This window comes from Acrocarpospora corrugata (assembly GCF_009687845.1).
Lineage (GTDB): Bacteria > Actinomycetota > Actinomycetes > Streptosporangiales > Streptosporangiaceae > Acrocarpospora > Acrocarpospora corrugata.
In genome coordinates, this window is sequence record NZ_BLAD01000049.1 from 1 (window position 1) to 57,671 (window position 57,671).

Below are 57,671 nucleotides of genomic sequence, written 5' to 3' on the forward strand. Positions count from 1 at the left end.
CCTCCACGCACCCCCGACCCCAAGCCGGCTCCGCCCACGACAACGGACGAATCCTGGCCCGACGCCCCCTCAGACGACTTCGACTCCCCCGCCCCACCACAAGCCCCCCCCAGAGCCGCCACAGGCATCGCCGCCGCCAAATCAGCAGCCCGCGCAGCCTCCCAAGCCGGCCCCCGCCAAACCTGGCCGGACTCCATCCCCCCACGCAAAACGTCCGGCCCCGCCGACGACCCGGACACCTACAACGACAGTGGCGAACTAAGCGGCCTAGCCCTCCTCCAACGAGAACTGGGCGGCCGGGTAATCCAAGAAGTCGACCACTCCCAACCCTGACGGAACGCCCTCCCAGGCAGGTCGAGAACCACGCCACGGTGGGTCGGGTCGGGCGAAGATCGGCCGCTGGTTCCCCTCATCGAAGCGGTACTCGGCGTGCGATTGACGGAACCCTCTCCGGGCGTGGGAGATCTGCGGTGGGGCGGGGTTGCCGACGCACATGTCCGACGCAGCCATGGACCCCACCGGCGAGTTCGGAGGGGCGGCCGGGTCTGCGGCCAGGAAGGCCGCTTACGCCTCCGCGACCATCTCGGCAGGCGTCTTGAGGGTGGTCATCAGCCCGGACGCGCCCGCGTCCACGACGCCGTTGCGGGCCAGCACCTTCAGCCCGGTGGTCGGCCAGCCCGGTGGTCGGCCAAATGCCGACCGCGCCACCGCGAGGTGCCCTCCCACCACGAAGATCACACGCCATGTGGGGCGGGGATCCACGGTGGGTTGGGTTGACCGAGCACCCGCTGAGGCGGGGTGAACCACCCACGGTAGGGCGGGTTGGTCACGCGGTTCGGATGGAAAGTGCTGTCTTGCGGATTTCCTGCGGCGTGACGACGCCGGATGGGGTCCTGATCGTGATGGCTACGCCCTCGGATACGAGCCAGAAAGCTTCTGAGTCGTTGACATACCCCCGCCAAGGCCCGTTCCGGAACTCCTCCAGATGCCAGGTCCCCGGGTCGCGCTCGTAGTACTCGCGCAGGAATGCCCGCAGCGCGGCCGGTGTCTTCAACCGAGCCCCCCGCAGAATCGCGATCTTCAGATCCACCTGGGTGGCGCCGTCGATCTCACGCTCCCAGACCCGGGACACGAACCGCACGTCCTCCCACTCGTAGCGAAAGTCCGAGACCTGTCCGTCCACCGGGACACGCTCGATGACGAACCCGTCCAACTCCCCTCCCGATGGAATGATCATCAGCATCACCGCAAGCGCCACCAGCAACCGGCCGACCGCCACAAGCCCCCCTACGCGTCAGCGCTGAGCCGTACCAGCGCAGCCGCATGGCGGTGATCGTTGACCGACGTGCGGTTGATGATGTGTTCGAGGATCTCGAAGTCGTCATGCCCGGTAGGGGTCTGCGCGAAGATCCACAGATCGTCGACGGAGCCTTTGGCGAGGAGCTCGGAGCGTACCCGCGCGTCCAGCTCGTCCCGTTCGCGCCGCAACGCGGGCGATTCCGACCGGGGTAACAGCGGCCCTTGGTACAGGCGCGTGAGCGTGACCAGGTCCCCGCGGGACAGCGCCTCCCGGACGGTCAGCACATCCGCTTCGACCTCTCCGACCAGCCGATAGGGTTTCGCCGCCACCGCGCCGGACAGCACCGCCCGCAGCCGATGGATCTCCGCCCGGATCGTCACCGGGTTGCCGGCATCCCCGTACAGCAGAAAGGACAGCTGGTCGGCCGTGAGACCCCGGGGATGCGAGGCCAGCAGCGCGAGTATCTCCGCGTGCCGCAGCGACAGCGGCACCCGCACGCCGTCCAGTTCCGCGTGCGGCCGCTCGGTTCCGAGCAGGGTGAGACTGAGCCGAGGCGTGTCCCACACCCCGTACGGCATGATCAGATAAGCGTCCCCAAGCGACTCCACCCGCGCGGAGCGCCCGTCGGGGAGCACCACCCGATCTCCGCCCACCGGCAGCGTGATCCGCTCTCCGCCGGTCACCGGCACCGCGATGCGCTCCCCGCCGATGACCCGCCCTGACGGCGTCACCAGCAGCCCGGAAGCCCGCAGCCGCCCTTGGTGCCGGGACCGGATCCGCTCATCAGACTCGCGCATCCGCAACGCCAGGTGGCTCTCGGCCAGCCGCGCCGCGGCCCCGACCAGCGCGACCGTGGCCGGCGGCAGCGTCTCGGTCGTCCCGCTGATGTCGATGCAGCCGAGCACCTCCCCGCTGTCGGGGTCGATGATCGGCGACCCGACGCAGGACCAGTGGTGCAGCACCTTGATCAGATGCTCGGCGGAGTACACCGAAGTCGGCCGCCCGGTCGCCAGCGCGGTTCCGATGCCGTTGGTCCCCACGGCCTCCTCGGACCAGGCGAATCCGTCGGCCAGCCCGATCGTGTCCCCGTGCCGGAGGACCTCGCGGTGCCCGTCCCGCCAGAGAATGTGGCCGTCCGCGTCGGTGACCACCATGATGTGCGCGGCCTCGTCGGCGATCTGCAGCAGGGTGTGGTTCAGCAGCGGCAGCAGCTCGCTGAGCGGGTGCGCCGACCGCGCGTCGCCGATGTCGCCGACGTCGTAGACGAGAGGCGCGGCCCGGACCTCCGGGTGGATGCCCGCCGCGAGCGAGCGCCGCCAGGACGCGGAGATGACCGTCCGGGGGCTCTCCCCCTGCGGTGCGTTTCCGGACATCACGGCCTCATGCATCCGTCGGAGTCGCGTTTCCAGCATTGTCATCCCCAGCCTTCCCGGACAAGCCTCTGTGGACCGGAAGGGGCTCGCAACCGATTCCGACAATCTCCAGGAGTAACCGGTTGATCGCAACCTGTATGCAACGTTCGGCGGGCTAGGTTTGCCGCACCACACCGGGCCGCGGCCGACCTGGTGTGGTTGGGGCCGGGTCTCGGACGCTTGGAGGGGGGCCGGGATCCGGCCTGGGGCTCCCGCTGGGGAGGAACACGCGCTGTGCGCCAGGTGTTCAGATGAGCCGCGAACACCGTAGGCTCGTCGCGACGGCATGTCGCCATCCGGCTGAGGAGCGCACGATTGTGAACCCAGGAGATGTGAACCTGCAGCAGTTGCTGGAGCAGGCCCAGCTGGTGCAGCAGCAGCTCGCATCGGCCCAGCAGGAGCTGAACGAGGCCCAGGTGGAGGGCACCGCGGGCGGCGGCATGGTGGTGGCGGTCGTGAACGGCAGCGGTGAGCTGCTCGAACTCACGATCGACCCGAAGGCGATCGACGTGAAGGACCCCCAGGAGACCGCGGAGACCGTCGCCGATCTGGTGATCGCCGCCGTGCGGGACGCGGTCAGGGCCGCCTCCGAGCTCCAGCAGGAGAAGCTCGGCCCGCTCGCGCAGGGCCTCGGCGGGGGCGGTTTCGGCCAGCTCCCCGGATTCTGACGGTCATGTACGAAGGCGTCGTCCAGAACCTCATCGACGAACTCGGGCTGCTGCCCGGCGTCGGTCCCAAGAGCGCGCAGCGGATCGCGTTCCATCTGCTCGCGGCCGACCCGGCCGAGGTGAAGCGGCTGGCGCACGCGCTGCTGGAGGTCAAGGAGAAGGTCCGGTTCTGCCGGGTGTGCGGGAACGTGGCCGCCGAGCAGGACTGCCGGATCTGCCGTGACCCGCGCCGCGACCCGCAGGTGATCTGCGTGGTGGAGGAGTCCAAGGACGTTATCGCGATCGAGAAGACCCGTGAGTTCCGCGGGCGTTACCACGTGCTCGGCGGCGCGATCAGCCCGATCGACGGCGTCGGCCCCGACGACCTGCGGATCAGGGAGCTGATGACCCGGCTGGCCGACGGCGCGGTGACGGAGTTGATCCTGGCGACCGACCCGAACCTGGAAGGTGAGGCGACGGCGACATATCTCGCTAGGCTCGTCAAGCCCATGGGACTCAGAGTGACACGATTGGCCAGCGGTCTGCCCGTGGGCGGTGATCTCGAGTATGCCGACGAGGTCACCTTGGGCCGCGCTTTCGAGGGACGGAGGCTGCTGGATGTTTGACGAGTGGAACGCGCTGGCCGACCGGGTGTCCGGGCACGCGCAGAACTATCTGGACGGGTTGACCAGGTTGGCCGGCGGCGAGGGCGGGGATGCCATCCTGCCGCTGCTGCTGGTCGAGGTGGCCCAGGTCAGTCTGGCCGGAACGCAGTTGGCGGCGGTGCAGGACGTGATCCTGCAGGGCAACTTCGAGCCCGCGCTGAGCGAGGACCCGGACATAGACCCGTTGCGTACGGCTCTGGCCGCCCGGCTGGGCCCGGTCGACGACTATGCCGAGGTGTTCGATCCGTACAAGGACACGGCGGTCACGCCGTACCGGCTGTCGGATGACTTGACGGCGGTGGCGGCGGATCTGATTCACGGGTTGCGCCACTATCGGGCCGGGCGTCCGCTTGAGGCGCTGTGGTGGTGGCAGTACTCCTACTTCAACACCTGGGGCAATCACGCCGGGGCGGCGCTGCGCGCGCTGCAGGCGCTGGTCGCGCACACCCGGCTTGACGTGGCCGAAGAGACTACCACGGTGTGAGCTGTCCGGATGGCGGACTAAACCCGTTGGCACTGTGAGACGCGCCGTTAGACTGTGAGCTCCACGTCCTGATTCGTACGGGAGACAGCCAGTGGCGCTCGTTGTCCAGAAATATGGTGGTTCGTCCGTTGCCGACGCTGCCTGCATCAAGCGGGTCGCGCAGCGCATCGTGGCGACGAAAAAAGCCGGCAACGAAGTCGTCGTGATCGTCTCCGCGATGGGCGACACCACCGACGAGTTGCTGGACCTGGCTCAGCAGGTGTCGCCGCTGCCGCCGGGGCGCGAACTCGACATGCTGCTGACCTCGGGTGAGCGCATCTCGATGGCGCTGCTGGCGATGGCGATCGCCAACCTCGGGCACGAGGCGCGCAGCTTCACCGGCTCGCAGGCGGGCGTGATCACCGACTCCACGCACGGCAAGGCGCGCATCATCGACGTGACTCCGTCGCGGCTGCGGGAGGCGCTCAGGAACGGCTACATCGCGATCGTGGCCGGGTTCCAGGGCGTCTCGATGGACACCAAGGACATCACCACCCTCGGCCGCGGTGGCTCGGACACGACGGCGGTCGCGCTGGCCGCGGCCCTGCAGGCGGACGTCTGCGAGATCTACACCGACGTGGACGGCATCTTCACCGCCGATCCGCGGATCGTGAAGCGGGCCAAGAAGATCCCGTACCTGTCGTACGAGGAGACGCTGGAGATGGCCGCCTGCGGGGCGAAGATCCTGCACCTGCGCTGCGTCGAGTACGCGCGCAGGTTCAGCGTCCCGATCCATGTCAGAAGCTCGTTCAGCACCAGGGAAGGCACCCGGGTCTTCTCCGATCCCAAGACCGAAGGAACCGAGATGGAGCAGCCCATCATCTCCGGCGTCGCGCACGACCGGAGCGAGGCCAAGATCACTGTGGTCGGGGTGCCGGACAAGGTGGGCGAGGCCGCCGCCATCTTCCGCACACTGGCGGACGCCGGGATCAACATCGACATGATCGTGCAGAACGTGTCCGCGGCGGCCACCGGCCGTACCGACATCTCCTTCACGCTGCCGACGGCGGACTCGCAGACCGCGCTGACCGCGCTGAAGAAGATCCAGGACCAGGTGGTGTTCGAGAGCCTGCTCTTCGACGACCAGATCGGCAAGGTGTCGCTGATCGGCGCGGGCATGCGCTCGCACCCGGGCGTCACCGCCAAGTTCTTCGGGGCGCTGGCGGACGCCGGGGTGAACATCGAGATGATCTCCACGTCGGAGATCCGGATCTCGGTGATCGTCGGGCAGAACGAGGTGGACGCGGCCGTGAACGCGGCGCACTCGGCGTTCGACCTCGACGCCGACCAGGTTGAGGCCGTGGTGTACGGAGGGACCGGACGATGACCAAGCCCACTCTTGCCCTGGTCGGGGCGACCGGTGCCGTCGGCACCGTGATGCGCGAGATCATCTCCTCCCGCGCGGACATCTACGGCGAGATCCGCCTGGTCGCCTCGGCGCGGTCGGCGGGCAAGCTGCTGCGGGTCCGCGGCGAGGACGTGGCCGTCCAGGCGCTCGCCCCCGAGGTCTTCGACGGCGTCGACATCGCGATCTTCGACGTGCCGGACGAGGTCTCGGCCGACTGGGTGCCCATCGCGGCCGCCCGCGGCGCGATCGCCATCGACAAGTCCGGCACTTTCCGGATGAACCCCGAGGTTCCGCTGGTCGTCCCTGAGGTCAACCCGGACGACGCGCGGACCCGCCCGCTCGGCATCGTCTCCACGCCGAACTGCACCACGCTGTCGATGATGGCCGCCATGGGCGCACTCCACGCGGAGTACAGCTTGCGCGAGCTTGTGGTGGCTTCGTACCAGGCCGTGTCCGGGGCCGGTGTCGCCGGTTCCGCCCGTCTCTATGACGAGGTCGAGGCGCTGGCGGGTGACCGTACCGTCGGGCAGACCGCCGGTGACGTGCGCAAGGTGCTGCAGAACAAGCTGCAGGGGGAGTCGCCGTTCCCGGCGCCGGTGGCGTTCAACGTGGTGCCGTGGGCGGGTTCGCTCAAGGAGGGCGGCTGGGCGTCCGAGGAGCTGAAGCTGCGGAACGAGTCGCGCAAGATCCTCGGCATCCCGGATCTCAAGGTGTCGGCGACCTGTGTGCGGGTGCCGGTGATCACCACGCACTCGCTGGCCGTGCACGCCACGTTCGCCAGTGAGATCACGGTCGCCGACGCGCATCGCGTGCTGACGGCCGCGCCCACGGTCGTGCTGATGGACGACCCGGCCAACGGGGTCTACCCGACGCCGATCGACGTCGTCGGGACCGACCCGACGTACGTCGGCCGGGTGCGGCAGGCGATCGACTTCCCGAACACGCTCGACCTGTTCGTGTGCGGGGACAACCTGCGCAAGGGCGCGGCCCTGAACGCGGCCGAGATCGCCGAGCTGATCGTCGCCACCGAGTTCTGATGGGGGGCCGGGAACCTCCTCAAAGGTTCCCGGCCGGTCAGCGCAGCAGCAGGTCCCAGTGGTCGGGCTCGCGGGCGTAGATGTCGTCGTCGGGTGAGCGGTAGAGCTTGGCGCCATCCCCTCGAACACGGTAGAAGCGGTAATTTCGGGTGATATATGAGTCGACGCATGAATTGTGTTTGATGTCGACCTTGTAGCCGTTGCCGTGGCTGTAAGCGCCGGGGGCGTGGCCGGTTTCTGTGCCGCCGGTGATGATGATCCGGCAGTGGCTGTGGCGTTTCAGGTCGATGGTCTTCATCAGCGTGCCGTACCGGATCGAGTGGAGCGAGGTGCAGTACGGACGGTTCTGGTCGGTGCACCTGCCGGAGGCGTGCCAGCCCAGCCCGGCTCTGGAGATGCGGCGCATGGCGTGGGCGTGGCTGACCCGGATATTGGCCGACCTGCCCCGCCAGGTGCCCTGTCGCAGCCTGCCCTTCATGGTGGCGATCTTGCTGCGCCGGGCGGTGGCCCGGTGCTCCGTACGCAGTGCCTGGTGTGGCGGCCGGATCTGGACCGAGGACGCCGGGGCGTGCCGGATCGTTGTCTCGTTGGTGTCCTGGGTGGCCGCGTGGGCCGCGGTCATGGGCAGGGCGGCGGCCATCGTCAGTCCGGCGGCACTCAACCACGTGATGTTTAAACGCACCTCGGATCCCCCGTTACTCTCTGTCATGGGGGAGTTGCCAAAAAGATCAATCCCACCGGGATGCTGTGCCCATCCCTGTGTGACGTGAGAGTTTGCCCCAGGATGCGCATCATCTGGTGGGTCCATGACCTAACGGGGGCGGGAGCCGTACAGTGACCGATGTGCCCGAGCCGCGTGTGAGAGCTTCCGAGAGGACCCGGGAGCTGATTGTGGAAACCGCCCTGCGGTTGTTCCGGGAGCGGGGGTTCGAGGCGACGACCATGCGGGCGATCGCCGCGGAGGCGAATGTTTCGGTGGGGAACGCGTATTACTACTTCGCCTCTAAAGAACAGTTGATTCAGGCGTACTACGACCGGGCGCAGGCGGAGCATGAGGCGGCTTCGGCGGAGGTGCTGGCGACGGAGGGGGCGTTCGCGGCGCGGCTTTCGGGGGTTTTGTGTGCGTGGGTACGGGTGTCGGAGCCGTACCACGAGTTCGCGGTGAAGTTCTTCAAGCATGCTGCGGAGCCGAGTAATCCGTTGAATCCGTTCAGTGCGGATTCGGCGCCGGCTCGGGAGTCATCTGTCGCGATTTATCGGCAGGTTGTGGATGGGTGCACTGATCGGATGGATGCCGAACTTCGGGCGGAGTTGCCGGAGTTGTTGTGGTTGCTGTCGATGGGTGTGGTGTTGTTCTGGGTGCATGATCAGTCGGCTGGGTGTGCGCGGACTTATCGGTTGATTGATCGGACGGTGCCGTTGGTCGATCGGCTGGTGGGGTTGTCGTATTTGCCTGGGTTGCGTGGGGTGACGCGGGACTTTATCGAGGTCGTCCGCGAGCTTCGAGAGTGATGATCCACTTCTCCGGTTACGCTCGGTAGCGGAATCGGGGGAGGTTTCGTGGGGTGGATCGTTGTTTTCACGGTGGGGACCGTTGTGCTGGCCGGGGTAGTGCTGACCTCGCTGCGGCGGAGGGGTCACGAGGATGCCGATGGTGGCGCGGGGCCGATCGATTTCGCGGTCAATATCGCGCTTGCGGTGTTTCTGGTGGTTGTGGCGTATGCGGTGGTGTTGTGTCGGGATGCGATTTCGGCGTCCGAGGCGGATGTGAGTGCGGAGGCGGAGAGTCTGACCGAGCTCTACTGGGCGGCGGCGCCGCTGCCTGGCAGCGCGGAGGTTCGGACCTTGGTTCGCGCGTACACGACGCAGTCGATCGATCTGGACTGGCCGTTGATGGCCAAACTGGAACTTTCCCCCGTCGCCAGGAAGACACTGGACGAGCTGCGCGCCGCCGTGGTCAAGCTCAACCCCGCCAACGAAGGCGAGAACAACCTGCGCACTGAGGCCCTCGCCCGCGCCTCCGAGGTCAGCCACGCCCGCTCCGTCCGCGCCGACGACGCCTCCACTGAGCTGGAACCCGTCTTCTTCATCTCCATGGTCATCTCAGGGCTTCTGGTGATCGTCCTTCCGTGGACTCTGCGGCAGCGCCCCACCGTCCCTTCGATGATCGCCGACCTGGTCCGCATCGCCACGGTGGTCATCGGCATCGTCTTCATCCAGATGATCAGCCATCCGTACGGGGTTGAGGACGCCATCGACCCATCAGCCCTCCAATCCGCCCAAACCCAGTACAACCAAATCGACAAACAATTCCCCCTCACCTCCCCCGCATCCGCACAACAGCCCCAACCGCCACAGTGACCACCCCCGTCAAAATCACCACAATGACCACCTGCCGCTCGGTCCCCTTCCGCCGCTCCGCATAACTGGTAGCAGAAGCCTCCCGCCTCCGCCCCGGTACGGCACCCGCCTGCCCGGCCCTCACGAAATACGGCAAGCCAATCCGCCCCGAACCCACGGCCGCCCCGAACCGACTCCCCCTCCCGGGAACCGAGCTTCCTCCCCCCGAATCCCCCAAGCTCGACCGCTGCGAACCAGCGGCGGCCGGCCCCGCGGCCTGGGGGTCAGCGCGGGTCGAACCCGCGGGAGCCGAACCCGCGGGAGCCGAACCCGCGGGAGCCGGATTCGCAGACGGGTCCGCAGGCGTCGGATCCGCGGATTCCGGATCTCGCGGATTGTCCACGCTCGGCTTGGCAGAGCCCGGCGCCCGCCGACCCCCAGCCCCGGCAACAGCCGGCCTGTCCACGCCCGGCCGCTCAGCCTTTGGCTCTCCGCCTACAGGTCCACCCCCGCGAGGCTGCCTACCAGGCTGTGCCCCATTGGGCCGCGAGTCCTCATCACGGGGCCGCTCGCCAGGCTGCGTCCCGCTGGGTCGCGAGCCTTCATCGCGGGGTTGCTCATCAGGCTGGGTTTCGTTGGGTCGCGAGTTCTCATCGCGGGGTTGCTCGCCAGGCCGTGATCCGCTGGGCTGCGAGTCCTCATCACCAGGTCGCTCATCAGACTGTGTCCCATTAGGCCGCGAGCCTTCATCACGCGGTTGGGATCCTTCAACCCGCCCACCACCAGATTCATCCCCTCCCAGTTGGACTCCTCCCGGTTGGATTCCGCTGGGCTGCGGATGCCGGGGTCGGGGGTCGCCTGGTGGAGTGCCTTCTGGCTGTGCATCGCCCGGTCGTGCCTCGCTCGGCGAGTCGTCTCCAGGCTGCGGAATCCCGGGTTGGGGCTCTGCCGGTTGGATTCCAGTGGGCTGCGGACTTCTGGGTTGGGCGTCGCCTGGTGGAGTGCCTTCTGGTTGCGTATCGCCCGGTCGTGCTTCGCTCAGCGGGCCGTCGCCAGGCTGCGGAAGCCCAGGTTGTGGGGTGCCTGGTGGAGTGCCTTCGGGTTGTGCGCTGCCCGGTCGCGTTCCGTTCGGCAGGGTGTCTTCTGGCCGGGTTCCAAACGGCTGCTGACTTGCTGGCTGCGTGGCACTGGGCTCCGGAGTGCTGGGCTCGTTCTCGCTCGGTCGTGAGCTATTGGGCGGGGCGCCCGTGGGTTGTGCGGCAGCGGATTGATCGCTGGTCGGCTGCGGGCCACCCGAGAAGGGGTCGCTCGGCTGTGTGAAGGTCGGGGGCTGGCCTTGCGGAGATGTCCTTTCCGCCTGCGGAGCGGCTGGCTGTTGGGGAGCGAAGAGCTGAGTCTCGGTTTGCGGTGTTTGTGAGGACGGCCGTGGTTGGAGCTCGGGTTGCGGCGATCCCGCAGGGCGAGGTGTCAGCGCTTGAGGCGGCTTCGGGCTCGCTTCCGGGCCGGGCTTCAGAGGGCCGGCGCTCACGATGGTCGGCGCTGGGTCCGGCTTGGGCGGAATCTCGGCCGGCCGCGAAGGACCGGAAGCCGAGGGCACGGGCGACAAGGGCGCGAGCGCAGGAAGAGACGGCGAGATCGGCGACGGCGGCGCAAGCGGTGAGCCGGTCGACGATGACGGCGGAATCGGCCCTGGCAAGGGACGTGGGAAATCCGGAAGAGACCGCGATGGCGATGGCGATGGGAGGAAGGGCGAAGGCGCTGGTCCGGTGGGGAGGGATGTGGAAGGGGAGGAGGTCGGTGGAGTGAGTGTGGGTGCGGTGGGTGATGGCAGTGGAACCGGGCCGAGTGATGGGAGCTCGGATACCTGACGTGGCGGTGACGGGGGGAATGCCGGTGGGGACGGGAGAGGGGGCAATGGCAGGGGTGGTCGCGGCGACTGGATTGGGGTCGAGTTGGGGGATGCCTGGAGAGTCAGAGGAGTCGAGAGCGAGGGGGCGGGCGGGAGCGGAGTCGCAGGCGGAACTGGTGGCGATGGGGACGGAGTCGCAGCCGTGGAAAGGGTCGTGGATGGAGTCGTGCACGAGGTTGTGGACGGAGTTGGCACTGGGGGTGGCGATAGGAGCAGAGACGCTGGGATCGGCTGTGATCGTGGAGGCGTGGTTTCGTCGGCCACCTCGTCGTTGGCTGCGATCTCGCCTTGGGTGCAGGGGGTCAGGGTGCAGGGGGTCATAGGTGGGGCTATGGCGAGGAATGGGCGGATTGTGATCGGTTGGTGAGGGGTGGTGGGTTTCAGGCAGGGCTTGATCGTGAGGGTGTGGGTGTTGGTGGAGGGTTCGGGGCGGTGGTCGCAGAGGAGTGGGGTGAGGAGGGTGGCGAGGTTGGTGAGTGGTTGGGCGCAGGTGGGTGCGATGTGAAGGAACGGGGTGATGTGGAGGAAGGGGGTGATGGGGTTTGGGCGGTGGGTTGTTTGGGGGGTGCAGGAGGAGCGGTCGGGGGGATTTTCAGTGGGTGGGGATAGGGGTGAATTCGCCAGGGCGGGGGTGGTTGTGGGGGTGGTTAGGAGGGTGGCGGCTAGGTACGCGGCGCCTTTGGTGATCTTGCCCGACGCTTTCACGTGTGCTGTTCTAGCACGTCAGAGGCCATATATCGGGGAATGGGAAAGGGTTGCGCGAGCCGTACCGGCCGGTTGGTATGGTGAGCTTGGCGAAAGGATGGGCTGTGGACCGTTGGGGTATCACGATTCCGTATTTCGGGCAGGGGCTTGATCGGGAGCTTGTCGGGGAGCTGCCTTCGCTGGGGTATACGGATGCGTGGTCGGCGGAGGTGAGTGGGAACGACGGGTTCACGCCGTTGGTGCTGGCGGCTGGGTGGGCGCCTGAGTTGCGGCTGGGGACCGCGATCGTGCCGGTGTCCACGCGGGGGCCGGGGCTGCTGGCGATGACGGCGGCCACGTTGGCCGATCTCGCGCCGGAGCGGTTCGTGCTGGGGATCGGGGCTTCTTCGCCGGTCATCGTCGAGCGGTGGAATGCGGGCGAGTTCAGCAAACCGTATGCGCGTACCAGGGACACGCTCAGGTTTCTGAGGGCTGCGCTGGCCGGTGAGAAGGTGACGGAGAAGTATGAGACGTTCGAGATCAAGGGGTTCAAGCTGGACCAGGCGCCCAGGGTCGCGCCCAAGATCGTGCTGGCTGCGCTGCGGCCGAGGATGTTGAGGCTTGCCGCCGCGGAGGCCGATGGGGCGATCACGAACTGGTTGTCGCCGGAGGATGTGCGGAAGGTGCGGGCGGAGATCGATGAGGGCACCGAGCTCATCGCCCGGCTGTTCGTGATCGTCAGTGAGGACGCCGATCGGGTGCGGGCCCTGGCGAAGCGGATGCTCGCCGCGTATCTGACCGTTCCCGTCTACGCGGCGTTCCACGACTGGCTGGGCCGGGGCGACGTCCTGCGGCCGATGCACGAGGCGTGGGCCGCCAATGATCGTCAGGCGGCGGTCAAGGCCATCCCGGACGAGGTGGTCGACCAGCTGATCGTGCACGGCGACGCCGCCACCTGCCGGGCCAGGATCGCGGAGTATGTCGCCAATGGGCTCAACACCCCGGTGCTCGCTCCGATCCCCACCGGCGAGACGCCGATCGCTCAGATTGTCCGCGACCTCGCCCCGGAACGTGCCTGAAGGATTGTTCGTTATCGGGGGGAAAGCTCGGGTAAAGCACTCCTGAGCCCCTTGGAGGTCGGCGATGGCGAAGGCTCGGCGAGCGGCACAGGTCTACCACGCGTACCAGGACATTTCCCAGCCGGGCAGTCCCGGTCTCATGGCCCGCATCCGGGCGATCCCGCGCATGATCGGCGGCGCCCTCCGCGGTAACTACCGCGGCCTGGGCAAGGGCAAGCTCAGCATGATGGGCCTCACCATCCTCTACATCGTCTCCCCCATCGACGCGATCCCCGAGTTCCTCCCCGCCATCGGCGTAGTCGACGACTTCGGCGTCTTCCTCTGGCTCGCCACGTCCCTCCTCGGCGAAAGCGGCCGCTACGTCACCTGGGAGCAGCAGCAACACCTGCCCACCACCCCGAACCCCGGCCTCAAGCCTTAGAAACTTCTGGTGCGTGACTACGAACCTTCGCCGGGTCGAAGGGCTCCACGATCGCGGCGCTGATGTGCGAGGCCGATCGCGCTCGCAGGGGTTAGAGCTCCTCGCCCACTCACCCGAACAGGTGCAGTCAGGCCGGAGCGAGGCCGATCGCGCTCTTTCGGAGGTTAGAGCTCCTCACCCGAACAGGCGTGCGTCGGGGGCGAGAGCCTTCGTGGGTTAGAGCTCTTCCATGCGGAGCCAGGCTCGGGATGGGAGGGGGTGGCCGAAGAGGCGGGCGGCGTTGCCGTAGGCGACGCGGGCGAGGTCGGCGGGGGGGAGGTTGCCGAGGCGTTGGGCGACGGCGCGCTGGGTGTCGGGCCAGGAGGATTCGGAGCGGGGGTAGCCGCTTTCGAGGAGGACGTGTTCCATGCCGACGGCCATGCGGACGCCGCTGAGGGCGGTGTCGTCGAGGGAGCCGAAGAAGAAGTTGCGGCGCAGGACCTCGCTCGGCTTGAGGCCGCCTTCCCAGCTGGTTTCGCTGGCCACGGGGTGGTCGAGGGCGTAGTCGGCGCGTTCGGAGAGCATCGGCAGCCAGCTCACGCCGCCTTCGACGATCAGGATGCGCAGGGAGGGGAACCGGAGCGGGATCCCGGACCAGAGCCAGTCGGCGCAGGCGAACATCGCGCTGGCGGGGATCAGGGTGGTGATCGCCTCGATGGGGGTGTCCGTGGACGGGACAGGCGCCCAGGAGGAGCCGCCGGTGTGCAGGCAGACCACGGTGCCGGTCTCCTCGCAGGCGGCGAAGAACGGGTCCCAGTGGCCGCTGTGGATGGACGGCAGGCGCAGCCGGGTCGGGAATTCGGGGAACACCACGGCCTTGAAGCCGCGCGCCGCGTTGGACTTGATCTCGGAGGCGGCGATCTGCGGGTCGGGTAACCAGGGGAGTTGCAGCGCGATGATCCGCTCGGGGTAGCTGCCGGCCCACACGTCCACATGCCAGTCGTTCCACGCCTTGACCAGAGCGAGCCCGAGGTCCTGGTCGCGGGTCCTGGCGAAGGCCATGCCCGCCTGCCCGGCCAGCATGCCGGGGAAGTTGACGGCCGCCCAGATCCCGGCACGATCCATATCCTGGACTCGCTCGTCGATGTCGTAACATCCGGGGCGCATGTCATCGAACCGGACCGGCTCCAGTGTCCACTGCTCTTTGGGCAGGCCGGCCCCGACGTCCAACCCGGCGCACGGGTACGTGGCGCCGCCGTAGCGCCACACCTGATGCCCGGAGTCGGTGTCCACGACCCGGGGCGCCAAGTCCTCGAACTTGGCCGGAAGACGATCTTCGAACAGGTCCGGCGGCTCGATCACATGATCGTCGGCAGAGATGATCACATAGTCCCGCCGCCTCGGCTCTGGATCGGGAAGCAGCGGCGTGTTCACAGGAGTCAACGGTAGAGGCAAGGAATAACACCAAACAAGCTGCGAGGTCTCCGGTTGGTATCCGTTCGTTCACCCGGGGCGTCTGAGGTCTTTCGTCCAGATCGGGCGCTTAGTTCAACCTTACGGGCGATCGCCCGAGCAGGCGGAGAAATGCGGGTTCAGTGCGACACGGATTGCATGGTTTTCTGCGCAGATTCCGACGCGGCCCGAAGATCACGAGCCTCCCGGCGGATCAGTAGCAGCCAGCCGCCGATCGCGATTCCGATGAACATCCACCACTGGACGCCGTAGGCGAGGTTCAGTCCGCCGCCGCTTCCGGGGTCGGGATCCGGCACCGGCTCCGGCGCGATGGCCGCCGCGGGCTGCTGCCCGCTGAGCTCCACGAACCCCCCATACAGCCGGTACGGCAGCCCCGCCCCCAGCACGGCGTCATCAACCAGCAGAATCTGCCCGGTCGGCAGCCCGGCGCGATTCGGGATCCCGGACGTCTCCTCGGTCTCCGCCGGCCGCAGCCGCCCGGTGACGGTGACCTCGCCCGTCGGCGGCTTCGGCACGGAGGGCGTGCCGTCCGCGTCCGTCCCCGCCGGAACCCAGCCGCGATTCACCAGCACCGCACCCGCGCTGGTCACCAGCGGCGTCACCACATAGAACCCGACCCGCTGATTCTGGGTACGCCGCCGTACCACCCACTCGTGCGCCGCGTCGTAACTCCCCCGAACCGTCACCGTCCGGAACTTGTCCCCCTCCGGCACGGCACCCCCGACCGTCGCCAGCTCCTCCAGCGGAACCGGCGCCGCGGCCAGATTCGTCGTCGTACGGTCGCTGGCCGTCGAACGCTCCTCGTACCGCCCGAACTGCCACCGCCCGAGAAAGATGAACGCGGGGATCACCAGCAGCACCACGACGTGCAGCGCCAGCCAGCGAGGGGTCAGCAGAAACCGGTACACGCCTCCAAGAGTAGGCACCCACCCGACTGCCCTGTCAGCCGACTGCGGCGCGTCTCCTGAACCGTGCTCCCGGACCCGGTCGCGGGGTGACGTCGCGGGGTGTGGCGACGTCGTGGCCGTCGGCGCAGCGCAGGTGTTGTTCGATCAGGGCGCCGCAGCCTCGGTGGGTGAGCAGGACCGGGGGGCCTTCGGGGTCGCAGACGTACCGATCGCCCCAGTGCATCAGGGAGACCAGGATCGGGTAGAGGGCGACGCCCTTCTGGGTCAGGCGGTATTCGTCGCGCTGGCGCTGGCCTGGTTCCTGGTAGGGGACCTTGCGCAGGAGGTCCTCCTCCACCAGGCGGGTGAGGCGGGCGCTGAGGACCTGCCGGGGGGCGCCGGTGTTGGCCTGGAGGTCGGCGAAGCGCCGTACTCCGTTGAATGCTTCGCGGAGGACGAGGAACGTCCATTTCTCGCCCAACACGGCAAGGGTCCGTTCGATCGAACAGTTGTCTAGCCGGTACGCGCTCCGATCGGTCACGCCTTCCATGCTCCGCATCGTAACCATTACCTCCCACGTCATCTGAGTCTACTTGACAGACCTAGCTGGGCCAAAGGAGGCTGAGTCCATGCAGAGAACTCAGGTCGAGATCCGTCCGACGCGGCCGGATGACGAGGAGCGGGTGCGGGCCTTCCTGCTGGGGCTGTCGCTGCACACCCAGACGCACCGGTTTTTCGCGGGGCTGACCAGGCCGAGCGCGAGCATGTTGCGGGCGTTACTGGCCCGGGACGAGCGGCGGGACGCGCTCGTGGCGGTGTCGGAGGGGCGGGTGGTCGGGCATGCGATGGCCTGCCGGGACGGGCTGGACGTCGAGATCGCCGTGGTGGTGACCGACGAGTGGCAGAACGTCGGGGTGGGGTCCCGGCTGGTGCGTACGCTGCTGCGGCGGGTGACGGGGGCCGAGTGGGTCTCGATGGACGTGCTGGGGGAGAACCGGAGGGTGCTCGCCATGATCCGGAGAGCGTGGCCGGATGCCGTCATGACCGTCGAATCCGGGTCAGTTCAGGTCAGAGCGGAACTCACATTTGCAGAACAAGGTTCTGTTGCGTCACCATTGAGGGTGTGAAGAGCGCGAAGAATGGTCGTGACGGCCGGACCCGGATCATCGAGGGCGCTTTGCGCCGGTTCAGCCAGGACGGCGTCTCCGCGAGCACGCTGGCCAGCCTCCGGGAGGAAAGCGGCGTCAGCGTAGGTAGTTTCTATCATCATTTTGCCAGCAAGGAACATGTCTTTGGGGTGCTGTACTCCGAGACACTGGCGATGTACCAGGAAGCGTTCATCGCCGAACTGACCAGGCATGACGATGCGCGGGCCGGGATCGAGGGGATCGTCGCGCTGCACATGGCGTGGTGCGGGGAGCATCCGGAGCGGGCTCGGCTGCTGATCAGTGAGCGGCCGCCGCGGCGGGAGGAGCCGGGCGGGGCCGAGGTGGCCGAGTCGCGGCGGACCTTCTTCCGGCAGGTGTCGGATTGGTGGCGGCCGCACATGAAGGCGGGGTTGCTCAAACCGGTGCATCCGACGATGTGTTACGTGTTGTGGCTGGGGCCGGCGCAGGAGATGTGCCGGCTCTGGTTCGCGGGTGCGCATCAGCCGACCGACGAAGAGATCAAGGAGCTGGGCGAGGCCGCCTGGGCCGGTCTGCGGATGTGATCGGGGCCGCTAGATTTGCTTTCCGTGAAAGCTCCATCTGACCTGCTGCGACGGCTTCGGGCCCGGTTCGATGAGACCGGATACACCATCGACGGGGTGCGTGAGCGGCTGGGGGACGTCGCCGCGTCGGCGCTGGCCCGGGAGGAGCTGGTGCCCGCGCTGCGGGCCACCAAGGACGTCGACCCGCTCGCCGCGCTGATCCGCCTGTGGTGGCTGGGCGTCCCGGTCAGCACTGCCGCCGTCGACCTTCCTCTCGCCGAACTCGTCCAGTTCGGCCTGCTGGTGAAGGTCGGCGACGCCGTCCAGGCCAGTGTGCACTTGCAGCCGTGGGAGACGGGTGGCTACCTCGTCTCCGATCGTAAGGTGCGGCCTGGGGATCCCGCGGTCCGGCGTGATCACGTCGTCGGCGCGGGCGGCGCGTCCGCGAACCTGGCTCAGTTGGTCAGCCGCCGTCCGGTCTCGCGTGCGCTAGATCTGGGTACTGGTTGCGGTGTCCAGGTCCTGCATCTGGCCGGACGGGCCGACCACATCGTCGCCACCGACGTCAACCGGCGCGCGCTCGACCTGGCCCGGTTGAGCTGGGGACTGTCCGGAATCGAGGGCGTGGACGTCCGCAAGGGGTCGATGTTCGAGCCGGTCGACGGGGAGCGCTTCGACCTGATCGTCTCCAATCCGCCGTTCGTGATCTCCCCCGCGGCCCGGCTCACCTACCGGGAGACCGGTCACCGGGCCGACGACTTCTGCCGTGAGCTGGTACGGCTGGCGCCCGCCCACCTCAACCCCGGCGGCCACTGCCAGCTGCTGGCCAACTGGCTGCACGTCAAAGGCGAGGACTGGCAGGACCGGGTCGGCAGCTGGCTGGCCGAGACCGGGTGCGACGGCTGGGCCGTCCAGCGGGACGCGCAGGACCCGGCCGAGTATGTCGAACTCTGGCTCCGCGACGCGGCCGAGCAGGGCACTCCCGTCTACCGGGACCGCTACGACGAATGGCTGGCCTGGTTCGAAGCCCAGAACGTCACCGGCATCGGCTTCGGCTGGATCACCCTGCACGCGTCCGGCACGCTCGACCCGGTGGTCCGCGTGGAGGAACTCCCGCAGCAGGTCGAACTCCCCGTCGGCGACTACCTGCCGGACATCCTCGACGGCATCACCACCGCCCACCGCCTCACCGACGACGACCTACTGGCCGCCGCGCTCCACCTGACCGAGGGCGTCCTGGAAGAACGCGTCGGCGTCCCCGGCGCAGAGGACCCGACCAGGATCGTCCTCCGCCAGACCCGTGGCCTGCGCCGCGCCACCTCGGTCGGCACGGTCGAAGCAGCCCTTGCGGGCGTCTGCGACGGCGACCTCCGCCTGGGCCCACTGCTGGCCGCCATCGGCGACATCCTCGGCGAGGAATCACTGACCCCGGGCGGCCTGCGCTCGTTGATCGCGGAGGGGTACTTCCGGCTTCCGATCCTGGATTGATTGCGGGGGAATCACGTCCTCCGGATTCCTGGCAGGAATGCCGTGATGAATATGTTATAGAGATCTACCTTCAGAAACCCGCCGGTAACACTCTACTCTTTGGGATAACGTTATCTCAACCGGTCCAACCAGGCCGGGAGAGGTCTTTTGCCTGCTCAGGCAGGGGCAGAAAGGCACCCCCCATGAGAAACACGCGAGGCATCCTGGCGGCCGCTGTCACAGCGACGGCGCTCACCGGCTCGCTGATCACGGCGATCCCCGCGACGGCCGCAGTTCCGACCATCGATGACCAGTGGGCGGAGATCCAGCAGATCGTCGGCCCGATCAAGGGCCGCTGGACCACCCAGGGTTACGCCGGCTCGGTCAACAGCACCATCCCGGACACCGCTCTCCTCGGTAACGGCGACATCGGGGTGACCTCCGGTGGCGGCGACGGCTACAAGACCTTCCACATCTCCAAGGGCAACTTCTGGACCGCCACGCCCAGCCCCTCGCTGGTCGCCCTCGGTTCCGTGACGATCACGCCTGACACCACCATCACCGCCTCGAACCTCGCGCTGGGGGCGACCGCGACCTCGTCCAGTAGCCACCCGGCCTTTCCGGCGAACCGTGCGGTCAGCGGCGCCTGGGCGGCCGGCTACGAAGGCTGGGTCTCCAACGTCGGCAAGCCGCAGTGGCTCCGGCTCGACCTGGGCTCGGAGAAGACCTTCCGCCGCTACATCACGCGGCACGACGCCGCGGCCCGCCCGGCGGAGACCGCCAACGTCACCAAGAACTGGACCCTTGAGTCCAGCACCGACGGCGCCAACTGGACCACGATCGACACCGTCACCGCCAACAACCTGGCGACGACCGACCGTACCTTCCCTGCGGTGACCGCGCGCTACCTGCGGATGAACATCACCGAGCCGACCCAGGGCACCACCTCGGACTCGCTGAACAACCCGCGCGCCCGCATCGGCGCCCTGGAGCTGTACAACGTCGAGGGTCCCACCGCGCCGACCGGCCCGTTCCTCGAAGAGCAGAACATCGTCAAGGGCGACGTCGACACCGCCATGGTGATCAACGGCACCCCGGTGACGATGAAGACCTTCACCGGCGCCGACGACAACCTGGTGGTCACCTCGATCACCTCACAGGGCACCGCACCGGTCCGGCTGCGCGCCCAGACCGCCGTCGGCGCAGTGGGCGGCCGCAACCTGCCCGCCACCTCGGGCGTGGCCGGCGACACCCAGTGGGCGACCAGGTCGACCTCCCCGGGCGCCTGGGTCTCCCGGGCCTCGCTGGCGACCCGCGTCATCGGCGGCACCCAGCTCGGCGCGCCCTCGGGCGGGCGGATCAACTTCGAGCTGGCCCCCGGCGAGACCGTCGACATCGTGACCGCCGTGACCGGAGGCGGCGCCAACACCCCGGACCCGGGCCCCGCCGCGGTCGACCTGGCGAACGCCCAGACCGCCGCGTCGGTGGACGCCCTCTACGCCGAGCACCTCGACTGGTGGAAGAACTACTGGCTCCGTTCGTACGTCGACCTCGACGACGACGTGCTGGAGAAGTTCTACTACAGCTCGCTCTACTTCCTGGGCTCCTCACTCCGCGAGGGCAAGACCGCCTCAGGTCTGTACGGCATCTGGGCCACCTCCGACAGCCCCCTCTGGGGCGGCGACATGCACATGAACTACAACTGGCAGGCCAACTACTACGGCGTCTACAGCAGCAACCGGCCCGAACTGGCGCTGCCGTACTTCGACCTGGTGACCGACTACCTGCCCGAGGCGCGCAACCGGGCCCGTACGGACCTGCGCGACGTCAAGGCCGACTACGTCGACAGCCGTTTCCCGTCCGGCGGAATGCCGTCGGGGGTGCTGTTCCCGGTGGGGATCGCGCCCTTCGGCGCGACCGTCGGCGACACCTACCACCAGCAGGTGGGGAACTCGCTGTTCGCGGTGACTCAGTACATCTCGTACTGGCAGTACACCCAGGACGAGGAGTGGCTGCGCCAGACCGGCTACCCGTTCATGAAGGAGGTCGCCGCCTTTTTCGAGAACTGGCTGGAGCGCGACGAGACCACCGGCCAGTACTACTCCTTCGGCGGCCCGCACGAGGGCACCTGGGGCAAGAACTCCAGCCCCGACCTGGGCATGCTGAAGCTGCTGCTGACCACCCTCGAAGAGGCCGGCGCCCGCCTCGGCGTCGACTCCGACCACCGCTGGGCGTGGGGCAAGATCCTGCGCAACCTCCCGCCGTCGCCCACCACGGTCCTCAACGGCAAGACCGTGTACGCCCTGGGCGAGCCGGGCACCCTGGTCGGCCTGCCGGCCATCCGCCCCGGCGACAACACCGTCAACCTGGAGTTCATCCACCCGGGTGAGCAGATCGGGATCGGCTCGCCGGAACTGGAGCGGCAGACCGCGATCGACACCATCACCGCGATGAACTCGTGGGGCCAGGACAACAGCTTCCCGAAGGTGTTCACCCAGGCCGCGCGGGTCGGCTACCCGGCCCAGACCCTGATCGACCGCCTCAAGCAGCAGATCAACAACAGGTCGGTGGCCAACCTGCGCATCGCGGACGGCAACCACGGCCTGGAGAAGGCCGGCGCGATCGAGGCGCTGAACAACCTGCTGCTGCAGAGCTGGGACGGCCTGATCCAGGTCTTCCCGGTGTGGCCGGCGGGCAAGAGCGGCGCCTTCCACAACCTGCGCGAGAAGGGCGGCCTGGTGATCAGCGCCAAGCGGACCGGCGACGCGGTGGAGTACATCACCGTGAAGAGCGAGCAGGGCGGCAAGTTCGAGATCAAGAACCCGTGGCAGGGGACCAAGGTCAACGTCGCGGTGGACAACGGGACCGTGAGCAACATCGGCGCAGGTAAGGCGACGATCCGCATCACGGCCGTGAAGGGCGCGACCTACACGTTCACGCCCGCGCAGTAACAACCAGGATGGCCCGGCGGCAGCGCCGGGCCATCGTTATTTCTGGAGCGAATGGGACGAAGAGGCTCGGCAATCCAACGCTGATCCAACGTTGAGCCCGCCGGGACACTCTGGGGATGGGCACGGATCCAGGGGGTTCGGGGTCCATGTCAAGTCCGGCCGGTCGTCGTAGTGAGGCGGCAGGCTGTCACGAGGCGCTCCGGATTTCCGGGCCCCCCTAAAGCGCCGACTGACAGCTGACGACCGGCCGGGCGACACCACTCGCGGGAGGTCACGATGATCAATCACATCCGGATGACGCGGATGGACGATGAACTAGGTCTCGACCTTCTGGGTGAGGAGCGCGCGTACGTCGTCGGCTTCGGGGGAGCCGAGCCGGGTGAAGATGTCGAGGGCCTTCTCTAGGGCGTCGGTGCTGCGGGTGACGCTGCCCAGACCGCGCAGGGCCTTGCCGAGGGCGGCCAGGGAGAGCGCCTCGCCGTACGGGTGGGTGATCTCGCGGCTGACGATGAGGGCCTGTTCGGCGTGGCGGGCGGCGTCCTGGTAGCGGCCGGCGGCGGTGAAGGTGGTGGCCAGGCGGACGCAGACGCGCTGTTCCCAGACGCGCTGGTTGCTGGCCCGGAAGAAGTCCAGGCATTCGGCGTGGTGCACGACGGCCTCGTTGAGGCGGCCGACGGCGGACAGCACGATGCCGAGGTGGTAGCGGGCGCGGGCGACGCCGGCGTCGCTGCCGAGTTCGGTGAAGATGGCCAGGCCCTGTTCGGAGACGGCGATGGCGTCCTCGGGACGGCCCAAGCCGAAGTGGTCGCGGGCCGAGTAGCTGAGCACGAGGGCTTCGCCGGCCACGTTGCCGACCTCGCGGTAGATCTTGCCGGCCCGGTCGAACCATTCGAGGGCTTCGGTGTGGCGGCGCTGCCGTCCGGCCACGACGGCGAGGGCGTTGAAGATCTCGCCGAGCACGATGGGGTCGCCGCACTGTCCGGTGAGGGTACGGGCGGCCAGGAACTGGTCTTCCGCTTCGGCCATCCGGTTGGCGCCGAACAGGACCCGGCCGAGCACGTAGCGGCAGCGGAGTTCGCTGCGCGGGTCGCCGGCGTGCCGGGCGGCGTCGATCAGGACGCGGGTGCGCTGGTCGAACTCGCGGCCGGTGGCGCCGGTCTCCAGCAGGGGTTCCATCGCGACGAGCAGGTCGGCGGCGGGCAGCAGGTCGCCGGCGGCGGCTTCGGCGGCCTGGCCGAGTACGGCGAACAGGCCCTCGCTCTCGGCGGCCAGCCAGGCCAGCGACTCGTCCGCGGAGGTGAACTGGTGCCCGCGGTGGCCGATCACCTGGAGGTTGTCGGCGACGGCGCTGCCCTCGTAGGCGAGCCGGTGGGCCGAGCGCGCGGTGGACAGGCAGAAGCCGAGCAGGCGGCGCAGCGCCTGGGCCTGGGCGGCGGTGGTGTCGGTGTCCTCCGACTGCCGCCGGGCGAACAGTTTCAGCAGGTCGTGGAAGCGGTAGCGGCCGGGCGCCGGCGCTTCGAGCAGGCTGGCGTCGACCAGGGACTCCAGCACGTCCTCGGTTTCGACGTGGCTGAGGTCCAGGACGGCCGCCGCCGCGAACACCGAGATGTCGGAGCCGTTGGGCAGCGACAGCAGCCGGAAGGCGCGCATCTGGCGGGGGTCGAGCTGGCCGTACCCGAGGGCGAAGGTGGCCGAGACGGCCAGGTTGCCGATCTTCATCTCGTCCAGCCTGCGGCGCTCGTCGGCGAGCCTGGGGACCAGGGAGGCGACCGTCCAGGACGGGCGGGCGGCCAGCCTGGCGGCCACGATCCGGACGGCGAGCGGCAGGAAGCCGCAGGCGGCGACGACGTCCATGGCGGCGGCGCGCTCGGCCGCCACCCGGTCCACGCCGGCCACGGCGCCGAACAGGGAGAGGGCCTCGTCGGGCTCCATCACGTCGAGGTCGATCAGCCGGGCCGAGGGCAGGTCGGCGAGTTTGCCCCGGCTGGTGATGATCGCGGCGCAGCCGGCCGAGCCGGGCAGCAGGTGCTCGACCTGGTCGGCGTCGCGGGCGTTGTCGAGCAGCACCAGCATGCGCCGGTCGGCGAGCAGCGAGCGGAACAGCGCGGACCGGTCGGCCAGGCTGTCGGGGATGACGTCGACAGGGATGCCGAGGGCGCGCAGGAACGCCACCAGGGCGGTCTCCGGCGGGGTCGGCTCCTGGCCGTAGCCGCGCAGGTCGGCGTAGAGCTGGCCGTCCGGGAACAGGTCGTGGACCAGGTGGGCGACGTGCACCGCGAGGGTGGTCTTGCCGACGCCGCCGATGCCGGACATGGCCACCACGGGCACGCCGTCGCCGCTGCTCAGCAGTGTGAGCATGCGGTTGACCAGCTGTTTGCGGCCGGTGAAGTCGGTGACGGCCGCCGGGAGCTGGGCGGGTTTGGGCATCTCGACCAGGAGGTCGGGTTCGTCGGGGGGCGCGGGCCGTACCGGCTCTGCGGGCTTGGCGACGGTGAGGGTCGGGTCGGCGGCGAGGATGCGGCGGTGCAGGTCGGCGAGTTCGGCGCTGGGCTCGATGCCGAGTTCCTCGATGAGGGCGTGCCGGGTCTCGGTGAAGACGGTGAGGGCTTCCGCGGCCCGGCCACAGCGGTAGTAGGCCAGCATCAGCTGGGCGCGCAGCGTTTCGCGGAGCGGGTGGTCGGCGGTGAGGGCGATCAGTTCGGAGACGACTCCGGCGTGCCGGCCGAGGGCCAGGTCGAGGTCCATCAGGGTCTCGACCACGCCGAGGCGGCGTTCGATCAGGCGGTCCCGCTGGTGGTCGGCGTACGGGCCGACGGCGCCGGCGAGCGGTTCGCCGGTGCACAGGGCGAGCGCGCCGCGCAGGGTCTCGGCGGCCTCGGCGGTCGAGCCGGCCCGCTGGGCGGCTTCCGCGGCGGCCACGGAGCGGTCGAAAACGGCCAGATCGAGCAGGTCCGGCGCGAGGCGCAGCGCGTAGCCGCGGCCGACCGAGGTGAGCAGTTCCGGCGGGGTACGCGGCGACCTGTCCGGTTCGAGCACGGTCCGCAGCCGGGACACGTACGTCCGCAGCGCGCCCAGCGCCCGGGGCGGCGCGTCCTCCCCCCAGATGGCGTCGATCATTTCGGACGGGGTGACCGCCCGGCCCTCGCGCAGCAGCAGCATCGCGAGGATGGAACGTTGCAAGGGGGTGCCCAGGTCCAGTTCGACCTCGTCGCGCCAGGCCCGGACAGGTCCGAGCACGGCGAAGCGCAGCCCGTCCTCGGCACCACGACCAGCCATTTGCCATCCTCTTCGCCCAATTGGCGGGTTTTCCGACCAAATGATAGATCCCATTGGGGCTGTCCAGTAGAGCGGGAACCTCTCGTTAACCCCAGCGTCGATTGTCATTAAGCCTATTGATCAGGCATTGATCGGTCGTTGAGCGGGTCGGCGCATGCTGTAGGCAGGTGAGTTCGTGGCCCCTGCGGGGGCGGTCATGCCTCATCCAGACAGCCGCGGAAGCCAGTCCCTCTCCGGTCGGAGAGGGACTTTTTGCTGGTCGGGCCGGGTCTTGCAGGGTCGCTGTAAGGAGCCTGTAAGTGGCGTGCAGGCGGGCGGATCTAGAAATAAGCCAACCCCGAAACGGGGCATCGTCCTCAAAGCACACCGCAGGAGCGTCCTCAATGCGAATCCGTAAGATTCTCGGCCTCACCGCTGTCACCGCGATCCTCACGGTCGGTGTGTCCGGCGTCGCCGCCACCACCGCCAACGCCTCCCCCGCCAAGACTCAGACCGTCGCCGACTCGCCGCACGACTGGGGCTACGAGGAGGACTGGGGCAGCTACTACTCGCATGGCGGCAAGGCCAAGGCCAAGGGCTGGATCGACGTCGACTACTCCAAGCACGAGGACAACAAGGTCCGCGTCTCCGGCTCCCTCTACGACCTCGACCACCGCGGCAGCAAGTGCGCGTTCGTGAAGTTCCGTACCAACGACTGGGACGGCCACGAGTTCGACTGGGACAACTTCTGGAGCTACAAGGAGTGTGGCTGGAAGAAGTCCTTCAAGTTCACCAAGTACGACGTCTCCCAGATCCAGGTCCAGGTCTGCCAGATCAACAAGCACGGCGGCGCGCCCTACAAGTGCAAGGGCTGGAACACCATCTACAGCGCCTGGGACGACCACTACGGCTACGACTGGGACTATGACCACGACGACGACCACGACGACCACCACAACCTCTAAGTCGTAACCGGTCACAGAAACACAGCGCGGCCCGTCCCCCGGCAGGGGGGCGGGCCGCTCCGTTCCGTGTGAAGTAGAAGGGTCAGGCGGCTTCCACGAGGCCCAGCCTCGCGAGGAGCCGTTCTCGGACCATCGGCCACTCAGAACGCAGGATCGAGTAGTACGCGGTATCTCGGACCGTATCGTCGGAGCCCCGGCTGTCCGCCCGTCGCACACCGTCCAGGTGTGCGCCGAGGGCCTCGATGGCGGCCCGAGATCGTTCGTTGCGTACGTCTGCCTTGAGGGTGATCCGGTGGACCTGCCAGGTCTCGAAGGCGAGCGAGAGCATCAACAGCTTGCTCTCCCGGTTCACACCCGTGCCCTGGGCGGAGGCGCCCAGCCAGGTGTAACCGATATCCGCCACGGACGGGACCTCGCCCACCACGCCTTTGGCGCCCGGCGGCCAGGGCATCGGGCCCTGCCAGTACTCCAGGTGCATCAGGCGGGTGGCACCGACCACACGGTCGGTGAGTAGCCACCGGATGGCGAAGGGCATCGACCGGCCCTCCGCCTGCTCAGCCATGGCGGCCTCCACGTAGGAGACCATGTCGTCCCGACCCGTGGGGACGCGAGTGAAGGCGTAAGTGGAACGGTCTTCACTCGCCGCGATTACGAGGTCGTCGACCACCGCGAGGCTAAGCGGTTCCAGGCGCACGGAGCGCCCAGACAGGGTGACAAAAGCGGGCATGAGCACATGATGGGGGCTCAGTGGCATGTGTGGTAGCAAATGACACACGACATCTTGTGGAGCCTCTGGTTAAGCGCCGCACCGAACCTTAAAACCGCAGGTCAGACGGTACGTAGCGTACCTTGATCACCTTGTTCCCGGGGTAAAGATTCGAGAAAGATCACGGCGTCGCATGGGCCGGAGTGAGGGCCCCCATCCGGAGCCGGTTCGGAGCCCTTCCGGAGGCCAGTCCGGTTAGCGCGGATTCGAGATGGATCAGGGATTCGTTGATCCACGGAAGGGCCAGTGGATCTTCCGCGTGCAGGGCGGCGAGGCGCTGCTCCTGGCCCTCGCCGTAGAGCAGGCTGGTGGCCACCCGGATCCGCGGCGCGCGCGGATTGTCGCCGAAGGCGGACCCCGGGAGCACGGCGACGCCGTGCTGTTCGATCAGGGTGTGCGCCAGCTCGGCCGCACTCTCAAACCCCGAAATTTCGGGGTAAAGGTAGAAACCGCCTTGGGGGGCGTGCACGGACGCGCCCGCCTTGGTGAAGCGGTCGGCCACCGCGCGGGCGACGATGCCGTGCAGCCGCCGGGACCGGCGCACCCGCTCGGCCAGTTCGGCCGGCTCGGCCAGCGCGTACGCGGCGGCGTGCTGCACCGGCGCGGCCGGGCTGGACCAGATCTCGCTGGACACCGCCAGCAGCCGGTCCCGCAGCGCCCACCCGGCCGGGGCGTGGTTCAGCCGGGTCACCCCGATCCGCCAGCCGCCCACCGCCAGGCTCTTGCTCAGCCCGCTGGTGATGATCGTCCGCTCCGGCGCCACGTCGGCCGGGCTGAGGAACTCGGCCACCGGATCGTGCACCAGGTCACGGTAGATCTCGTCGGAGATGATGACCAGATCCAGCTCCCTGGCCAGCTCGGCCAGCCGCCGGATCGTGCCCGGCCGCGCCAGCCGCCCGGTCGGATTGTCGGGCAGCGTCACCAGCATCGACCGCACGGTACGGCCCTGCGCCCGCGCGTGCAGCACCGCGGACGCGACCAGATCAGGATCCGGCGCCCCACCCTCGCCGGGAGGCGCCGCCACCATGATCGGCCGTACTCCGATGATCTCCGCCTGGGCGGCGTAGCTGACCCAGCTGGGCCGGGGCAGCACGATGTCGCCGGGGCGGTCCGCGCCGATGGCCAGCAGCAGCCCGAACAGCAGCGCCTTACTGCCGGGCCCGGCCACCACCAGGTCGGGTTCGGTCGGCAGTCCGCGCCTGCTCCAGTAGCCGGCCGCCGCCTCGCGCAGCGCGGGCGAGCCCGCGACCTGGCCGTAGCGGTTGTCGCCGCTCGCCTCCGCCAGCCGGGCCCGCAACGCCGGGTGCACGGGCAGGCCGGCCTCGCCGAACCCGAGGGGTAAGACCCGCTGCCCGGCGCGGCGTCTTCGGTCCAGGTCTTCGTTGGCGGCCAGGGTGGCCGAAAGGGTAACGTGCATCTCTTTCCTTCCAATCGCTAAGGAACGTTCCCAGCCTGAGGCGGGAGTGGCATCGGTACAAGCGAGGCTTTTCGGTGCCTGGCATAAGGAGATCCGATGCTCGATCTGCGGCGGCTGACGCTGATTTGTGAGTTCGCCCGGCGGGGGAGCATCGCGGCGACGGCGACCTCGCTCGGCTACAGCGCGTCGGCGGTCTCGCAGCAGCTGGCCGCGCTGGAGCGGGAGGCCGGGGTGGCGCTGATCGACCGCACGTCCCGCAGCGCCGAGCTGACCGACGCCGGGCGGCGGCTGGTCGAGCACGCCGAGCACATCCTGAGCCTGGTGGAGAGCGCGGAATCCGACCTGTCCAGCCACGCGGCGACGCCGTCGGGGCGGGTGGTGGTGACCGCGTTCCCCACCGCGGCCGTCGCGTTCGCGCCCGCGCTGGCCCGGTCGCTGCGGCGGCACCGGGAGCTGTCGCTGCGGCTGATGCAGAGCAGGTCCGGCCGGGGGATCCGGGAGGTCGAGTCGGGCGAGGTGGACATCGCGCTGGTGGACGACTGGTGGGGGCGGGTCAGGCGGCACTCCACGCTGACGGTGTTTCCGCTGCTCAACGATCCGCTGGTGCTGGCCGTACCGCGCCGGCACCGGCTGGCTGATCCGGCTGAGGAGGTCGATCCCGCCCAGCTCAGGGATGAGGCGTGGATGGCGACCCCGGAGGGCGAACCGTCCCGTACGGCGGTGGACCGGCTGCTCGCCGACGTCGGCGGGGCGCCCCCGGTGGCCTGGGAGTTCGAGGGGCTGGGGGCGATCCTGAGCCTGGTCGCCAAGGGGATCGGGATCGCGGCGGTGCCGGCGCTGTCGCTGGCGGCCGGGGTGCGCGGGGTGGTGGTCCGGGAGTTCCCCGGGGAGCAGATCGAGCGCCGGATCTACGCGGTGGCGCGCAGTTCCAGCGTGCAGCGGGCCTCGGTGGCCGCCGTGCTGCGCGCGCTGCACGTGGCCGCGCGGTATCTGGCGGCCGATCTGCCGCACCTGACCATGGCCGACGAGCCGGACGAGTAGGTTGTCCGGCGTGACCGATGCCCCGACCTATGACCTGGAACGCCTGCTCACCACCGCCGGTGGCGCGAAGCTGGTCGCCGGAGTGGACGAAGTGGGCCGAGGCGCCTGGGCGGGTCCCGTCGCGGTGTGCGCGGTGGTGACCGATCTGTCCGAGCCGCCGGCCGGCCTCACCGACTCCAAGATGCTCACCGTCAAACGCCGGACCGATATGGTCGCCCAGATCGAGTCCTGGGCGCTGGGCATCGGCCACGGCGAGGCCAGCGTCGAGGAGATCGACACTCTCGGCATGACCGAGGCGCTGCGCCGGGCCGCCCGCCGGGCGCTGGAGTCCTTACCCGTCAGGCCCGACGCAGTGATCCTGGACGGCAAACATGACTACCTCGGGCCGCCCTGGCCGGTCCGCTGCGAGATCAAGGGCGACCTCACCTGCGTCTCGGTGGCCGCGGCCTCGGTGCTCGCGAAGGTCAGGCGCGACACCCACATGGCCACCCTCGGCTTCGAGGAGTACGGCTTCGCCGACAACGCGGGCTACCCGTCCCCCGTACACCAGCAGGCCCTGGCCGAGTTCGGACCGACGCCGCACCATCGCCTGTCCTGGTCCTACCTGGACGATCTCCCCCAGTGGCGGCACCTCAAGCGGCACCGGAACGCGCTGGCCGGGGAGGGGCAGATGTCGCTGTTCGGATGACCCCGCCGGGCGACGGCGGGGCCATCCTGGTGGATCAGCAGTCGACCAGTTCGGGCTTCTGGTTCAGGATCTGGGCCCGGGGACTGGTGAACTCGGCGAGCGCCTCCGTGGCGGCCGGGTGAAAGACGGCCACCCGGTGACAGTTCTGGAAGGCCAGGCGAACGCCGAAGTGGCGCTCCAGAGCGCCGCGCATCGAGTCGCTGGCCAGGCAGCGCAGCAGCTGGCCGCGCGCTGGTTCGTCCGGCGGCGGGACCAGGTTGTCGGCGAACTCCGACCCGCTGGCGGCCCGCTGCTCGGCCAGCCCGCTGATCACCGACCAGGCGTACGGGAGCGAGTCGCGAACGCAGGCGACGAAAGCCGCGTCGTCTACCTCACCCTCCCGTGCCCGGTCGAGCAGGTCGTTGGAAACGGTCAGCGACATGTGCTTTCTCCTCTCATTGAGATCAATCCGACGCTATGTCGGCGGGCCAGAACCTCCACCTGTCGGGGAGGCGACACTCATATGCGCTATGCGTGGGCGTGTTCGTGGTCGATCTGCGTGGTGAGGTCGAGACCGGTGGCCCGGTTGGCCCAGGAGCGGGCGTTCTTGACGTGGAATTCGGCCGTCTGGCGGGCGAACCTGGCCCAGTCCTTCTCCTGGGCGTCCACGGCGGCGAGCATCGCGCCCAGCGCGGCCAGGTTGGCGGGCTCCAGGTCCCCGAGGGTGAACGGCCGGCCCTGCTCCATGGCGCGGACGGCCGGAGAGTGGGCCATCGTGGTCAGCAGCGCGTCGCCCACGTGGTCGCGGAGGAAGGCGACGTCGTCCGCCGACTGCACCTTGTTGCCGATCACGGCGAGCGGGACGTCGAACCCGGCGGCGTACTCGCGGTACTGCCGGTAGACGCCGATCCCCTGCCGGGTGGGCTCGGCCACCAGGAAGGTCAGGTCGAACCGGGTGAACAGCCCGGAGGCGAAGGAGTCGGCGCCGGCCGTCATGTCCACCACGACGTATTCGCCGGGCCCGTCCACCAGGTGGTTGAGGTAGAGCTCGACCGCGCCGAGTTTGGAGTGGTAGCAGGCGACGCCCAGGTCGTCCTCGCTGAACGGCCCGGTCGCCATCAGCCGCAGGTCGCCGTCGCGGACGGCGAAGGTGTCCAGGAAGAACGGGTCGTGCAGGTCCGGCCGCCGGGAGCCGCGGCCGGGCGGGGTGGTCTTGACCATGGCGGCCGCGGACGGGATCAGCGGGTTGTCGCCGCGCAGGTAGTCCTTGATCTCGGTGAGCCGGCCGCCCAGGGGGGTGGGCGTGGTCTCGATGCCGAGGGCGAGGCCGAGGTGCTGGTTGATGTCCGCGTCGATGGCGACCACCGGGCCGGCCGTCGTCGCATACCTCGCGAACAGCGACGACATCGTGGTCTTGCCACTGCCGCCCTTGCCGACGAACGCCACACGCATGGGGCACGCTCCAGAGTGAATGTGAAAACCGTTTCCACTGCCATCCGGCATCATGCCACACCTGGCGCGGCCGTGGGGGCCGATGATTCGAACCTGATATCCCGGTAATTGCCGTCGCAGTCGGAAATCAGCGAAAACGCTGGGGCGGAGGCCATTCAAAGGCTTCATTGCGGATAGAAGTGGACGTTTATTCTTCGAGGTTTTGAGCTTGAAGTGCAGGGTAGGTCTGGCGCTGTCGCAATGAGTCAGCCAATTGAGGTCGCAGACCTTTCACCCCCGAATTGGCAACAGGCGGTGAACGTCGTTAAGGGGGAAGTGTGTACCGATTCTGGGATGTTCAGGCGGGTTGGGGGGTTAAGCGCCTCCTCGTTCTGCTGAACAGCTTCGTGCTCACGCTGGTCGAACTCGCGCGCAAGGTTTTCCCGAAGCGCGCGGAATCCATCGAAGATGTAGCTGGTCAGGCTATGTCCGTTTCCACGATTTCGACCCAGGGACCGGTCCTTCTTCCGAATTCACCGCAACCGGCACCGGCCGAGCGAGCGGCGCAGGAAATCCTGGTTCCAGCGAGACCGTCGCTGATGTCCGGAAATCCAGTAAGCGCGGTTTCGTCCTTCCGGGTGGTCATGCGGCTTTTTGAGGGTTTCACTTTCGGGCGCCTAGTCCCATTTAGGTGCCGTGCACCGCCTGTAATCGCGTTCTTTACTTGAGTAACACCAGTCACGTGTTTAACAGCAATAACGCAGGGCATCAAAGCCCTTGAGAGCTTCAATCCCCCCGTAAGTGAATGCGTGTTTGTTGATAGGGGATTGTCTATGTCGGTTGTGGCATTCGCTGAACGGTGTCGGCGCACCGTTTCGGCGGTCGGACGGACCACGGTGGCAGCCGTGGTCATGACCCTGACTTTCTGCGCGGCTTTCGTGCTGCCCTACGCGGCGGCCTCGGAGGCACACGCGCAGCAGCGGCCGGCCCACGCCATGGACTTCTCCAGTGGAGCCAGTAGAGCCAGCGGAGCCAGTAGAGCCAGTAGAGCCACTGGTGTCCTGGTCATGACACCGCACCGCCCGAACCGGGTGGTGGTGCGATCATCGGTGTGGACCGACCTCACGGTCGGCCGGGCGCCTGATCGCAGTAGCCCAGATCCAGCCTTCATGGGCGTCGAACTGACCGACCTCAGCAAGATCCAGAATTGGTACGCACACGTCCGCGGTCCCGGCCAGGTCAACGCCGTCACCACTGCCGGCGTCTCGGCCCCGGCCGGCCGGGCGGACGTGGTCCGGCTCGGACACCGGACCGTCGCCACCCACGCCGACGGCCTCGGGGTGGCCTTCACGGCCCCTGGAGCCCGCGGCCCGCCCACGAGAGAACAGACCCCATAGCTCCAAACACCAACTTTTCAGCCGAGACCTCCGCTCAGATCAAGCGGGGTCCTTCGGCGGTTCGTACAGACGGAAGACCCGGATCAGCGTCGGGCGCAGGCGCTCCCAATCGTCGGCCATCGTGGTCCAGGTGAGCACGCTCGTGGTGGTACCAGTGGAGATGACCCGCCGGTACTGGTGGTAGTCGACGCCCTTCACCAGATGGGTTTCGGTCGAGGTCTTGCCCTGCTGCCAGGTGAACTCCCAGTCGGCTGCGGTGCCGTGTTTCGAGGTCACCGAGCGCAGCCGTACCTTGGCGTAGTTCTTCACGTTCGGGTAGAGGAACGCCTCGGCCTCGTGCAAGGCGGCCAGCGGATCGGTGCCGCTCTGGTTGGTGACCTCCACGTTCAGCTGGGCTCGGCCGTCGGGGTCGAGCCACCACAACGAGTATTCGGTCTCCTCCAGCCGCCATTTGCGCGGCACGGCGGCCCGCCAGCCGGTGGGCGCCTCGTACCAGGCCAGTTTCAGCCGGGGCGCGGCCACGGCGGTGGGTGACGGCGACGGTGCCGCGGAGGCCGGCGCGCTCGGCGTGGGCGTGGACGAGTATGCGCTGAGCGTCTCGGTTACGGCGGGTTCAGGGCGCATCAGCGCCCAGCCGCCGATCGCGCCCGCGAGCAGCACCGACGCGGCCCCGGCCGCGATCAGCCGGGATCGGCTCCGGCGCGGTTTGAGCACGGGCAGCGGCGCGGGAGGTTCGAACTCGGCCAGCATGCGGTCGGCCACGTCCGGCGCGAGCCGGCGTTTCGGGTCGCGCGCGAGCAGGCCGGTGAGCAGTGGCTTCAACGCGGCGGGCACGGCGGACAGATCGGGGCCGCCCATCGCCTGGCCGGGCTTGGCGCTCGGCCACACGGCCGCGGGCGGACGCCCGGTGACGGCCAGATACAGGCTCGCGCCCAGCGACCACAGGTCGGAGGCGTCCCGCGCGCCCTCCCCGCTGGTCCGCTCCGGCGCCAGGAAGGCGCTCACGCCCCGGGTCGCGCTCGGCGCCTCGCCGTGCGCGGGGGAACGTTCCGCGGTCCGGCCGGTGAAGGCCGCGTCGTGGGCGAGCACGCTCACCCCGAAGTCGGCCAGCAGCACCCGCCCGTCGTGGCCGACCAGGATGTTGGCCGGGCGCACGTCACCGTGCCTGACTCCGGCGGCGTGGGCGGCGACCAGCGCGGTCAGGATCTGCCGGGTGATGGCGGCGGCGCGTTCCGGGCTCAGTGGGCCGTCGCTGGCCACGATCCCGTCCAGCGACCGGGACCGTACCAATTCCATGATGATCCACGGCGTGCCCTCGTCCTCGGCGACGTCGTAGACGGCGGCCACGTTCGGGTGCCGCAGGCGTTCCGCGTGCCGGGCCTCGCGGGTGACGCGCTGGGTGAGGGCTAATCGGCGACTCTCCCGCAGGCCCGCGGGGAGGAGCACTTCGCGGATCGCGATGGGGCGGTCGAGGAGGGTGTCGTGGCCTTCCCAGACGATGCCGGTGCTGCCCTGGCCGAGTGCCCGTACCAGCCGATATCGCTTGACGATCAGCTGACCCGGAGTTCCCATCACGCCTGCCTCTGCACACGGCAAATACCACTGGATGGGGAGTCTTCCATAACTAGAGGGGCGTACGGGACCTAGCGCGCAGTCCGACACATCAGCGTGACAGGTCGGGCAGCGAGCCGCCCGCCACGTGGGCGAGCGTGATCTCCGCCAGCAGGTTGTCCTGGTGCTCCCGCAGCGCCCCCAGGACCTTCTCCAGCGGCTCGGAGACCCCCGGGAAACGCTCGTGCTCCTGGGCGACTCCCTCGATCACCAGGATGATGTCGGCCAGGCTGATCTCGGCCGCCGGGCGGGCCAGCCAGTAGCCGCCGTCGGGGCCGCGCTGGCTGTTGATCAGCCCGGCCCGGCGCAGCTGCAGCAGGATGTTGTCCAGGAACCGGCGCGGGATGCGCTGGGCGATGGAGATCCGGTCCGCGGGGACGGGACCGCTGGGCGCGGCCGCCAGTTCGACCGCCGCGCGCAGCGCGTATTGGGTGCGTGCCGACAGGCGCACCTGGGATCATCCGATCCGCTGGTCCAGGCCCCACCGCTGACGCAGGGCGCTGTCCGCCACCCCGAACAGCACGTCCACCAGCACCCCGATGACCAGAATCACGATCATCGTGGCCAGCAGCCGGGCCGAATCGGCCAGTTCACGCGCGTAGTGCAGCTGCTCGCCCAGCGACGGCTGGTTGGCGATGATCACCAGGATCTCGCCGGCCATCAGGGAACGCCAGGCGAACGCCCAGCCCTGCTTCAGCCCCGCCAGGAACGAAGGCAGCGAGGCCGGCAGGATCAGGTGCCGGTAGAGGGCGACCCGGCGCAGGCCGAGCACGTGCCCGGCGCGCAGCAGGATCGGCGGGGTGTAGTCGACGCCGGTGATCAGGCCGTTCGCGATGGACGGCGCGGCGCCCAGCACGACCACGAAGGTGATCGCGCTCTCGTTCAGGCCGAACAGCAGGATGGCCAGCGGGAACCAGGCGATCGACGGCATCGTCTGGAGGCCGGTGATCAGCGAGCCGAACGCGGCCCGGAGCAGCCGGACCCGGGACACCGCGGCCCCGACCACCACGCCGGCCAGGATGGCCAGCGCGAATCCGGTGATGCCCCGGCGCATCGTGGTCGCGATGGCGTGCCAGAACTCGGCCGTGCCGAGCCGGTCGGCCAGCTCGCCGAGTGCGGTGAACGGGCCGGCGAAGACGTACTCCGGCCAGAAGCCCGCGATCACCACGCCTTCCCAGATGGCCAGCACGATGCCGACCGCGATCAGCATCGGCCAGATCCGGCCCCACAGCAGGGCCGGCACGCCGCGCTTGCGCTTGACCTGGATCTCCAGCGCGTCGAGACCGGCGATCTGCTCGTTCAGCCGGTTGGGCGCGTCAACGGCCATGGCGGCGCACCTCCTCCTTGAGCCGCTCGGTGATGACGCCCGCGAGCTCGGCCACGTCCGCCGATTCGGTACGGCGCGGGCGCGGCAGCCGCACCGGATAGTCCTCGATGACCTGGCCGGGGCGGCTGGACAGCAGCACCACCCGATCCCCGAGCCGGACGGCCTCGCGGACGTTGTGGGTGACGAACAGGACGGCCAGGTTGCGCTCCCGCCAGATCCGCTCCAGCTCGTCGTGGAGCAGGTCGCGGGTCATCGCGTCGAGCGCGCCGAACGGCTCGTCCATCAGCAGCAGGTCGGCCTCCTGGGCGAGGGCGCGGGCCAGTGAGACGCGCTGGCGCATGCCGCCGGAGAGTTCGTGCGGGCGCTTCTTGGCGAAGCCGCCCAGGTGGACCACGTCCAGGAGTTCGGCGGCCCTGGCGCGCCTGGCCGTACGGTCCAGGCCCTGGACCCGCAGCGCGAGTTCGACGTTGCCCGCGACGGTCAGCCACGGGAATAACGCGGGCTCCTGGAACATCATCGCGATCTTGCGGTCGCCGGTGTCGATCGAGCCCGTGGTCGGGCGGTCCAGGCCGGCGACGAGGTTGAGCAGGGTGCTCTTGCCGCAGCCGGACGCGCCCAGCAGACAGACGAACTCGCCCTGCGCCGCGTCGAGGGAGACCTTGTCGAGGGCGAGCAGGCTGCTGGCGCCCCGGCCGTACACCTTGGAGACGGCGTCCAGCCGGACGGCGGGCCGCTGGCCCTCCGTCCGGCCGGAACCGAGCTCCTGAGTAGGAGCGGTCACTTGTCGGTCACCGCCGTCTCTCCCTTCGCCGCCAGAATCTGGTTGAGCACGGTGAGGTCGTAGATCCCGTTCAGGTCGACCGGCTGGAGCAGGCCCACCTTGATGGCGTGGTCGGCGCTGCCGATCAGGGAGGAGGCGACCGGGTCGTTGGTGAACTCGATGTTCTTGAACGCGGCGTCCAGCACCTCGGGCTTGAGCGGCTTGCCGGTGAGGGACTCCAGCTGCTTGTTCACCGCGGCCGCGGCGCCCGCCGGGTCGGACTTGATGAACGCGGTCGACTCGACGTGGCCTTCGATCAGCTTCTGCACCAGGTCAGGGTGCTCCTTCGCCCATTCCTGGCGGACGATCAAGTGTGTGATCACGAACTGCTTGTTCGGCCACAGGTCCCGCTCGTCGATGAGGATCTTGCCGCCGCTCTCCTGGATCAGCCGGCTGGCGAACGGCTCGGGCACCCAGGCGCCGTCGATGTCGCCGGTGGCGAAGGTCTGCAGGGTCAGCGAGTTCTCCTGCGGCACGATCGACACCTCACCGCCGCCCTTGGTGTCGGTCTTGATGCCCTTCTCGTCGAGGTAGTAGCGGAGCGCGACGTCCTGGGTGTTGCCCAGCTGCGGCGTCGCGACCTTCTTGCCCTTGAGGTCCTCGATCGAGTTGATCTCCGGCTTCACCACCAGGTAGACCCCGCCGGACGCGGCGCCCGCCACGATCTTGATGGCCTGGCCCTTGGACTTCTCCCAGGCGTTGATCGCCGGGTTGGGCCCGATGTAGGTCGCGTCGATCGCGCCGGAGAAGACCGCCTCGATCGCCGCGGGACCCGCGTTGAAGGTGCTGGTCTTCAGCGTGACGCCGCTGCCCAGCGCCTCGGTGAAGAGCCCCTTCTCGACCCCCACCAGCGCGGTCGAGTGCGTGATGTTCGGAAAGAATCCGAGCCGCACCTCCCCTGTCGCCGCGGCCGGAGCGGCACTCCCGCCGGCCGACGTATCAGCGGAGCCCCCGCCCCCGCCGCAGGCAGCCGCGAGCGCGGTAACCGCCACCGCGACCAACGCGGCCGCTACTCCGCGAACCCTGCGAGCATCCATGTGCTTCTCCCTGATTCCTACTAAATAAGTCGGGTTATCAGTATTTAAGGCGATGGCCTGATTTCCGTCAAGTCCGGTAGGGATTCCTGGCTTTCTGGTGATACCGCGATCGGTCGACTACCTTGCGTAGCGTTGCAGGGTGAGTGTTCTCGAAAGGTTGCCTCTTTAGGCTGGCGGTATGTCGGGTGAGCAGGAGGTGAGGGCACATGAGCGTCGTGTACGACGATCGGGATCACTCCTACAACCACGGGCCTTACACGATCGCCGACCTTGATCAGATGCCGCGGGTCGCGCGATACGAACTCGTCGGCGGATGGATCCTGGCGTCCCCCTGGCCCAGCATCCGCCATGACCACGTGGTCCGCGCCCTCCGTTCGCTGCTGGAACGGGCGATCGCCGTCACCGGCGCCGACCTCTACGTCAACGGGCCGCTCGACGTGTTCACCTTCGCGGGAATCCGGGTCCCCGACATCGGCGTCGTCGACGGCGCCGCCGCCCGGCTCTCCCTCCAGCGGGACGAGCGCGCGCACCAGGGCCTGGACGTCCGGCTGGTGGTGGAGGTCATCTCCCGCGACAGCGGGAGCGAGCGCACCGACCGGTACGAGAAGCCCAACGAGTACGCCGCCACCGGCATCGCGCACTACTGGATCGTGGACCTGGAGCCCAAGGTCAACATCACGCTCTACAGCCTCGCCCCCGGTTACGGCGTCTACCGCCGGGTGGATCGGGTGTTCGCCGGGACCGTGCTGACGGTCGACGACCCCCTGCCGATCGAGTTCGACCCGGCGATCCTGCTCGACCTGGGCTGACTCACCCGCAGGCGGCGTCGAGGGAGACGGCGTCTGGGGGCTGGGTGAGGAGGGCTTCGCGGCGGGAGGGCATTTCGGGGTGGACGGGGGTGGTGATGGCCTCTTTGACCTTGGTGTGGATGAAGGTCCAGTCGGGGTTGGCGGTGCTGATCAGTGGGGGGACGAACTGGAGGCTTTGGATTTGGGCGAGTTTGACTTTGGTGGAGAGGTCGAGGAGGGCGGGGAGGAGGGTTTGCGGGATGTCGGTGGAGACGTAGCGTTTGGCTACGGTGGCGATCTGTTCGAAGCCGCGCAGGACGGTCATCGCGTCGGCCTGTTTGGCGACGGCGTTGAGCAGGCACTTCTGGCGGCCCATCCGGACGTAGTCGTCGCTGTCGGTGCGGGAGCGGCCGAACCAGAGGGCCTCCTCGCCGGTGAGGCGGCGGGTGCCGGCCTTGACCAGGCCCTCACGGTAGGTGCCGTAGACGATGTCCTCTTTCACGGTGACGGTGACGCCGCCGATGGCGTCGATCATCTGGGCGAAGCCCTTCATGTCGACCATCGCGTAGTAGTCGATGTCGAGACCGAGTATGTCGCCGACGGTGGCCTTCAGCAGGGTCTTGCCGCGCTGGCCGTCAGGGACGCCGGGGACCAGGGCGGGGTTGTCCTCGCCCCACTGGTAGACCTCGTTGAGCAGGCCGGGTGAGTCTCCGCCGCCGGTGAAACCGTCGGGAAAGGCGTCCCTGGCGGGGCCCTCGGGCATCGGCACGTGTTCCAGGTTGCGCGGCAGGCTGAACAGGACGGTCTGGCCGTTCCTGGTGTCGACGCTGGCCACGGTCATGCTGTCGGTGCGCGCGCCGGGGCGGTTCTTGGCGGCGTCGGCGCCGGCCAGCAGGATGTTGACCCGGGGCTTGGTGGCCAGGTACTCCACGTGCTCCCGGTCGCCGCCGGACGGGAAGACCGAGCTGCGGGGCGCGGCGAAGACGGTGGTCATCAGGTCGTGCGAGACGTAGGCGACCCGGCTGGCGTACGCCAGAGGGGCCATCACCACCAGGCACAGCGCGCCCACCAGCGCGCCACCGAACAGGCGGGGCCCGCCGGTCAGCGGCTGCGGCCGGACCAGCCGGTAGGACGCCATGATGACGAGCGCCCAGAACACGGCGACCACCAGGGTGATCACGACGACGGCGCTGAGCCAGCCGGGCCGGACCAGCAGGGCGAGCGCGGTGGTGCGGAACGTGGTCGCCACGGCGATGCCGGACGCGAGCAGGGCCGTGTAGATCAGGGCGAGCGCCAGCCCGATCCTGGACCGGCCCACCCACAGATGCGCGAACCCCCAGAGCAGAGCGGAACTCAAGGTCAGCCCCAACGCCCGACCCAGGCTCCTGTTCTCGCGCATGAACGCTCCCAGTCCGTTATGCCCCTCTATGCCCATCTAGCAGGGCTAGTAACAGGCTAGTTGGCTGGTCAGAGCTGGGGCCGATCAGCCGCACGTGTCGTGGGTCGCGTCGAAGCTGTCGATGTCGTCCAGGGTCTTCGGCGGTTTGAGGCCCTCCCAGTCGGCGCCGACCACCAGCACCAGGCGCTCGGTCGTGCCGGCCTCGACCCGGAACGTCGTGGTCCGCTTGATTTCGCGGAACAGGCGGGGGGCCCGGGTCAGGCCGTTGGGGGTGTACTTGATGGTGGTCTTCGGCGCGTACGTGGGGGCCTGCTGGACGCGGACGATGTGGTAGCCGCGCTGTTCCAGGTTGGCGGCGGCGATCGTGCCGAGGTCGGCCCGGCCGGACGCGTTCTGGACGATGATGTGGATCTGGGACTTGGGGATCTTCTGCTCGCCGGTGGCCAGGTTGGCGGAGACCTGGTCCGAGGCGACCATCTTGAACAGGCGGTCGGCCTGCGGCTGCACCCATTCGACCCGGCCTGGGCTGGTCAGCGAGTAACGCCAGGGCGCGGTGACGAACCGGATCTGGCCCGCGGTGATGCCCTGTGCGCTGACGGCCAGATCCTTCATGACGCCGACGGACAGTTGCGGGTCGGTGGTGATCGAGCGGGTGACCGCGTCCAGGAAGTCGAAGAGCAGGGCGGGGTCGGCCAGGGTCTCGCCGCTCATCGCCTTCTTGGCCATCGAGGCGAGGAACATCTGCTGGCGCTGGATCCGGCCGATGTCGGAGCCGTCGCCCAGGCTGTAGCGGGCCCGGACGTAGCCCAGGGACTGCTCGCCGCTGAGCAGGTGGCGGCCGGCGCTCAGGGTGAGCAGCGCCTTCCGGTCGGCGATGCCGGGTTCCGGCACGCAGATCGGGACGCCGCCGAGGGCGTTCACCATCTCCTTGAAACCGGTGAAGTCGACCTTCACGAAGTGGTCGATCCGGATGCCGGTGAGACCTTCGATGGTCTTCCAGGTGCAGACGATGCCGCCGGAGTTGAAGGATTCATTGATCATGCCGATGTGTTCGCGCTGGCCGGGGAAGCCCGCGCGGGCCGGGCAGCCGGGCAGCTGGACCAGCGAGTCCCGGGGGAAGCTGATCAGCAGCGCGCCGTCCCGTTTGGGGGAGACGTGGGCGAGGATGATCGTGTCGGTGCGCTCGCCGCCGAACTTGCCGTAGCGGGCGTTCGCGCCGTCCCGCTTGTCGGAGCCGACGATCAGCACGTTCATCGCCTCGGTGGCGATCTTCGTGGGGCGCGGGCCGAGCTCCTTCTGCGGGATCTGCTCGTGCGTCACGTTGCCGGTGAGCGTCACGACGCCGACGACCAGATAGGTGACCGCGCCCACCAGGACGCCGAGGAAACCGGCCAGGAACGCCCACAACCACGCCCGCCACTTCGGCACCGGGCGCACCCCGACAGCACTCACGTGCTCACTCCTGGATGATCGCTATGGAAAACGGCGGTCAGTGTAGCGAGCCGGCCTGAACGTCAGATCGGAGCCACATGTCCACCACACCCTGAGACGCCGAAAATTCAGGAAAAGTTGTGAACTATGCCGGGGGCGGGCCGGTGCTTCCCCGCGGGTTGAGCCGGGCGGCCTGGTCTTCCAGGGCGGCCACCTCGGTCCCGTCGATGAGCGCCAGCAGCAGCTGGGCGGCATGCGCCCCGTACGCCGGGATGTCACGGCTCAGCGCCGTCAGCGGCGGCCGCACCACCTGGGAGAGCGGCGAGTCGTCCCACGCCACGATGGACAGGTCGGCCGGCACGGTCAGCCGCATCTCCTGGGCCACCGAGAGCCCGGCCACCGCCATGATGTCGTTGTCGTACACGATCGCGGTGGGCCGGTGCGGCGCGGCCAGCAGGCGGCGGGTGGCCCGCGCCCCCTCCTCGCCGGTGTAGTCGGTGTGCACGGTCACGCACGATTCCAGCTCGGCCCCCGCCTCGCTGAAAGCCCGATCCCTTATCGCGGTGTGCACCAGTTTCGGCAGCCCGGCCACCCGCGCGATCCGCCGGTGCCCGAGCGCGGCCAGATACTGCACGGTCTCCCGTACGGCGGCCCCGTCGTCGGACCACACCGGCACCAGCGACCCAGACGCGGACGGATGCCCGACCACCACGGCCGGCATGCCCAGCGCCTCCAGCACCGGAATGCGCGGATCGTCCATGTGCAGGTCGACCACGATGGCCCCGTCGATCCGCCCCTCGCCCCACCAGCGGTGGTAGACCGCCATCTCGGCCTCGTGGTCCCGGACCACCTGCAGCATCAGCGCGCAGGACCGCGCCGACAGCTCCCCCTCCAGCCCGCTGATCAACTCCATGAAGAACGGTTCCATGCCGAGGATCCGGGCCGGGCGGCACAGCGCGAGGCCGATGGCGTTGGCGCGCGCGCCGTTGAGCGCCCGCGCGGCGCTGTTCGGCCGCCAGCCGATCTCCTCGGCGATGGCCAGGATCCGGGCCCGGGTGCTTTCCGATACCCCGGGCTGTCCGTTAAGCGCATAAGAAACCGCGCCCTTCGACACGCCCGCCTGCCGCGCGATGTCCGCGATGGTCGGTCTTCTCACTGTCCACCTTGACGTTCACTGAACCGGTCTAGTCCCCCTTGGACAGGGCACACCTTACTACGTCGCCTTCGGGAAATGTCTCGGTGCCATCACACCTCATAACACCCCTATTGACACCCCCGACATGCAGATTTTACGGTCACGGTACTTATCCGGTTCAGCCACCCGTACGACGGGAAGGGAGTCGAGACGCGGCGGCTGTTCGGAGCCGGGAGCGTGCTGCTTGCATACGTGGGAGCGCTCCCACAGTGCTGTCCAGATCCATCGGGGATTAGGCCTGCTGATGTACGGACCTCCACGCGGTCTGACCCGCGAGGAGGAAGGAGACAAACGATGCGAAACCGAACTCGGTTTCTGATCCCGTTCCTGGCGGTCGGACTCGTCACGGCCGCCTGTTCGAGCGGAGACACGACGCCATCGACGCAAGGTTCCGCCGCCGCGCCCAGCGCGGCGGCCCCCGCCGACTCCAACTCGTTCCCGCGGAACGAGACGCTCTACTCAAGTGGCACGATGTGGGGCCCACCGGCCAACTGGAACCCGCTGCGCGAGTGGGACTCGGCCACCGGCACCAAGGGTCTGCTGTACGAGACGCTGTTCCTGTACGACGCCGCCACCGACAAGTTCCAGCCCTGGCTGGCCGAGAGCGGTGAGTGGACCGGCGACAAGGAATACACCTTGAAGCTCCGCTCGGGCATCACCTGGTCGGACGGCAAGCCGCTGACCGCCGACGACGTGAAGTTCACCTTCGAGCTCGGCAAGATCGAGACCGTGCCCTACCACAACATCTGGACCTTCCTGCAGTCGGCCGACGTGGTCGACCCGCAGACGGTGAAGTTCACCTTCAAGGAGGCCCGCTACCAGCAGTGGGCCAACCACGTCTACCAGCGGGCGATCGTGCCCAAGCACATCTGGGAGTCGGTCAAGCCGGAAGAGGTCGTCGACTTCGCCAACGAGAACCCGGTCGGCACCGGGCCGTACAACTACCACAGCCACGACCAGGACCGGCAGGCCTGGGTGAAGCGTGACGACTGGTGGGGTGTCAAGGCGCTCGGCAAGGACGTCAAGCCCAAGTACATCGTGGACATCGTGAACTCCAGCAACGAGGTCGCGATGGGTCTGCTGCTGCAGAAGGGCCTGGACCTCAGCAACAACTTCCTGCCCGGCGTGGCCAACCTGGTCAAGGGCAACTTCGGGGTGTCGACCTACTACGCGGACGCGCCGTACATGCTGTCGGCCAACACCGCGTGGCTGGTGCTGAACACCAAGAAGAAGCCGATGGACGACCCCGCCTTCCGCAAGGCCATGGCCTTCTCGGTGGACACCAAGCGGATCGTCGAGAACGTGTACGGCAACCTGGTCAAGCCCGCCGACCCCACCGGCATGCTGCCGCAGTGGGACAAGTACGTCGACAAGGCCGTGACCGGCTCGATGGGCTTCAGCTTCGACCCGGAGAAGTCCAAGCAGCTGCTGGCCGACGCCGGCTACAAGGACACCGACGGCGACGGCTTCGTCAACAACAAGGACGGCTCGAAGATCGACCTGAAGATCATCGTGCCGACCGGCTGGACCGACTGGATGGAGTCCATCCGGGTCATCTCGGCCAGCGCCAAGGACGTCGGCGTCAGCCTCACCCCCGAGTTCCCCGACTACAACGCCCTGGTCGAGGCGCGCAGCACCGGCAAGTTCGACATGCTCATCAACAACGAGCGCCAGCTGTCGAACACGCCAGAGCGCTACTACGACTACGTCTTCAACATGCCGGTGCAGAAGCTCCAGAACACGGTGAACTTCGGCCGGTACGAGAACGCCAAGGCGTGGGAGCTGGTGGGCCAGCTGGACGCCACCAAGACCGATGACGTCGAGGGCATGAAGAAGATCACCTCCGAGCTGCAGAAGATCCAACTGGAGGACATGCCGGTCATCCCGCTCTGGTACAACGGCCTCTGGTCGCAGGTCAGCAACTCGGTCTGGAAGAACTGGCCGTCGGACGCGCCGAACACGCCCAAGAACCCGCCCACCATGTGGCGGAACTGGCTCGAACTGGGTGGCGTGCTCGTGCTGACGGAGCTCCAGCCCGCCGGGGCGTAGCCGCCGCACTCGAAGGATCGGGCGGGCCCGCGCGAGGGGGCCCGCCCGTATCCCCCGCCTGGCCAGGTCGGGGGACGAATCCCCCGGAGGATGTTTTGCGACAGTATTTTGGCCGGAAGCTGCTTATCTACGGTTTGACGTTCTTTGTCGCGGTGACCGTGAACTGGATGATCCCGCGCTTCATGCCGGGGGATCCGGTGGCCAGCATGGTCGCGCGGGCCCGGGTCTCCGATCCGGCGGCGGTGGCCGCGATGCAGCAGTACTACAGCAACCTGTTCGGCTTCGACAGCCCACTCATTTCCCAATATTTCAACTTCTGGGGTGCTCTGTTCAGCGGGAACTTCGGGATCAGCATCTGGGCCTATCCGCTGCCGGTGGCAGATGTGATCCTGGACGCGGTGCCGTACACGCTGGGCCTGATGATTCCGTCGATCCTGCTCAGCTGGTTCGTCGGGAACTGGGCGGGCGCGCTGGCCGCGCGGCGCAAGCTGCTGGACAACACCGTGCTGCCGATCGGGTATGTGCTGACCGCGATGCCGTACATGTGGATCGCGATCCTGCTCTGCTGGGGGTTCGGGGTGGTGTTCCAGGTGCTGCCGGTGGCCGGGGGCTACAGCTTCGCGATGCAGCCGAACCTGTCCTGGGAGTTCGTCGGCAGCCTGCTCCAGCACTGGCTGCTTCCGTTCACCTCGCTGTTCCTGGTCGCGCTGGGCGGCTGGGCGATCGGCATGCGGAACATGATCATTTATGAGCTGGAGGCCGACTACTCCAACTACCTGGCCGCGCTCGGCGCGCCGCACCGGCTGATCCGGCGGTACGCCTTCCGCAACGCGGTGCTGCCGCAGATCACCGGGCTGGCCCTGCAGCTGGGCGTGCTGGTGGCCGGCGCGCTGGTCACCGAGATCGTGTTCTCCTATCCGGGCCTGGGCAGCCTGATCCTCAAGGCCATCCAGAACCAGGACTTCTTCCTGCTCCAGGGCACCTTCCTGTTCATCGTCCTGGGCGTGCTGATCGCCAACTTCGTGATCGACATCGTGTATGTGATCGTCGATCCGCGGACCCGGGCCGGAATGACAGGGGCGACCACATGACGACCACCGATCCGATCACCGCGATCACCGCGCCGGATCCGGGCACGGCGCCGATCAGCGTGCGCCGCGAGGCCCTCTACTTCGCCGTACGCAACGGGAAACTCCTGGTCGGCGTCACCATCGTCACGATATTTCTCCTCATCGGGATCATCGGGCCGTTCCTGGTGGACCGCCCGCCGATGGAGTACGTCGGCCTGCCCATGCTGCCGCCGTCCACCGAATACTGGCTCGGCACCACCACCTTCGGCCAGGACGTGCTGGCCCAGTTCGTCTACGGCGTGCGCAGCACCTTCGAGGTCGGCCTGCTGGCCGGCGGCCTGTCCGCGCTGATCGGCATGGTGATCGGCTTCGTGGCCGGCTACCGCGGCGGCCTGGTCGACGAGGTCCTCAACATGATCACCAACGTGGTCCTGGTCATCCCGACCCTGGCCGTGCTGCTGATCATCAACGCCTACCTGGGCATCCGCAGCGTCGGCATGCAGGCCCTGTTCATCGGCCTCACCTCCTGGCCGTGGGTGGCCAGGGCGATCCGGGCCCAAACGTTCTCGCTGCGGAGCCGCGACTTCGTGGACCTGGCCCGGCTGAGCGGGGTCGGGACCAGCCGGATCATCCTGCGGGAGATCGCGCCGAACATGAGCTCCTACCTGTTCATGACCTTCATCCTGCTGTTCGGCAGCTCCATCCTGATCGCCTCCTCCCTGGACTTCATCGGCCTCGGCCCGACCGACGGCGTCTCACTCGGCCTGATGCTCAACCACTCCAACCAGTGGAGCGCCCTCCATCTGGGCCTCTGGTGGTGGTTCATCCCGCCGGGCGCCGCGATCACCGCGATCGTGGGCGCCCTGTACGTCGCGAACGTCGGCCTCGACGAGGTGTTCAACCCCAAGCTGAGGGAGCTCTAGATGACCCTGAGTGTGCAGGACCTGAGGGTCTACTACCGGACTCTGCGCGGCGAGGTGAAGGCCCTGGACGGGGTGAGCTTCGACGTCGCCGACGGGGAGATCCTCGGCCTGGCCGGCGAGTCCGGCTGCGGCAAGACCACGCTCGGCAAGGCGCTGATCCGGATGGACGGCCGGATGAAGCACGTCAGTGGCCGGGTCGAACTCGACGGCGAGAACCTGCCGATCGGCGACACGGTCAAAATGAACCCGTTCCGGTTCACCGAAGTGTCGATCATCCCGCAGTACTCGATGAGCGCGATGAACCCGACCCGCAAGATCGGCCGGATGGTCCGCGAACTGCTCGACTCCCGCGGCGTCACGGTCGACCTGGCCGAACTGCACCGCCGCCTCGACCTGGTCGAACTGTCCAGGGACGTGCTGACCAAATATCCGCTGGAGCTCTCCGGCGGCATGAAGCAGCGCATGGTGATGGTCATCTCCACGCTGCTCAACCCGTCCCTGCTGATCGCCGACGAGATCACCTCGGCGCTGGACGTGTCCACCCAGAAGGCCGTGGTCACCACGCTGAAGGGCTTCCGCGAGCTGGGCTTCGTGAAGAGCATGATCTTCATCACCCATGACATCTCGCTGACCAACCAGCTGGCCGACACGATCATGGTGATGTACGCGGGCAAGCTGGCCGAGAAGGCTCCGGCGGACTCGATCGTGAACCGGGCCAAGCACCCGTACACCCAGCTGCTCATCTCGTCGCTGCCCGAGGTCGGGGTGCGGTACGCGGACAAGAAGCTGACCGGCATCCCCGGCAATCCGCCGTCGCTGCTCAACCCGCCGGTGGGCTGCCGGTTCCAGGATCGCTGCCCGCTCGCCTTCGACAAGTGCCGGGAGGAACCCCCGGCCGTCGAGGTCGAGAAGGATCACTTCGTCGCGTGCTGGAAGGCATGATGCTGAAACTCCAGGAAGTCTCGAAGGTCTTCAGGGTCGGCGCCTTCGGCGGGAAGACCATGACGGCCGTGGACGAGGTCAGTTTCGAGGTCGCCCGCGGCGAGGTGGTGTCGCTGATCGGCGAGTCCGGCAGCGGCAAGAGCACGATCGGCAAGATGGTGCTCCGGCTGATGTCCGCGCAGGCCGGCACGATCACCTTCGACGGCGACGACATCACCAAGCTGGACAAACGCGCGTACTACCGCAAAGTCCAGGGCGTCTTCCAGGATCCGTTCAGCTCGTACAACCCGATCTTCAAGGCCGACCGGGTGTTCAGCATGATCAAAGAGGTCTACTTCCCCAAGGAGGACGACCGGGTCTGGCGGGACAAGGTCGCCTCCGCGCTCAACGACGTCCGGCTGGACGCGGGCGCGGTGACCAACAAGTTCCCGCACCAGCTGTCCGGCGGCCAGCTGCAGCGGCTGCTGATCGCGCGGGCGCTGCTGCTGGACATCGACTTCCTGGTGGCCGACGAGATCACCAGCATGCTCGACGCCTCCACCCGGATCGACGTGCTCAACCTGCTGGCCGACCTGAAGCTGCGCGGCCTCGGCGTGCTGTTCATCACCCACGACCTGGCGCTCGGCAACTACATCAGCGAACGAACCGTGGTCCTGCACCAGGGCAGGATCGTCGAGTACGGGCCGACCGAGAAGGTGTTCGAGACCCCGGAGCACGCCTACACCAGGAAGCTCCTCGCCTCGGTACCGCAACTGCACCGGAAGTGGGAGGGCGTGTGATCACGACGTTGCACGAAGGCTGGACCGTCACGGCGGTCTCCTCGACCGGGCAGTCCCGCCCGGTGGTGGCGGGACTGCCGGCGACGGTGCCCGGATGCGTGCACACCGACCTGCTGGCGGCCGGGGTCATCGCCGATCCCTACCTGGACGACAACGAGGTCAAACTTACCTGGATCGGGCGGACCGGCTGGTCGTACGAGACCGCGTTCCGCTGGGACGGAACCGAGGACGAGCGGGCCGACCTGGTCTGCGAGGGCCTGGACACGGTGGCCACCGTGCTGCTCAACGGGGTGCAGATCGGGCAGACCGCCAACCAGCATCGGTCCTACCGGTTTCCCGCCAAACACCTGCTCGTGGTCGGCCGGAACACGCTGAAGATCCTGTTCGAGGCGCCGTACGCGTACGCGGAGAAGCAGCGGGCCGCGCTCGGCGACCGGCCGGGGGCCTACGGGCAGCCCTACCAGTTCATCCGCAAGATGGCCTGCAACTTCGGCTGGGACTGGGGCCCGACCGTGGTCACCTCCGGCATCTGGCGGCCGATCCACCTGCACACCTGGAGCACCGCCCGGCTGGCCGAGGTCCGCCCGCTGGTCACCGTGACCGACGGCGTCGGCCAGGTCGAGGTGCACGTCACCGCCGACCGCGCCACCCAGGTCCCGCTCACCCTGACCGCGTCCGTCGCCGGCGTCACCGAGCAGGTCCGGCTCGCGCCCGGCGAACGCACCGCCGTGGTCACCCTGACCGTCCAGGACCCCGACCTGTGGTGGCCGCGCGGCTACGGCGACCAGCCGCTCTACCCGCTCACCGTCAGCCTTGAGGACGACGTGTGGACCAAGGAGATCGGCTTCCGCACGGTCGAACTGGAACCCGACGCGTTCCGGATCGTGGTCAACGGCGTGCCGGTGTTCATGAAGGGCTTCAACTGGATCCCCGACGACTGCTTCCCCAACCGGGTCACCCGGGAGCGGCTCGCCGAACGGTTCGACCAGGCCGCCGGGACCGGCGCCAACACGCTGCGGGTGTGGGGCGGCGGGCTGTACGAGAGCGAGGACTTCTACGCGCTGGCCGACGCGCTCGGCGTGCTGGTCTGGCAGGACTTCCCGTTCGCGTGCGCGGCCTACCCGGAGGAGGGGCCGTTCCGGTTCGAGGTGGAGGCGGAGGCGCGGCAGCAGGTGACGCGGCTGGCCAGCCATCCGAGCCTGGTGCTGTGGTGCGGCAACAACGAGAACATCGAGGGGCACGCGGACTGGGGCTGGCAGGACAAGCTGGACGGGCGCAGCTGGGGGTCCGGGTTCTACTACGAGTTGCTGCCGCGGGTGGTGCGGGAGCTGGATCCGACGCGGCCGTACTGGCCGGGGAGTCCTTACTCGGGGTCGCCGGAGTTGACGCCGAACGATCCGGCGCACGGGTCCACGCACATCTGGACGGTGTGGAACCGGGAGGACTACACCTTCTACGCGACCTATCAGCCCAGGTTCGTGGCGGAGTTCGGGTTCCAGGGGCCGCCGACGTACGCGACGCTGCGGCGGTCGGTCGCGGACGAACCGCTGACGCCGACGTCCAAGGGGGTCATGCACCACCAGAAGGCGGTGGACGGGAACGGGAAGCTGCTGCGCGGGCTGGGCGCGCATCTGCCGGCGCCGGCCGGGTTCGACGACTGGCATTACTACACCCAGCTCAACCAGGCGCGGGCGATGGCGTTCGGGGTGACGCGGTTCCGGGCGCTCGCGCCGTACTGCATGGGCACGATCGTCTGGCAGCTCAACGACTGCTGGCCGGTGACCTCGTGGGCCGCCGTCGACGGCGACGGCCGCCGCAAGCCGCTCTGGTACGGCCTGCGCCGCGCTTTCACCGACCGATTGCTGACATTTCAGGACTCGTCGGTGGGGGCGGCGCACGGGGTCGACGGCGATGAGGTGCTCGTCGTGGTCAACGACACCGGGGAGGAGTGGGCCGGGGAACTCGCGGTGGTCCGGCAGTCGATCGGGGGCGAGACGCTCGCCAAGGAGCAGGTCCAGGTCGCCGTGCCCGCCCGGGGCACGCTGGCCGTCCCGCTGACCGGTTCGCTGGCCGCCGCCCACCCCGCGCGCGAGCTGCTGGTCGCCACCCTGGGCGACGCGCGGGCGCTGCACTTCTTCACCGAGGACCCGGCGACCGACCTCCCGCCCGCCGAGTTCGACGTCACCACCGAACCCGCCGACGGCGGCCTCCGGGTCTCGATCACCGCCAGAACCCTCGTCCGCGAGCTGGCGATCTTCCCGGACCGCCTCGACCCGGACGCCACGATCGACGACCAGCTCGTCACGTTGCTCCCCGGCGAGACGGCCACCTTCCACGTCACCGGAGACGTGGATTCGGACGCGCTGACCGCGTATCCGGTGCTGCGCTGTGTCAACGAGACCCGCTCGTGATGCCCTAAAGCCCGATATGGGATGGTTCCGGAAAAGTTCTCTTGACGGAGGGGCGGAACATGACGGTACTGGCGATCGACATCGGAGGGACGAAGTTCGCGGCGGCCATGGTGGAACCCACCGGGCTGATCACCGCCCGGCTGGAACTGCCGGTGGGCCAGGACGCGACGGCCACCCTGGCCGAACTGGTCGCCCGGATCGCGGTGCCCGGACTGACGGGTGAGTCCGGGCTGACCGGGGTGGGGATCGGGTCGGCCGGGCCGCTGAACGTGCTGGCGGGCACGGTGAGCCCGGTGAACATCCCGTCCTGGCGGGAATTTCCCCTGGCCAAGGCGGTGAGTGAGCTGCTGCCCGAACTGCCGGTGCGGCTCGCGGGGGACGCCCAGTGCATGGCGCTCGGGGAGTGGTGGCAGGGCTCGTACGGCAAGCGGGCGGCGGACGCCGGGCCGTACAAGACCTTGCTGGGCATCGTCGTGTCCACCGGGATCGGCGGCGGCGTGGTCGTGGACGGCGCGCCCTACCTCGGCCCCACCGGAAATGCCGGACACATCGGGCACATCAGTGTGGACCGGGATGGCGACACCTGCCCGTGCGGCGCGACCGGCTGTGTGGAGACCATCGCCAGCGGCCCCAGCATGGTCCGCTGGGCGCTCGCCAACGGCTGGCGCCGCGCGGTCGAGCCGTCCTTCTGGGCCGGGCGCGCGGTGGACGCCCGCGCGCTCGCGGCCGACGCCAAACGCGGCATCCCGGTCGCCAGACTCGCGTTCCAGCGCGCCTCGGACGCGCTCGGCACCGCGATACTCACCGCCGCGGCCCTCTTTGACGTAGACAACGTTGTCATCGGCGGCGGCGTGGCCGCCTCGGGACCCACCCTGATGGTCCCCCTGCGGCAGGCCATCGCCCGTCAGGCGGGCATGGACTTCCTGCACCGCCTCCGGGTGGACGCCACTTCCCTGGGTCGCGACGCAGGACTGTTCGGCGCCGCCGCCCTCGTTCTCGGGGACCAACCATCCTGAAAAGGAGCAACCGTGAGATTCACCGCCATCCTGACCATGGCGTTATCGGCGGCCCTGATCGCCACCCCGGCACTGGCCCACGGCAACAACGACGGCTTCGTCAAACGCCAGGGCTCCGACCTCTACCTGAACGGCAAGAAGTTCAACTTCGTGGGGACCAACAACTACTACCTGATGTACAAATCCCGCCTGATGACCGATGACATGCTGGACGACGCGGCCGCCGCCAAGTTTAACACCGTGCGCACCTGGGGCTGGCTCGACATCGGCAACCAGGACGGCAGCAACTCGGTCGCGGGCAAGGCGGACGGCGTCTACTTCCAGTACTGGGACGGCACCAAACCGGCCTACAACGACGGCGCGGACGGCCTGGAACGCCTGGACTACGTGCTCTACAAGGCCCGGCAGAACAAGATCAAGCTGATCATCCCGTTCACCAACAACTGGGCGGACTTCGGCGGCATGGACCAGTACGTCCGCTGGGCCGGGCTGGACAACCACGACGACTTCTACACCGACCCCACCATCCGCGGCTGGTACAAAGCCTGGATCGACCACGTCCTGAACCGCACCAACACCCTGACCGGGGTCAAGTACAAGGACGACCCAACCGTCCTGATGTGGGAGCTCGGCAACGAGCCGCGCTGCAAGGGCTCCGGCCTCTACCCGCAGTCGGCCACCTGCACCCCGCAGACGCTCACCACCTGGGCCGACGAGATGACCCGCTTCATCAAGTCCAAGGACGCCAAACACCTGGTCGGCGTGGGCGACGAGGGTTTCCGCTGCACCGACCCGGCCAGCTCGGACTGGACCATCAACTGCGGCGAGGGCGTCGACAACACCGCGCTGACCCGGCTCCCGGCCGTGGACGTGATGTCCTTCCACCTCTACCCGGACGGCTGGCAGAAGGACGCCGCCTGGGGGACCGAGTGGATCAGAAGCCACATTCAGAAAGCCCGCCAGCTCGGCAAGCCGTCCCTGCTCGGCGAGTTCGGTTTCCGCGACAAGGCCGTCCGGAATGTCGTCTACCAGCAGTGGACCGAGGCGGTGCGGTCGGCCGGCGGGACCGGCTGGCTGTACTGGATTCTGTCCGGCATCCAGGACGACAACACTTTTTATCCGGACTACGACGGGTTCACGGTGTACTGCCCGTCGCCGGTCTGCCTGACGCTGACCAACGCCGGGACCGAGCTGACCTCCGGGCAGCGGTCGATGCCGCCGGTCGCCGACCATGACGCCACGACCGTCGAGTCCGGCACGGGGGCGACGCTGGACGTGGCGGCCAACGACATCGCGTACCGGACCTATGTGCAGCGGAACACGATCGACCTGGATCCGGCCGTCGCCGGGCGGCAGACCACGTCTGGGAACTTCACGCTGGTGAACGGCAAGGTCTCGTACACGCCGCCGGCCGAGTTCGCCGGGCGGGCCACCGCGCACTACACGATCAAGGACGCGGCCGGGCGGACCTCCAACGTGGCCGACATCACGGTCACCGTGAAGCCGAACCCGACCGCCGCGATCAAGCTGTTCTCGTTCGAGGACGGCATCCAGGGCTGGGCCCCCGGCAACTGGCAGCCCGACGCCGGCAACGTCGAGCAGACCTCCGCGTACGCGACCGACGGCGTCTCCGGCCTCCGGATCAACTCCACCGGCGGCGCGTGGTTCGGCGCGACCTTCCCAGAACCGGCCAACCTGGCCAACAAATCGCAGTTCAAGTGGGACCTCAAGACCGGTCCCGCGGGCACGTCGGTCGCCGTGGCCCTGCAGTTCGGGCCACAATTCTCCTGGTGCCAATCCAACTTCACCTGGGCGAACCAGGACAGCGTGGTTCCGGTGGAGATCGACCTGACCACCGACATGTCCTGTTCACTGGAGGACCTCGCGGATGTGCGAGGAATGTTCCTCTGGATTAGCCCAGGCACGTTTGACATTGACAACATTAGGGCTGAATAGCCGCTGACCTTCCCGAGGATGCCACGTGGATCTGCTGACCAACCCGATCAAGGACTATGCCTGGGGCTCCCGCACGGCCATCGCCGCGCTCACCGGGCGGTCCGCGGCCGGGCCCGAGGCGGAGCTGTGGCTCGGCGCGCATCCCTCCGGCCCGTCGCTGCTCAGCCGCGGCGGGCCGGGGATCGCGCTGCATGATGTGATCGCCGCCGATCCGGTGGCCGAACTCGGGACCGAGGTGATCGGCCGCTTCGGGGAGCGGCTGCCGTACCTGCTGAAGCTGATCGCGGTGGACCGAGCGCTGTCCATGCAGGTCCACCCCTCCCTGGAGCAGGCCGCGGAAGGCTTCCTCCGAGGTGACCACAACTACTCCGACCCGTGGCCCAAGCCGGAGATGATCTGCGCGCTGACCCCGTTCTCCGCCCTCGCCGGGTTCCGTCCGCCCGGCGAGGCCGCGGCCCTGGTCGGCGCGCTCGGGCTGCCCGCGCTCACGCCGGTCGCCGACGCGCTGGCCGTCGGCGACGTGCTGGCCGCCCTCCGCGTCCTGCTGGGGTGGCCCGCCGACCAGCGCGCCACGCTGGTTCAGGATCTGGTCCGGACGTCCGGCCACCCGTTGGTCGACCTGCTGGCCGAGCAGTACCCCGAGGATCCCGCCGTGCTGGCCCCGCTGCTGATGCGGCACCACGAACTCGCTCCCGGCGAGGCGCTCTACCTGGGCGCGGGCGTGCTGCACTGCTACCTTAGCGGCTTCGGCGTCGAGATCATGGGCAGCTCCGACAACGTGCTCAGGGCCGGCCTCACCCCCAAGCCCATCGACATCGAGGAACTCCTCCGGATCACCGACCCGGCCGCGCAGCCCACGTCCATCGAGCCGGTCGCCGACGTCTACCTCACCCCGTCCCCCGAGTTCCAGCTCCGCCGCTTCGTCCCTGGCGACGCCTACCCCGTGCCCGGCGCGGCCCCGCGCATCCTGATCTGCGTGGACGGCGTGGCGAGCGTCAGGAACGCCGCAGGGGAGGAGCTCAAACTGGATCCGGCGGAGGCGCTCTTCGCCGGGGCGGCGGATGGCGCGCTGGAACTGTCGGGCACCGGCACGGTGTTTTGCGCGGAGCCCCGGATGTGACGATGCTGGGAGAGCGATGCGCGAACCCATCGACTCCGACGTCGACCTCCACGACCCCAGCGTCCGCGCCGAACTGCGCCCGACGCCGTTCCCCGTCCTGGCCGCCATCTCGGCAGGCGGGGCCATCGGCGCGCTGGGCCGCTACGGCCTGTCGGTGGCGCTGCCGCACGCGCCCGGCGGGTTCCCGTGGTCCACGTTCCTGGTGAACGTGTCCGGGTGCCTGCTGATCGGCGTGCTGATGGTCCTGGTAACCGAGGTGTGGACGGTCAGGTTGCTGCGCCCGTTCCTGGGGGTCGGGGTGCTGGGCGGGTACACCACTTTCTCCACCTATGTGCTCGACATTCAGCAGGCGATGGATAGTGGTTCCGCTGGAATCGCGCTTGCGTATCTGGCTGCCACGCTGGTGGCCGCGGTTCCCGCCGCGTGGGCGGGTACGGCGGTCACGCTTCGGCTGGTCCGGTGACTGTCCTGCTGGTCGCCCTGGGTGCGGCCATTGGCGCGCCGCTGCGTTATCTCACGGACCGGTTTATCCAGGCCCGGCATGATTCGGTTTTTCCGTGGGGAACGATGGCGGTCAACGTGGCCGGGTCGTTCGTGCTGGGGCTGCTGGTCGGCCTGCCGGTCCCGGAGTCGGTGGCCGTGTTCGCCGGGACCGGCTTCTGCGGGGCGCTCACCACGTACTCGACCTTCAGCTACGAGACGGTCCGGCTGACACAGGAGGGATCGCGGTTCTACGCCGTCGCGAACGTCACCGCCAGCGTGACGGCCGGGCTGGGGGCCGCCACGCTGGGGTTGGTGATCGGTCAGGCGATCGGCTCGCTGGTGAAGGTATAACCACTCTCGCCGGGTTTGCCGAAGGCGACCTCGACCGTGTACCAGCCGTCACCGCCGGTCAACAGCACATCGAGCGCGCCGTCGTTGTTGAAGTCGCCAGTGAGTGGCTTGACGTTCACGTCCTGGGCCAGGACAGGGATCTCCTTCAGCCGGTGGTCGGAGACCTCCTGGAAGGAGCCGTCCCCGTTGGACAAAGCCACCGGAACCGAAGCCAGGTCGGTGCCGAGCACCGCCAGGTCGTCCACCCTGTCACCGTCGAAATCACCCGCGACGAGGTGGGCGTTGTCCTCGGCCGCGTGTCCGGCGAAGTCGTGGCCGGGCGGCCAGTAGTGGAAGTCCCAGCCGCCCTGGGCGTTGTTGAAGGCGATCGCGACGATGTCCCAGTCCTCGCCGCCGGCCAGGGCGAGGTCCATGTCGCCGTCGCCGTTGAAGTCACCGGAGACCACCTGGGCGTCCGGATCCGACGCCAACTCCGGCCAGCTCACGTCGGCCTCCTTGGTGGCGACCCGGAACGCCTGGGGGACGGCCTCGGCCTGCACCAGGGTGTCGCCCGGCACGCCCGGCGGGTTGGGACCGACCAGGAGCAGGTCGCCGATGCCGTTGCGGCCGAGGTCGGTGCCGACCAGCTTCGTGTTGGGCTGGTCCGGAGCCCACACCTGCGACTCGCCGGTGAGCGTGAAGGTGCTCATGGTGAAGGTGCCGTCGCCGTTGGAGAGCGCCACCAGCGGCCGGGTGGCGTTGGGCCCGCCGGTCACCACCACGTCGGCGTACCCGTCCATGTTGAAGTCCCCGGCCGCGAACTTGGCGTTCGGGTCGGCCGACCGCTTGATCCAGGCCGGGTTGACGGGCAGGTTGGTGACCTTGAACGAGCCGTCCCCGTTGGAGAAGGCCACCGGCAGCGTCACCCAGTGGTCCGGCCCGGTCAGCGCCATGTCCTGGTCGCCGTCCTTGTCGAAGTCGCCGGACAGCAGCGTCGCGTCCGGGTCCTGGACCCAGAAGTTCCACTGGCTGCTGAACTGGGTCAGCGAGTACAGCAGCAGGTTGGGCGAGCCCGAGCCGATGTCGTCCAGGACGCCGGGCGTCGCGTCGGCGATGATCCGGTTCTTGATCGTCTGCTGCTGGGCGGCCGGGTCGCGCTCCAGATGCAGCGCCGCCACCCCGGCCACCAGCGCGGCCCCGTAGTCGGCCCGGTCATGGGAGACGAACTCGTCGTCGGCGTCGCTGGACGCCGAGGTCTGGTTCGCGCCCGGGGCGAACAGATCCACGCACCCGCCCTTGGCGGACCTGCTCGCCCGGTGGTCGTCGCGGGTCGACCCGCCGACGTTGATCAGCGTGCCCAGGCTGCCCGGGTAGACGTCGCAGGCGTTGAGGTCGAAGTCGGCGTCCCCCGCCGTGGTGACCCACACCACGCCGCGGAGCATGGAGGTGGTCAGCGCGGCGTTGAGCGGGCCGTGCCCGTCCGAGTTCGCGTGGCCGATCGTCATGACGGCGACCGAGGGCCCGCCCTTCGCCAGGTGGTCCTCGGTGATGAACTCGATCCCGGCCAGGAAGCTGATGTCGCTCGGCATGCTGTCGCACGGCCTGATCCGGACCGGCACGAGCGAGACGTCCTTGGCCGCGCCCCGGGTCAGGCCGCCCACCAGCGCCGCCGCGAAGGTGCCGTTCCTGGTGCAGTCGTCGGTGCCGCGACCGTCCGCGACGGTGCTGAAGCCCTCCTTGACCCGGTCCCCGAACTCCAGGTGGGTGCGCCGGATGCCCGACCCGACGACGTAGGCGCTGACCCCCGCCCCGGTCGCCTGGAAGCGGTACTTGCCGTTCAGCGGCAGATGCCGCTGGTCGATCCGGTCGGCCGACCAGTCGGGCGCGTCCGACGACGTCGGCGGCCCCAGCGACATCGGCTCGCCGAGGTCCTTCCAGACATGGTCGGCGTAGACGCCCGCCACGTCAGGATCCTTCCGTACGGCCAGCAGCTGCCCGGCCGTGAGCTTGGCGGCGTACGCGTTGATCGTGACGCTGAACTCCCGGTCCACCCGGATGCCCATCGACCTGGCCCGGGCGGCGGCCCCCGACTTGCCCTTCAACACCACCAGATACTGGCCGGGCACCACGCTCTCCCCGCGTTCGGCGAGGTTGAGCGGGGCCAGCGCCGCCGCCTCCGCGCCGCCCGCGGTGATCGCGGTGCCCGCGAGTAGTACGGCCATCGCGACCTTGA

At 68.5% G+C, this 57,671-nt stretch carries 50 protein-coding genes and 1 pseudogene (1 of these 51 running past the window's edge); 30 read left to right on the top strand and 21 right to left on the bottom strand.

Annotated features, from left to right (window positions below; translation table 11 throughout):
- Window positions 1-333: pseudogene (locus Acor_RS43285) on the top strand (DNA polymerase III subunit gamma and tau); the annotation flags it as partial.
- 231 nt (window positions 334-564) lie between these two features.
- On the opposite strand, the gene Acor_RS16035 reads toward Acor_RS43285, so the two are convergent.
- The 3 genes from Acor_RS16035 to Acor_RS16045 all read right to left on the bottom strand — a co-directional run bounded on the left by Acor_RS16035 (window position 565) and on the right by Acor_RS16045 (window position 2,673).
- Window positions 565-726: a hypothetical protein gene (locus Acor_RS16035; RefSeq protein ID WP_170316955.1), complete on the bottom strand. Its 162-nt coding sequence runs from the start codon at window positions 724-726 to the stop codon at window positions 565-567.
- Window positions 727-826: 100 nt separating this feature from the next.
- A complete protein-coding gene (locus Acor_RS16040; protein WP_155337456.1) occupies window positions 827-1,237 on the bottom strand; it encodes a hypothetical protein in 411 nt (136 codons plus the stop codon).
- A 50-nt stretch (window positions 1,238-1,287) separates the two neighbouring features.
- A complete protein-coding gene (locus tag Acor_RS16045) occupies window positions 1,288-2,673 on the bottom strand; it encodes a helix-turn-helix domain-containing protein (protein ID WP_218034318.1) in 1,386 nt (461 codons plus the stop codon).
- Between the two features lie 356 nt (window positions 2,674-3,029).
- Here Acor_RS16045 and Acor_RS16050 point away from each other — a divergent pair, with 356 nt between their 5' ends.
- From Acor_RS16050 to Acor_RS16070, 5 genes are all read left to right on the top strand, one after another.
- The gene (locus Acor_RS16050; protein WP_155337458.1) at window positions 3,030-3,380 is read left to right on the top strand and encodes a YbaB/EbfC family nucleoid-associated protein; all 351 of its coding nucleotides are present in this window, start codon (window positions 3,030-3,032) and stop codon (window positions 3,378-3,380) included.
- A 5-nt stretch (window positions 3,381-3,385) separates the two neighbouring features.
- Window positions 3,386-3,985, top strand: coding sequence for a recombination mediator RecR (recR, locus tag Acor_RS16055; RefSeq protein WP_155337459.1), 600 nt, complete (start codon window positions 3,386-3,388; stop codon window positions 3,983-3,985).
- On the top strand, window positions 3,978-4,508 hold the full coding sequence (locus Acor_RS16060) for a DUF5063 domain-containing protein (protein ID WP_155337460.1): 531 nt from the start codon (window positions 3,978-3,980) through the stop codon (window positions 4,506-4,508). The genes recR and Acor_RS16060 overlap by 8 nt, the downstream gene beginning before the upstream one ends.
- 91 nt (window positions 4,509-4,599) lie before the next feature.
- Window positions 4,600-5,874: an aspartate kinase gene (locus Acor_RS16065; RefSeq protein WP_155337461.1), complete on the top strand. Its 1,275-nt coding sequence runs from the start codon at window positions 4,600-4,602 to the stop codon at window positions 5,872-5,874.
- Window positions 5,871-6,932 (top strand): aspartate-semialdehyde dehydrogenase, encoded by a 1,062-nt coding sequence (locus Acor_RS16070; RefSeq protein WP_155337462.1) that lies wholly within the window; start codon window positions 5,871-5,873, stop codon window positions 6,930-6,932. Before Acor_RS16065 ends, Acor_RS16070 begins: the two co-directional genes overlap by 4 nt.
- A gap of 37 nt (window positions 6,933-6,969) precedes the next feature.
- Here Acor_RS16070 and Acor_RS16075 read toward each other — a convergent pair whose 3' ends face one another.
- Window positions 6,970-7,593: a hypothetical protein gene (locus Acor_RS16075; RefSeq protein WP_155337463.1), complete on the bottom strand. Its 624-nt coding sequence runs from the start codon at window positions 7,591-7,593 to the stop codon at window positions 6,970-6,972.
- Window positions 7,594-7,823: 230 nt separating this feature from the next.
- On the opposite strand from Acor_RS16075, the gene Acor_RS16080 reads away from it, so the two are divergent.
- From Acor_RS16080 to Acor_RS16095, 4 genes are all read left to right on the top strand, one after another.
- Entirely contained in the window at window positions 7,824-8,444 is a 621-nt protein-coding gene (locus Acor_RS16080) for a TetR/AcrR family transcriptional regulator (RefSeq protein WP_246238683.1), read from the top strand.
- A 48-nt stretch (window positions 8,445-8,492) separates the two neighbouring features.
- A complete protein-coding gene (locus Acor_RS16085; RefSeq protein ID WP_170316956.1) occupies window positions 8,493-9,293 on the top strand; it encodes a bestrophin-like domain in 801 nt (266 codons plus the stop codon).
- A 2,697-nt stretch (window positions 9,294-11,990) separates the two neighbouring features.
- Entirely contained in the window at window positions 11,991-12,944 is a 954-nt protein-coding gene (locus Acor_RS16090; protein ID WP_155337465.1) for an LLM class F420-dependent oxidoreductase, read from the top strand.
- 64 nt (window positions 12,945-13,008) lie between these two features.
- Window positions 13,009-13,365 (top strand): YkvA family protein, encoded by a 357-nt coding sequence (locus Acor_RS16095; protein WP_155337466.1) that lies wholly within the window; start codon window positions 13,009-13,011, stop codon window positions 13,363-13,365.
- A 216-nt stretch (window positions 13,366-13,581) separates the two neighbouring features.
- On the opposite strand, the gene Acor_RS16100 is transcribed toward Acor_RS16095, so the two are convergent.
- The 3 genes from Acor_RS16100 to Acor_RS16110 all read right to left on the bottom strand — a co-directional run bounded on the left by Acor_RS16100 (window position 13,582) and on the right by Acor_RS16110 (window position 16,254).
- Window positions 13,582-14,778, bottom strand: a complete 1,197-nt coding sequence (locus Acor_RS16100) for an amidohydrolase family protein (protein ID WP_155337467.1) — start codon at window positions 14,776-14,778, stop codon at window positions 13,582-13,584.
- 158 nt (window positions 14,779-14,936) lie between these two features.
- Entirely contained in the window at window positions 14,937-15,725 is a 789-nt protein-coding gene (locus Acor_RS16105; RefSeq protein WP_155337468.1) for an SURF1 family cytochrome oxidase biogenesis protein, read from the bottom strand.
- 34 nt (window positions 15,726-15,759) lie between these two features.
- A complete protein-coding gene (locus tag Acor_RS16110) occupies window positions 15,760-16,254 on the bottom strand; it encodes a winged helix-turn-helix transcriptional regulator (protein WP_155337469.1) in 495 nt (164 codons plus the stop codon).
- Between the two features lie 79 nt (window positions 16,255-16,333).
- Here Acor_RS16110 and Acor_RS16115 point away from each other — a divergent pair, with 79 nt between their 5' ends.
- The 4 genes from Acor_RS16115 to Acor_RS16130 all read left to right on the top strand — a co-directional run bounded on the left by Acor_RS16115 (window position 16,334) and on the right by Acor_RS16130 (window position 21,812).
- Complete coding sequence (locus tag Acor_RS16115; protein WP_155337470.1) at window positions 16,334-16,831, top strand: GNAT family N-acetyltransferase; 498 nt, start codon at window positions 16,334-16,336, stop codon at window positions 16,829-16,831.
- On the top strand, window positions 16,828-17,415 hold the full coding sequence (locus Acor_RS16120) for a TetR/AcrR family transcriptional regulator (protein ID WP_155337471.1): 588 nt from the start codon (window positions 16,828-16,830) through the stop codon (window positions 17,413-17,415). The genes Acor_RS16115 and Acor_RS16120 overlap by 4 nt, the downstream gene beginning before the upstream one ends.
- 15 nt (window positions 17,416-17,430) lie before the next feature.
- Window positions 17,431-18,882: a DUF7059 domain-containing protein gene (locus tag Acor_RS16125; RefSeq protein WP_422664810.1), complete on the top strand. Its 1,452-nt coding sequence runs from the start codon at window positions 17,431-17,433 to the stop codon at window positions 18,880-18,882.
- Window positions 18,883-19,064: 182 nt separating this feature from the next.
- The gene (locus Acor_RS16130; protein ID WP_155337473.1) at window positions 19,065-21,812 is read left to right on the top strand and encodes a glycosyl hydrolase family 95 catalytic domain-containing protein; all 2,748 of its coding nucleotides are present in this window, start codon (window positions 19,065-19,067) and stop codon (window positions 21,810-21,812) included.
- A 315-nt stretch (window positions 21,813-22,127) separates the two neighbouring features.
- Here the strand turns inward: Acor_RS16130 and Acor_RS16135 are convergent, their stop codons facing one another.
- A complete protein-coding gene (locus Acor_RS16135) occupies window positions 22,128-25,088 on the bottom strand; it encodes an AfsR/SARP family transcriptional regulator (RefSeq protein WP_155337474.1) in 2,961 nt (986 codons plus the stop codon).
- Window positions 25,089-25,471: 383 nt separating this feature from the next.
- Between Acor_RS16135 and Acor_RS16140 the strand changes: the two genes are divergently transcribed.
- Window positions 25,472-26,032 (top strand): hypothetical protein, encoded by a 561-nt coding sequence (locus Acor_RS16140; protein ID WP_155337475.1) that lies wholly within the window; start codon window positions 25,472-25,474, stop codon window positions 26,030-26,032.
- Between the two features lie 82 nt (window positions 26,033-26,114).
- Here Acor_RS16140 and Acor_RS16145 read toward each other — a convergent pair whose 3' ends face one another.
- Together Acor_RS16145 and Acor_RS16150 are read right to left on the bottom strand one after the other, a co-directional pair.
- The gene (locus Acor_RS16145) at window positions 26,115-26,786 is read right to left on the bottom strand and encodes a GNAT family N-acetyltransferase (RefSeq protein ID WP_308805657.1); all 672 of its coding nucleotides are present in this window, start codon (window positions 26,784-26,786) and stop codon (window positions 26,115-26,117) included.
- Window positions 26,787-26,919: 133 nt separating this feature from the next.
- Window positions 26,920-28,215: a pyridoxal phosphate-dependent aminotransferase gene (locus tag Acor_RS16150; protein ID WP_155337477.1), complete on the bottom strand. Its 1,296-nt coding sequence runs from the start codon at window positions 28,213-28,215 to the stop codon at window positions 26,920-26,922.
- A 96-nt stretch (window positions 28,216-28,311) separates the two neighbouring features.
- On the opposite strand from Acor_RS16150, the gene Acor_RS16155 reads away from it, so the two are divergent.
- Together Acor_RS16155 and Acor_RS16160 are read left to right on the top strand one after the other, a co-directional pair.
- Window positions 28,312-29,256 (top strand): LysR family transcriptional regulator, encoded by a 945-nt coding sequence (locus tag Acor_RS16155; RefSeq protein WP_155337478.1) that lies wholly within the window; start codon window positions 28,312-28,314, stop codon window positions 29,254-29,256.
- A 1-nt stretch (window position 29,257) separates the two neighbouring features.
- Window positions 29,258-29,944 (top strand): ribonuclease HII, encoded by a 687-nt coding sequence (locus tag Acor_RS16160; RefSeq protein ID WP_218034320.1) that lies wholly within the window; start codon window positions 29,258-29,260, stop codon window positions 29,942-29,944.
- Between the two features lie 34 nt (window positions 29,945-29,978).
- Here the strand turns inward: Acor_RS16160 and Acor_RS16165 are convergent, their stop codons facing one another.
- Together Acor_RS16165 and Acor_RS16170 are read right to left on the bottom strand one after the other, a co-directional pair.
- Complete coding sequence (locus tag Acor_RS16165) at window positions 29,979-30,365, bottom strand: SCO5389 family protein (protein ID WP_155337480.1); 387 nt, start codon at window positions 30,363-30,365, stop codon at window positions 29,979-29,981.
- Between the two features lie 86 nt (window positions 30,366-30,451).
- The gene (locus tag Acor_RS16170) at window positions 30,452-31,375 is read right to left on the bottom strand and encodes an ATP-binding protein (RefSeq protein ID WP_155337481.1); all 924 of its coding nucleotides are present in this window, start codon (window positions 31,373-31,375) and stop codon (window positions 30,452-30,454) included.
- Between the two features lie 890 nt (window positions 31,376-32,265).
- Here Acor_RS16170 and Acor_RS16175 point away from each other — a divergent pair.
- Window positions 32,266-32,751, top strand: a complete 486-nt coding sequence (locus tag Acor_RS16175; RefSeq protein ID WP_155337482.1) for a hypothetical protein — start codon at window positions 32,266-32,268, stop codon at window positions 32,749-32,751.
- 39 nt (window positions 32,752-32,790) lie between these two features.
- On the opposite strand, the gene Acor_RS16180 is transcribed toward Acor_RS16175, so the two are convergent.
- The 5 genes from Acor_RS16180 to Acor_RS16200 all read right to left on the bottom strand — a co-directional run bounded on the left by Acor_RS16180 (window position 32,791) and on the right by Acor_RS16200 (window position 37,546).
- Window positions 32,791-34,323, bottom strand: a complete 1,533-nt coding sequence (locus tag Acor_RS16180) for a serine/threonine-protein kinase (protein ID WP_155337483.1) — start codon at window positions 34,321-34,323, stop codon at window positions 32,791-32,793.
- Window positions 34,324-34,414: 91 nt separating this feature from the next.
- Complete coding sequence (locus Acor_RS16185) at window positions 34,415-34,813, bottom strand: RrF2 family transcriptional regulator (protein ID WP_155337484.1); 399 nt, start codon at window positions 34,811-34,813, stop codon at window positions 34,415-34,417.
- A gap of 6 nt (window positions 34,814-34,819) precedes the next feature.
- On the bottom strand, window positions 34,820-35,689 hold the full coding sequence (locus Acor_RS16190; RefSeq protein WP_155337485.1) for an ABC transporter permease: 870 nt from the start codon (window positions 35,687-35,689) through the stop codon (window positions 34,820-34,822).
- Entirely contained in the window at window positions 35,679-36,470 is a 792-nt protein-coding gene (locus Acor_RS16195; protein WP_155337486.1) for an ABC transporter ATP-binding protein, read from the bottom strand. The genes Acor_RS16190 and Acor_RS16195 overlap by 11 nt, the downstream gene beginning before the upstream one ends.
- Complete coding sequence (locus Acor_RS16200; RefSeq protein WP_155337487.1) at window positions 36,467-37,546, bottom strand: ABC transporter substrate-binding protein; 1,080 nt, start codon at window positions 37,544-37,546, stop codon at window positions 36,467-36,469. Before Acor_RS16200 ends, Acor_RS16195 begins: the two co-directional genes overlap by 4 nt.
- Window positions 37,547-37,752: 206 nt before the next feature.
- On the opposite strand from Acor_RS16200, the gene Acor_RS16205 reads away from it, so the two are divergent.
- Window positions 37,753-38,355, top strand: a complete 603-nt coding sequence (locus Acor_RS16205) for a Uma2 family endonuclease (protein WP_155337488.1) — start codon at window positions 37,753-37,755, stop codon at window positions 38,353-38,355.
- A 1-nt stretch (window position 38,356) separates the two neighbouring features.
- Here Acor_RS16205 and Acor_RS16210 read toward each other — a convergent pair whose 3' ends face one another.
- The 3 genes from Acor_RS16210 to Acor_RS16220 form a co-directional block, all read right to left on the bottom strand.
- A complete protein-coding gene (locus Acor_RS16210) occupies window positions 38,357-39,733 on the bottom strand; it encodes an LCP family protein (RefSeq protein ID WP_155337489.1) in 1,377 nt (458 codons plus the stop codon).
- Window positions 39,734-39,817: 84 nt separating this feature from the next.
- Window positions 39,818-41,185 carry an LCP family protein gene (locus tag Acor_RS16215; protein WP_155337490.1) on the bottom strand — a complete coding sequence of 456 codons (1,368 nt, stop codon included), beginning with the start codon at window positions 41,183-41,185 and terminating at the stop codon, window positions 39,818-39,820.
- 124 nt (window positions 41,186-41,309) lie between these two features.
- Window positions 41,310-42,320: a LacI family DNA-binding transcriptional regulator gene (locus Acor_RS16220; protein WP_155337491.1), complete on the bottom strand. Its 1,011-nt coding sequence runs from the start codon at window positions 42,318-42,320 to the stop codon at window positions 41,310-41,312.
- Between the two features lie 333 nt (window positions 42,321-42,653).
- Between Acor_RS16220 and Acor_RS16225 the strand changes: the two genes are divergently transcribed.
- The 11 genes from Acor_RS16225 to crcB all read left to right on the top strand — a co-directional run bounded on the left by Acor_RS16225 (window position 42,654) and on the right by crcB (window position 55,459).
- Window positions 42,654-44,408 carry an ABC transporter substrate-binding protein gene (locus Acor_RS16225; RefSeq protein ID WP_155337492.1) on the top strand — a complete coding sequence of 585 codons (1,755 nt, stop codon included), beginning with the start codon at window positions 42,654-42,656 and terminating at the stop codon, window positions 44,406-44,408.
- Between the two features lie 95 nt (window positions 44,409-44,503).
- Window positions 44,504-45,499 carry an ABC transporter permease gene (locus Acor_RS16230; protein WP_155337493.1) on the top strand — a complete coding sequence of 332 codons (996 nt, stop codon included), beginning with the start codon at window positions 44,504-44,506 and terminating at the stop codon, window positions 45,497-45,499.
- On the top strand, window positions 45,496-46,401 hold the full coding sequence (locus Acor_RS16235) for an ABC transporter permease (protein ID WP_155337494.1): 906 nt from the start codon (window positions 45,496-45,498) through the stop codon (window positions 46,399-46,401). Before Acor_RS16230 ends, Acor_RS16235 begins: the two co-directional genes overlap by 4 nt.
- Window positions 46,402-47,343: an ABC transporter ATP-binding protein gene (locus Acor_RS16240; RefSeq protein ID WP_155337495.1), complete on the top strand. Its 942-nt coding sequence runs from the start codon at window positions 46,402-46,404 to the stop codon at window positions 47,341-47,343.
- A complete protein-coding gene (locus tag Acor_RS16245; RefSeq protein ID WP_155337612.1) occupies window positions 47,343-48,122 on the top strand; it encodes an ABC transporter ATP-binding protein in 780 nt (259 codons plus the stop codon). Before Acor_RS16240 ends, Acor_RS16245 begins: the two co-directional genes overlap by 1 nt.
- The gene (locus Acor_RS16250) at window positions 48,119-50,533 is read left to right on the top strand and encodes a glycoside hydrolase family 2 protein (RefSeq protein ID WP_422664811.1); all 2,415 of its coding nucleotides are present in this window, start codon (window positions 48,119-48,121) and stop codon (window positions 50,531-50,533) included. Before Acor_RS16245 ends, Acor_RS16250 begins: the two co-directional genes overlap by 4 nt.
- A gap of 59 nt (window positions 50,534-50,592) precedes the next feature.
- Window positions 50,593-51,549: an ROK family protein gene (locus Acor_RS16255; protein ID WP_155337496.1), complete on the top strand. Its 957-nt coding sequence runs from the start codon at window positions 50,593-50,595 to the stop codon at window positions 51,547-51,549.
- Between the two features lie 12 nt (window positions 51,550-51,561).
- Window positions 51,562-53,505, top strand: a complete 1,944-nt coding sequence (locus Acor_RS16260) for a cellulase family glycosylhydrolase (protein WP_155337497.1) — start codon at window positions 51,562-51,564, stop codon at window positions 53,503-53,505.
- Window positions 53,506-53,530: 25 nt separating this feature from the next.
- Window positions 53,531-54,625 (top strand): mannose-6-phosphate isomerase, class I, encoded by a 1,095-nt coding sequence (gene manA / locus Acor_RS16265; RefSeq protein ID WP_155337498.1) that lies wholly within the window; start codon window positions 53,531-53,533, stop codon window positions 54,623-54,625.
- Window positions 54,626-54,641: 16 nt separating this feature from the next.
- Window positions 54,642-55,088: a fluoride efflux transporter FluC gene (locus Acor_RS16270; protein ID WP_155337499.1), complete on the top strand. Its 447-nt coding sequence runs from the start codon at window positions 54,642-54,644 to the stop codon at window positions 55,086-55,088.
- The gene (crcB, locus tag Acor_RS16275; protein ID WP_155337500.1) at window positions 55,085-55,459 is read left to right on the top strand and encodes a fluoride efflux transporter CrcB; all 375 of its coding nucleotides are present in this window, start codon (window positions 55,085-55,087) and stop codon (window positions 55,457-55,459) included. Before Acor_RS16270 ends, crcB begins: the two co-directional genes overlap by 4 nt.
- Here the strand turns inward: crcB and Acor_RS16280 are convergent.
- On the bottom strand, window positions 55,429-57,671 hold the 3' portion of the coding sequence (locus Acor_RS16280) for an FG-GAP-like repeat-containing protein (protein WP_155337501.1). It continues 40 nt past the right edge of the window; only the last 2,243 of its 2,283 coding nucleotides appear in the window; the start codon falls outside the window, past its right edge — the gene reads right to left on this strand; it ends in the stop codon at window positions 55,429-55,431. The two genes, crcB and Acor_RS16280, sit on opposite strands and share 31 nt — an antisense overlap.

Excerpts from the sequence above, each read along its gene's own strand:
- Acor_RS16060 (WP_155337460.1), top strand. The coding sequence starts at position 3,978 with ATGTTTGACGAGTGGAACGCGCTGGCCGACCGGGTGTCCGGGCACGCG.
- Acor_RS16130 (WP_155337473.1), top strand. The coding sequence starts at position 19,065 with ATGAGAAACACGCGAGGCATCCTGGCGGCCGCTGTCACAGCGACGGCG.
- Acor_RS16135 (WP_155337474.1), bottom strand. The coding sequence starts at position 25,088 with ATGGCTGGTCGTGGTGCCGAGGACGGGCTGCGCTTCGCCGTGCTCGGA.
- Acor_RS16150 (WP_155337477.1), bottom strand. The coding sequence starts at position 28,215 with ATGCACGTTACCCTTTCGGCCACCCTGGCCGCCAACGAAGACCTGGAC.
- Acor_RS16240 (WP_155337495.1), top strand. The coding sequence starts at position 46,402 with ATGACCCTGAGTGTGCAGGACCTGAGGGTCTACTACCGGACTCTGCGC.
- Acor_RS16200 (WP_155337487.1), bottom strand. The coding sequence starts at position 37,546 with ATGGATGCTCGCAGGGTTCGCGGAGTAGCGGCCGCGTTGGTCGCGGTG.
- Acor_RS16115 (WP_155337470.1), top strand. The coding sequence starts at position 16,334 with ATGCAGAGAACTCAGGTCGAGATCCGTCCGACGCGGCCGGATGACGAG.
- Acor_RS16040 (WP_155337456.1), bottom strand. The coding sequence starts at position 1,237 with ATGATCATTCCATCGGGAGGGGAGTTGGACGGGTTCGTCATCGAGCGT.
- Acor_RS16205 (WP_155337488.1), top strand. The coding sequence starts at position 37,753 with ATGAGCGTCGTGTACGACGATCGGGATCACTCCTACAACCACGGGCCT.
- Acor_RS16235 (WP_155337494.1), top strand. The coding sequence starts at position 45,496 with ATGACGACCACCGATCCGATCACCGCGATCACCGCGCCGGATCCGGGC.
- Acor_RS16070 (WP_155337462.1), top strand. The coding sequence starts at position 5,871 with ATGACCAAGCCCACTCTTGCCCTGGTCGGGGCGACCGGTGCCGTCGGC.
- Acor_RS16245 (WP_155337612.1), top strand. The coding sequence starts at position 47,343 with ATGCTGAAACTCCAGGAAGTCTCGAAGGTCTTCAGGGTCGGCGCCTTC.
- Acor_RS16225 (WP_155337492.1), top strand. The coding sequence starts at position 42,654 with ATGCGAAACCGAACTCGGTTTCTGATCCCGTTCCTGGCGGTCGGACTC.
- Acor_RS16045 (WP_218034318.1), bottom strand. The coding sequence starts at position 2,673 with ATGTCCGGAAACGCACCGCAGGGGGAGAGCCCCCGGACGGTCATCTCC.
- recR (WP_155337459.1), top strand. The coding sequence starts at position 3,386 with ATGTACGAAGGCGTCGTCCAGAACCTCATCGACGAACTCGGGCTGCTG.
- Acor_RS16175 (WP_155337482.1), top strand. The coding sequence starts at position 32,266 with ATGACCCTGACTTTCTGCGCGGCTTTCGTGCTGCCCTACGCGGCGGCC.
- Acor_RS16180 (WP_155337483.1), bottom strand. The coding sequence starts at position 34,323 with ATGGGAACTCCGGGTCAGCTGATCGTCAAGCGATATCGGCTGGTACGG.
- Acor_RS16255 (WP_155337496.1), top strand. The coding sequence starts at position 50,593 with ATGACGGTACTGGCGATCGACATCGGAGGGACGAAGTTCGCGGCGGCC.
- Acor_RS16170 (WP_155337481.1), bottom strand. The coding sequence starts at position 31,375 with ATGCGTGTGGCGTTCGTCGGCAAGGGCGGCAGTGGCAAGACCACGATG.
- Acor_RS16210 (WP_155337489.1), bottom strand. The coding sequence starts at position 39,733 with ATGCGCGAGAACAGGAGCCTGGGTCGGGCGTTGGGGCTGACCTTGAGT.
- Acor_RS16140 (WP_155337475.1), top strand. The coding sequence starts at position 25,472 with ATGCGAATCCGTAAGATTCTCGGCCTCACCGCTGTCACCGCGATCCTC.
- Acor_RS16270 (WP_155337499.1), top strand. The coding sequence starts at position 54,642 with ATGCGCGAACCCATCGACTCCGACGTCGACCTCCACGACCCCAGCGTC.
- Acor_RS16110 (WP_155337469.1), bottom strand. The coding sequence starts at position 16,254 with ATGGAAGGCGTGACCGATCGGAGCGCGTACCGGCTAGACAACTGTTCG.
- Acor_RS16165 (WP_155337480.1), bottom strand. The coding sequence starts at position 30,365 with ATGTCGCTGACCGTTTCCAACGACCTGCTCGACCGGGCACGGGAGGGT.
- Acor_RS16155 (WP_155337478.1), top strand. The coding sequence starts at position 28,312 with ATGCTCGATCTGCGGCGGCTGACGCTGATTTGTGAGTTCGCCCGGCGG.
- Acor_RS16190 (WP_155337485.1), bottom strand. The coding sequence starts at position 35,689 with ATGGCCGTTGACGCGCCCAACCGGCTGAACGAGCAGATCGCCGGTCTC.
- Acor_RS16145 (WP_308805657.1), bottom strand. The coding sequence starts at position 26,786 with ATGCCACTGAGCCCCCATCATGTGCTCATGCCCGCTTTTGTCACCCTG.
- Acor_RS16095 (WP_155337466.1), top strand. The coding sequence starts at position 13,009 with ATGGCGAAGGCTCGGCGAGCGGCACAGGTCTACCACGCGTACCAGGAC.